At 67.0% G+C, this 57,671-nt stretch carries 47 protein-coding genes (1 of these 47 running past the window's edge); 20 read left to right on the top strand and 27 right to left on the bottom strand.

Annotated elements, in window-relative coordinates; genetic code table 11:
* The 3 genes in view from Aple_RS33350 to Aple_RS33340 are tightly spaced (each overlapping or abutting the next) and all read left to right on the top strand, a layout consistent with a single transcriptional unit that may run on beyond the window.
* Window positions 1-1,008 carry the 3' portion of a type 2 periplasmic-binding domain-containing protein gene (locus Aple_RS33350; RefSeq protein ID WP_246264956.1) on the top strand. Its footprint begins 639 nt before the window's first position, so only the last 1,008 of its 1,647 coding nucleotides appear in the window; the start codon falls outside the window, past its left edge; the stop codon is at window positions 1,006-1,008.
* Entirely contained in the window at window positions 995-1,996 is a 1,002-nt protein-coding gene (locus tag Aple_RS33345; RefSeq protein ID WP_155348708.1) for an ABC transporter permease, read from the top strand. The genes Aple_RS33350 and Aple_RS33345 overlap by 14 nt, the downstream gene beginning before the upstream one ends.
* Window positions 1,993-2,889, top strand: coding sequence for a carbohydrate ABC transporter permease (locus Aple_RS33340; protein WP_155348707.1), 897 nt, complete (start codon window positions 1,993-1,995; stop codon window positions 2,887-2,889). Before Aple_RS33345 ends, Aple_RS33340 begins: the two co-directional genes overlap by 4 nt.
* Window positions 2,890-2,934: 45 nt before the next feature.
* Here Aple_RS33340 and sthA read toward each other — a convergent pair whose 3' ends face one another.
* On the bottom strand, window positions 2,935-4,338 hold the full coding sequence (gene sthA / locus Aple_RS33335) for a Si-specific NAD(P)(+) transhydrogenase (RefSeq protein ID WP_155348706.1): 1,404 nt from the start codon (window positions 4,336-4,338) through the stop codon (window positions 2,935-2,937).
* A 160-nt stretch (window positions 4,339-4,498) separates the two neighbouring features.
* Between sthA and Aple_RS33330 the strand changes: the two genes are divergently transcribed.
* Window positions 4,499-4,846, top strand: a complete 348-nt coding sequence (locus tag Aple_RS33330) for a peptidylprolyl isomerase (protein WP_155348705.1) — start codon at window positions 4,499-4,501, stop codon at window positions 4,844-4,846.
* A gap of 122 nt (window positions 4,847-4,968) precedes the next feature.
* On the opposite strand, the gene Aple_RS55755 is transcribed toward Aple_RS33330, so the two are convergent.
* Window positions 4,969-5,091 carry a hypothetical protein gene (locus tag Aple_RS55755; protein ID WP_281361633.1) on the bottom strand — a complete coding sequence of 41 codons (123 nt, stop codon included), beginning with the start codon at window positions 5,089-5,091 and terminating at the stop codon, window positions 4,969-4,971.
* A 192-nt stretch (window positions 5,092-5,283) separates the two neighbouring features.
* On the opposite strand from Aple_RS55755, the gene Aple_RS33325 reads away from it, so the two are divergent.
* The 5 genes from Aple_RS33325 to Aple_RS33305 all read left to right on the top strand — a co-directional run bounded on the left by Aple_RS33325 (window position 5,284) and on the right by Aple_RS33305 (window position 8,031).
* Complete coding sequence (locus tag Aple_RS33325) at window positions 5,284-5,961, top strand: type IV toxin-antitoxin system AbiEi family antitoxin domain-containing protein (RefSeq protein WP_155348704.1); 678 nt, start codon at window positions 5,284-5,286, stop codon at window positions 5,959-5,961.
* Complete coding sequence (locus Aple_RS53715; protein ID WP_246264955.1) at window positions 5,931-6,152, top strand: nucleotidyl transferase AbiEii/AbiGii toxin family protein; 222 nt, start codon at window positions 5,931-5,933, stop codon at window positions 6,150-6,152. The genes Aple_RS33325 and Aple_RS53715 overlap by 31 nt, the downstream gene beginning before the upstream one ends.
* A gap of 511 nt (window positions 6,153-6,663) precedes the next feature.
* Window positions 6,664-7,083, top strand: a complete 420-nt coding sequence (locus tag Aple_RS33315) for a helix-turn-helix domain-containing protein (protein ID WP_155348703.1) — start codon at window positions 6,664-6,666, stop codon at window positions 7,081-7,083.
* Window positions 7,084-7,093: 10 nt separating this feature from the next.
* Window positions 7,094-7,564, top strand: a complete 471-nt coding sequence (locus Aple_RS33310) for a VOC family protein (protein ID WP_155348702.1) — start codon at window positions 7,094-7,096, stop codon at window positions 7,562-7,564.
* Between the two features lie 110 nt (window positions 7,565-7,674).
* Window positions 7,675-8,031 carry a YciI family protein gene (locus tag Aple_RS33305; protein WP_155348701.1) on the top strand — a complete coding sequence of 119 codons (357 nt, stop codon included), beginning with the start codon at window positions 7,675-7,677 and terminating at the stop codon, window positions 8,029-8,031.
* 27 nt (window positions 8,032-8,058) lie between these two features.
* Here the strand turns inward: Aple_RS33305 and Aple_RS33300 are convergent, their stop codons facing one another.
* The 5 genes from Aple_RS33300 to Aple_RS33280 all read right to left on the bottom strand — a co-directional run bounded on the left by Aple_RS33300 (window position 8,059) and on the right by Aple_RS33280 (window position 15,318).
* Entirely contained in the window at window positions 8,059-8,304 is a 246-nt protein-coding gene (locus Aple_RS33300; protein WP_155348700.1) for a metallothionein, read from the bottom strand.
* Between the two features lie 158 nt (window positions 8,305-8,462).
* Window positions 8,463-9,806, bottom strand: a complete 1,344-nt coding sequence (locus tag Aple_RS33295; RefSeq protein WP_155348699.1) for a hypothetical protein — start codon at window positions 9,804-9,806, stop codon at window positions 8,463-8,465.
* Window positions 9,807-11,354: 1,548 nt separating this feature from the next.
* Window positions 11,355-12,686 carry a serine/threonine-protein kinase gene (locus tag Aple_RS33290; RefSeq protein WP_170321775.1) on the bottom strand — a complete coding sequence of 444 codons (1,332 nt, stop codon included), beginning with the start codon at window positions 12,684-12,686 and terminating at the stop codon, window positions 11,355-11,357.
* Window positions 12,686-14,173 (bottom strand): serine/threonine-protein kinase, encoded by a 1,488-nt coding sequence (locus tag Aple_RS33285; RefSeq protein ID WP_155348697.1) that lies wholly within the window; start codon window positions 14,171-14,173, stop codon window positions 12,686-12,688. The genes Aple_RS33290 and Aple_RS33285 overlap by 1 nt, the downstream gene beginning before the upstream one ends.
* Before the next feature lie 71 nt (window positions 14,174-14,244).
* Complete coding sequence (locus tag Aple_RS33280) at window positions 14,245-15,318, bottom strand: MFS transporter (RefSeq protein WP_170321774.1); 1,074 nt, start codon at window positions 15,316-15,318, stop codon at window positions 14,245-14,247.
* Window positions 15,319-15,477: 159 nt separating this feature from the next.
* On the opposite strand from Aple_RS33280, the gene Aple_RS33275 reads away from it, so the two are divergent.
* The gene (locus tag Aple_RS33275; RefSeq protein ID WP_170321773.1) at window positions 15,478-18,708 is read left to right on the top strand and encodes a CHAT domain-containing tetratricopeptide repeat protein; all 3,231 of its coding nucleotides are present in this window, start codon (window positions 15,478-15,480) and stop codon (window positions 18,706-18,708) included.
* 1 nt (window position 18,709) lies between these two features.
* On the opposite strand, the gene Aple_RS33270 is transcribed toward Aple_RS33275, so the two are convergent.
* Entirely contained in the window at window positions 18,710-19,627 is a 918-nt protein-coding gene (locus tag Aple_RS33270) for a tetratricopeptide repeat protein (RefSeq protein ID WP_170321772.1), read from the bottom strand.
* A 66-nt stretch (window positions 19,628-19,693) separates the two neighbouring features.
* Here Aple_RS33270 and Aple_RS33265 point away from each other — a divergent pair, with 66 nt between their 5' ends.
* Window positions 19,694-20,626 carry a tetratricopeptide repeat protein gene (locus Aple_RS33265; protein WP_170321771.1) on the top strand — a complete coding sequence of 311 codons (933 nt, stop codon included), beginning with the start codon at window positions 19,694-19,696 and terminating at the stop codon, window positions 20,624-20,626.
* Between the two features lie 139 nt (window positions 20,627-20,765).
* Here Aple_RS33265 and Aple_RS33260 read toward each other — a convergent pair whose 3' ends face one another.
* The 5 genes from Aple_RS33260 to Aple_RS33240 are packed head-to-tail and all read right to left on the bottom strand — an operon-like array spanning window position 20,766 to window position 28,949.
* Window positions 20,766-23,675, bottom strand: coding sequence for a glycoside hydrolase family 3 C-terminal domain-containing protein (locus Aple_RS33260; RefSeq protein WP_155348692.1), 2,910 nt, complete (start codon window positions 23,673-23,675; stop codon window positions 20,766-20,768).
* 27 nt (window positions 23,676-23,702) lie between these two features.
* Window positions 23,703-24,515, bottom strand: coding sequence for a carbohydrate ABC transporter permease (locus Aple_RS33255; protein ID WP_246264954.1), 813 nt, complete (start codon window positions 24,513-24,515; stop codon window positions 23,703-23,705).
* On the bottom strand, window positions 24,512-25,369 hold the full coding sequence (locus Aple_RS33250; protein ID WP_155348691.1) for a carbohydrate ABC transporter permease: 858 nt from the start codon (window positions 25,367-25,369) through the stop codon (window positions 24,512-24,514). The genes Aple_RS33255 and Aple_RS33250 overlap by 4 nt, the downstream gene beginning before the upstream one ends.
* Window positions 25,366-26,661 carry an ABC transporter substrate-binding protein gene (locus Aple_RS33245; RefSeq protein ID WP_174889909.1) on the bottom strand — a complete coding sequence of 432 codons (1,296 nt, stop codon included), beginning with the start codon at window positions 26,659-26,661 and terminating at the stop codon, window positions 25,366-25,368. The genes Aple_RS33250 and Aple_RS33245 overlap by 4 nt, the downstream gene beginning before the upstream one ends.
* A gap of 8 nt (window positions 26,662-26,669) precedes the next feature.
* Window positions 26,670-28,949, bottom strand: a complete 2,280-nt coding sequence (locus Aple_RS33240) for a TIM-barrel domain-containing protein (RefSeq protein WP_155348690.1) — start codon at window positions 28,947-28,949, stop codon at window positions 26,670-26,672.
* 183 nt (window positions 28,950-29,132) lie between these two features.
* On the opposite strand from Aple_RS33240, the gene Aple_RS33235 reads away from it, so the two are divergent.
* Window positions 29,133-29,330: a hypothetical protein gene (locus Aple_RS33235; RefSeq protein ID WP_155348689.1), complete on the top strand. Its 198-nt coding sequence runs from the start codon at window positions 29,133-29,135 to the stop codon at window positions 29,328-29,330.
* Between the two features lie 31 nt (window positions 29,331-29,361).
* Here the strand turns inward: Aple_RS33235 and Aple_RS33230 are convergent, their stop codons facing one another.
* From Aple_RS33230 to Aple_RS33205, 6 genes are all read right to left on the bottom strand, one after another.
* Window positions 29,362-30,039, bottom strand: a complete 678-nt coding sequence (locus Aple_RS33230) for a class I SAM-dependent methyltransferase (protein ID WP_155348688.1) — start codon at window positions 30,037-30,039, stop codon at window positions 29,362-29,364.
* Window positions 30,040-30,073: 34 nt separating this feature from the next.
* Window positions 30,074-30,760 (bottom strand): response regulator transcription factor, encoded by a 687-nt coding sequence (locus Aple_RS33225; RefSeq protein WP_155348687.1) that lies wholly within the window; start codon window positions 30,758-30,760, stop codon window positions 30,074-30,076.
* On the bottom strand, window positions 30,757-31,872 hold the full coding sequence (locus Aple_RS33220) for a sensor histidine kinase (protein WP_218038614.1): 1,116 nt from the start codon (window positions 31,870-31,872) through the stop codon (window positions 30,757-30,759). The genes Aple_RS33225 and Aple_RS33220 overlap by 4 nt, the downstream gene beginning before the upstream one ends.
* Window positions 31,873-32,091: 219 nt before the next feature.
* On the bottom strand, window positions 32,092-33,594 hold the full coding sequence (locus tag Aple_RS33215; protein ID WP_155348685.1) for a glycosyl hydrolase 53 family protein: 1,503 nt from the start codon (window positions 33,592-33,594) through the stop codon (window positions 32,092-32,094).
* Entirely contained in the window at window positions 33,591-34,703 is a 1,113-nt protein-coding gene (locus Aple_RS33210; RefSeq protein ID WP_155348684.1) for a glycoside hydrolase family 53 protein, read from the bottom strand. The genes Aple_RS33215 and Aple_RS33210 overlap by 4 nt, the downstream gene beginning before the upstream one ends.
* Before the next feature lie 30 nt (window positions 34,704-34,733).
* Window positions 34,734-36,713: a beta-galactosidase gene (locus Aple_RS33205; RefSeq protein WP_246264953.1), complete on the bottom strand. Its 1,980-nt coding sequence runs from the start codon at window positions 36,711-36,713 to the stop codon at window positions 34,734-34,736.
* 173 nt (window positions 36,714-36,886) lie between these two features.
* Between Aple_RS33205 and Aple_RS33200 the strand changes: the two genes are divergently transcribed.
* The 5 genes from Aple_RS33200 (at window position 36,887) to Aple_RS33180 (ending at window position 41,658) form a co-directional block, all read left to right on the top strand.
* Window positions 36,887-38,200, top strand: coding sequence for an ABC transporter substrate-binding protein (locus Aple_RS33200; protein WP_155348683.1), 1,314 nt, complete (start codon window positions 36,887-36,889; stop codon window positions 38,198-38,200).
* Window positions 38,201-39,091 carry a carbohydrate ABC transporter permease gene (locus tag Aple_RS33195; protein ID WP_155348682.1) on the top strand — a complete coding sequence of 297 codons (891 nt, stop codon included), beginning with the start codon at window positions 38,201-38,203 and terminating at the stop codon, window positions 39,089-39,091. It abuts the gene before it with no gap.
* Window positions 39,088-39,924 carry a carbohydrate ABC transporter permease gene (locus Aple_RS33190; protein WP_155348681.1) on the top strand — a complete coding sequence of 279 codons (837 nt, stop codon included), beginning with the start codon at window positions 39,088-39,090 and terminating at the stop codon, window positions 39,922-39,924. Before Aple_RS33195 ends, Aple_RS33190 begins: the two co-directional genes overlap by 4 nt.
* A 14-nt stretch (window positions 39,925-39,938) precedes the next feature.
* Window positions 39,939-40,937 carry a LacI family DNA-binding transcriptional regulator gene (locus Aple_RS33185; protein WP_218038613.1) on the top strand — a complete coding sequence of 333 codons (999 nt, stop codon included), beginning with the start codon at window positions 39,939-39,941 and terminating at the stop codon, window positions 40,935-40,937.
* A gap of 61 nt (window positions 40,938-40,998) precedes the next feature.
* Complete coding sequence (locus Aple_RS33180) at window positions 40,999-41,658, top strand: DNA alkylation repair protein (RefSeq protein WP_155348737.1); 660 nt, start codon at window positions 40,999-41,001, stop codon at window positions 41,656-41,658.
* A gap of 22 nt (window positions 41,659-41,680) precedes the next feature.
* Here Aple_RS33180 and Aple_RS33175 read toward each other — a convergent pair whose 3' ends face one another.
* Window positions 41,681-43,882, bottom strand: a complete 2,202-nt coding sequence (locus tag Aple_RS33175; protein WP_170321770.1) for a glycosyl hydrolase family 95 catalytic domain-containing protein — start codon at window positions 43,880-43,882, stop codon at window positions 41,681-41,683.
* Between the two features lie 47 nt (window positions 43,883-43,929).
* On the opposite strand from Aple_RS33175, the gene Aple_RS33170 reads away from it, so the two are divergent.
* Window positions 43,930-45,882, top strand: a complete 1,953-nt coding sequence (locus Aple_RS33170; RefSeq protein WP_155348678.1) for a beta-galactosidase — start codon at window positions 43,930-43,932, stop codon at window positions 45,880-45,882.
* 536 nt (window positions 45,883-46,418) lie between these two features.
* Window positions 46,419-46,598 (top strand): hypothetical protein, encoded by a 180-nt coding sequence (locus tag Aple_RS33165; protein WP_155348677.1) that lies wholly within the window; start codon window positions 46,419-46,421, stop codon window positions 46,596-46,598.
* Window positions 46,599-46,608: 10 nt separating this feature from the next.
* Here the strand turns inward: Aple_RS33165 and Aple_RS33160 are convergent, their stop codons facing one another.
* From Aple_RS33160 to Aple_RS33145, 4 genes are all read right to left on the bottom strand, one after another.
* Window positions 46,609-48,567: a phosphocholine-specific phospholipase C gene (locus tag Aple_RS33160; protein WP_155348676.1), complete on the bottom strand. Its 1,959-nt coding sequence runs from the start codon at window positions 48,565-48,567 to the stop codon at window positions 46,609-46,611.
* Between the two features lie 78 nt (window positions 48,568-48,645).
* Window positions 48,646-49,158 (bottom strand): class I SAM-dependent methyltransferase, encoded by a 513-nt coding sequence (locus Aple_RS33155; protein WP_246264952.1) that lies wholly within the window; start codon window positions 49,156-49,158, stop codon window positions 48,646-48,648.
* Between the two features lie 116 nt (window positions 49,159-49,274).
* Window positions 49,275-50,042, bottom strand: a complete 768-nt coding sequence (locus Aple_RS33150; protein WP_155348675.1) for an SDR family oxidoreductase — start codon at window positions 50,040-50,042, stop codon at window positions 49,275-49,277.
* A gap of 4 nt (window positions 50,043-50,046) precedes the next feature.
* Window positions 50,047-50,958 (bottom strand): RNA polymerase sigma-70 factor, encoded by a 912-nt coding sequence (locus tag Aple_RS33145; RefSeq protein ID WP_246264951.1) that lies wholly within the window; start codon window positions 50,956-50,958, stop codon window positions 50,047-50,049.
* 26 nt (window positions 50,959-50,984) lie between these two features.
* Here Aple_RS33145 and Aple_RS33140 point away from each other — a divergent pair, with 26 nt between their 5' ends.
* The gene (locus tag Aple_RS33140; protein ID WP_155348673.1) at window positions 50,985-51,419 is read left to right on the top strand and encodes a YbjN domain-containing protein; all 435 of its coding nucleotides are present in this window, start codon (window positions 50,985-50,987) and stop codon (window positions 51,417-51,419) included.
* Here Aple_RS33140 and Aple_RS33135 read toward each other — a convergent pair.
* The 3 genes from Aple_RS33135 to nrdR all read right to left on the bottom strand — a co-directional run bounded on the left by Aple_RS33135 (window position 51,388) and on the right by nrdR (window position 57,187).
* Window positions 51,388-52,197: an MBL fold metallo-hydrolase gene (locus tag Aple_RS33135; protein ID WP_155348672.1), complete on the bottom strand. Its 810-nt coding sequence runs from the start codon at window positions 52,195-52,197 to the stop codon at window positions 51,388-51,390. The genes Aple_RS33140 and Aple_RS33135 overlap by 32 nt on opposite strands.
* Window positions 52,198-52,373: 176 nt before the next feature.
* Window positions 52,374-56,489 carry a vitamin B12-dependent ribonucleotide reductase gene (locus Aple_RS33130; RefSeq protein WP_155348671.1) on the bottom strand — a complete coding sequence of 1,372 codons (4,116 nt, stop codon included), beginning with the start codon at window positions 56,487-56,489 and terminating at the stop codon, window positions 52,374-52,376.
* Between the two features lie 245 nt (window positions 56,490-56,734).
* Complete coding sequence (gene nrdR / locus Aple_RS33125; RefSeq protein ID WP_155348670.1) at window positions 56,735-57,187, bottom strand: transcriptional regulator NrdR; 453 nt, start codon at window positions 57,185-57,187, stop codon at window positions 56,735-56,737.
* Window positions 57,188-57,671 lie beyond the last annotated feature (484 nt).

Here is a 57,671-nt window from a genome sequence, read left to right as displayed (position 1 = left end):
CCGACGCCCATGTTCGGCCTGGTGCTCTTCCACCGCAAGGACCTCTGGGACAAGTTCGGCCTGGGCGCCCCCAAGTCCGCCGACGAGCTGTTCGAGATGGGCAAGCAGATCACCGACGCCAAGGAGAAGCGCTGGGCATTCAGCGACATCTTCGAGATCATGCGCGAGATCTTCCGGGTGCCGCGCAAGTGGCGCAAGGAGGGCGGCAAGCTCGTCCACGCGTACGAGACGCCGGAGTACGAGGCCACGGTCGCGTGGATGCGCAAGGTCGTCGACAACGGTCTGGTGCACCCCAACGTGCTGTCCGCCAAGCAGGCCGCCGACGCCAAGGAGCTGTTCAAGTCCGGCCAGATCCTGGTGGCTTCGGACGGCTTCAGCTTCTGGGCCGAGACGCTGATCCAGATGTCCAAGGAGGACCCCGGCTTCTGGATGGAACCCCTCCCGATCTTCGGCGGGGACGGCGGGAAGCCCGAATACCGGGTCAACCAGGACCCGAGCTACACCTTCATCAAGAAGGGCACCCCCAAGGAGAAAATCGAGGAGCTGCTCGGGCTGTTCAACTACTTCTCCTCCCCCTTCGGCACCCAGGAGCAGCTGCTGTTCAACAACGGCGTCGAGGGCAAACACTTCACCCGCGACGCGAGCGGCGCGCCGCAGCAGACCGAGCTCGGCCCCAAGGAGATCGTCGGCAGCTACGTCTGGCTCGGCGGGCGGATCGACCCGATCTTCGAGTCGCAGGCCCACCCGAACTACGTGCAGGCCGCCACCACCTGGTGGAACTCGGCCGTGCAGGTCCGGCACCAGGACCCGTTCGACGGCATCCGGGTGCAGGAGCCCGGCGACTTCACCGCCGCGGTGAAACCCTTCGAGGACAAGGTGACCGACATCATCCGGGGCCGCCGCGACGTCAGCACGCTGTCCCAGGCGATCGACGAGTGGCGCAAGGGCGGCGGCGACGCGGGCCGCGAGTTCTACCAGAAGGTCCTCACCGACAATGGCCGTGCTTAGGAGCCGCTCGCGGAGCCGTACAGACTCGGGACCGGCGGGTGACCTGACCTCACCCGCCGGCCCCGGCCCTCGCCGCAAGATGCCCTTCCTCGCGCGGCTGCGGCGGGACTGGCAGCTCCTGGTGATGACGCTCCCAGCGGTCGGCCTCGTGCTGGTCTTCCACTACGTGCCGACCCTGGGCAACGTCATCGCCTTCCAGGACTACACCCCGTACGACGGGATCAGCGGCAGCCCCTGGGTGGGTCTGTACAACTTCCAGTGGCTGCTGTCCGACCCCGAGTTCTGGCAGGCCCTCCGCAACACGGTCACGATCACCACATTCCAGCTGATCTTCTACTTCCCCATCCCGATCGCGCTGGCGATCCTGCTGGACAGCGTGCTCTCCCGGAAGCTGCGCCTGTTCATCCAGGGCATCGTCTACATGCCGCACTTCTTCTCCTGGGTACTGGTGGTCAGCCTCTTCCAGCAGATCCTCGGCGGCGCCGGACTGCTCGCCCAGACGCTGCGGCAGCACGGGCACGAACCCTGGGACATCATGACCAACCCGGACGCGTTCATCGTCCTGGTCACCGCCGAGTCGGTCTGGAAGGACGCGGGCTGGGGGACGATCATCTTCCTGGCCGCGCTGGCCGCCATCAACCAGAACCTCTACGAAGCCGCCGCCGTCGACGGCGCGTCCCGGTGGCGGCGCATGTGGCACATCACCCTGCCCGGGCTGCGCCCCGTCATCCTGCTGCTGCTCATCCTGCGCCTCGGCGACGCGCTCAACGTCGGCTTCGAGCAGTTCTTCCTGCAACGCGACGCGGTCGGCTCGCACGCGGCCGAAGTGCTCGACACCTTCGTCTACTGGCGCACCCTGATGACCGGCGCGTGGAGCTACGGCGCCGCAGCGGGCCTGTTCAAGGGCGTCGTCGGCCTCATCCTCATCGTGATCGCCAACAAGGTGGCGCACAGGTTCGGCGAACAGGGAATCTACAAACGATCATGAATAACCGACCGACCTGGCAGGAGCGGCCCACCCTCTTCGGGCTGACGCTCAAAGGCTTCACGCTCACCGTCATCGTGCTGGTCATGATCTACCCGATCTACGTGGTGATCCTCACCAGCCTGTCCACCGCCTCAGCCGTCACCGCTGCCGGCGGCCTGGTGACCCTGCCCACCGACCTGTCCCTGGACGCCTACCGCGAGCTCTTCGGCGGCGGCGTCGTCACCCGCGCCGTCCTGGTCAGCACCGGCGTCACCGTCGTCGGCACCGCCGTCAGCCTGGGCCTCACCATCCTGGCCGCCTACGGCCTGTCCCGCACCAATTCGCTGTTCCACCGCCCGCTGCTGTTCCTGTTCCTGCTGACCTTCCTGTTCACCCCCGGCATGATCCCCGCCTACCTGATGGTCCGGGAGCTCGGCCTGATCGACAGTTACTGGTCGCTGATCCTGCCGTCCGCGATCAGCGCCTTCAATCTGGTCGTGATGCGTGCCTTCTTCATGAACATCCCCGGCGAGGTCATCGACAGCGCCCGCATCGACGGCGCCGGCGACTTCCGCATCCTGGGCCGCATCGTCCTCCCCATGTCCAAAGGCGTCACCGCCGTCATCGGCCTCTTCTACGCCGTCGGCTACTGGAACGCGTTCTTCAACGCCGTCCTCTATATCAACGACAATTCCAAATGGCCGCTCCAGCTCATCCTCCGCCAGTACGTGCAACAGGGCATGGACCTGGTCCCCAACACCCGCACGTACGACTCCGCCGCCGGCGCCCTTCCCCCCAACCTGGCCATCAAAATGGCCATCATCGTGGTCGCCCTGGTGCCCGTTTTGATCATCTACCCCTTCGTCCAGAAACACTTCACGAAGGGGGTCATCATCGGCGCGGTGAAGGGCTAGCTTTTGGAAGCCTTCCGCATAGGTGTCATTGACTTCGATCAGTCGTCAGTCGGCGAAGCGGGCTACTCGGCGGAGTTTGTTCATGGCGTCGAGGGCGGCGACCTTGTAGGACTCGGCGAGGGTGGGGTAGTTGAAGACCGCGTCGACGAGATAGTCGATGGTGCCGCCGCAGCCCATGACAGCCTGGCCGATGTGGATGAGTTCGGTGGCGCCGGTGCCGAAGACGTGGACGCCCAGGAGGGAGCGGTCCTCGGCGGAGACCAGGAGTTTGAGCATGCCGTACGTGTCGCCGATGATCTGGCCGCGGGCGAGTTCGCGGTAGCGGGAGATGCCGACCTCGAAGGGGATGCTGGCGTCGGTGAGCTCGTCCTCGGTGCGGCCGACGAAGCTGATTTCGGGGATGGTGTAGATGCCGATCGGCTGGAGCAGGTTCATCGCGTTCACCGGCTCGTCGCAGGCGTGGTAGGCGGCCAGCCTGCCCTGTTCCATCGAGGTGGCGGCCAGGGCGGGGAAGCCGATGACGTCGCCGACGGCGTAGATGTGCTTGACGGAGGTGCGGTAGAACTCGTCGACGGTGATCCGGCCGCGCCCGTCGGCGGCCAGGCCGGCGGTCTGGAGGGCGAGGTTCTCGGTCATGCCCTGGCGGCCGGCCGAATACATGACGGTCGAGGCGGGGATCTTCTTGCCGCTCTCCAGGATCGTCAGCGCCCCCCGCTCGCGGCGTTCCACAGCGGCCACGGTCTCGCCGAAGCGGAAGGTGACCGCGAGGTCGCGCAGGTGGTATTTGAGCGCCTCTATCACCTCAAGGTCGCAGAACTCCAGCATGCGGTCGCGCCGTTCGACCACGGTGACTTTGGTGCCGAGGGCGGCGAACATGGAAGCGTACTCGATGCCGATCACGCCCGCGCCGACCACGACCATCGAGTCCGGCACGTGCTCCAATTGCAGGATGCCGTCCGAGTCGATGATCGTGTTGCCGTCGAACTCCACCGTGTCCGGGCGGGCCGGACGGGTGCCGGTGGCAATGATGATCTTATCGGCGGTGACCTTCGTCTCCCGGTTGTGGTCGTCGATCACCGCGATCGTGTGCGGGTCCACGAAATGCCCTGATCCGGTGAGTACGGTGACGTGGTTGCGGGACAATTGGTTGCGGATCACCTCGACCTCGCGGCCGACCACGTGCTGGGTCCTGGCTGTCAGGTCGGCGATGGTGATCTCTTCTTTGACTCGGTAGTTGCGGCCGTACATCTCGCGCTGGCTGAGGCCGGTCAGATAGAGCACGGCCTCGCGCATGGTCTTGGAGGGGATCGTGCCAGTGTTGATGCACACTCCCCCGATCATGTTCCGTCGTTCGACGATCGCCACCCGGCGTTCCAGCTTGGCCGCGGCGATCGCGGCCTTCTGCCCACCGGGTCCGGAGCCGAGTACAAGCACATCAAAGTCGCTCACACCGCAAGTGTGAGCCGTGAGCGCAGTAGGGTGAAGACCCTGACCGCCCTTCACCTGACGAATGACGATTCGTGAGTTGATGGCTACTTCGTTGGAAATATCCGGCGGGTGCAATCGAGGGACAAGCAATCGTCAAGCGCGTACCGGAAAGATCCCAGCTATGTGGAGAGACACCCCTGAATACCTCGGCGAGCTGCTCATCTGGGAGATCGAGGACTACCTCACCGCTCAGACCGCCCAGCCCGAGCGGGCTCGGGTGGCCTTCATCCGGCTTGCCGACGAGTGGGCGGCGGCGTCGATCGGGGCCGAACTGGAGACGGGCGGAAGCTTCTACGCGGCCGCCAAGCGCGCAGACTCGCTCGGCATGACGATCCCCGGCGACATGTTCGGCGTGGTCACCCGCGACGAACATCCCGAAATCTTCAAGGCCGTCCCGGGCACGACGTTCCCGCCGGTTGCCGACGGGGATGGGTACGTCATCATCCGGTTGGTCGCCTTCGAGCCGTAGAGCATCTCGCCTGAATCCAATCCAACCACCGACATATTCCACCAAGGCGATTAGCTGCGTCCGAAATGTCCAATTCCTTGAAAGTGCTCAAAACCCACCATTACTGCAACTAAATGTGCAGGTCAGCGAGTGTGCTCCCCGCGCACGCGGGGATGGTCCTTGTACATGGACGCGGCCGGCGGCGTCGTGTCGTGCTCCCTGCGCTGGTCCAGGCCCTTGTCGGCACAGAAGGGTGCTCCCCGCACGCGGGGATAGCCCCTCCTCCCCGCTTCGCCCAGCTCGCCGGGCGGTGCGTCGACGGCGCCGCAAACCGCTCAGTCGCACAGAATGTGATGGCACCCACTGTTCGGCCACTGGCCGCTCTTCATCCAATAGAGCGTACTTCTTGATGTATTAAATCCTACCCCTCACCTAGGTCGATGGGTAGGATTTGATGCATGGGGCCAGGGGAGGATCGGGCGTTTGAACGGTTGGCGGCGTTGCCGCCCACGTTTACCGCTGCCCAAGCGCATCGTGCTGGAGTCTCCTCCCGCAGCCTTGCCCTGCTGGTAGCTGGTGGAAGGCTCGATGAGCTGTCGCGAGGGGTCTACCGCCAAGCGGATGCTCCCGAAACCGCCCACCTTGATCTGCTTGCCGTGTGCACGCGGGTACCCCGCGCGATCATCTGCGGGGAGTCGGCCCTTGTACTTCACGAGCTCATCGACGACATACCTTCCGCTGTCCACATCGCTGTGGCCCGCGGCAGTCATCGCCCATCGATTTCCTATCCCCCTGTTGTGGTGTCCCAGTACGCGGCCGGCACCTTCGACCTCGGCCGCGAAGAGTTCCAAGCCGCCCCCGGAGAAAAGATTCCCGTGTACAGCGCCCCTCGGAGTGTGGTCGACGCGATGCGGCATCGCCATCTGATCGGAGAGAGCCTGGCGCTCTCCGCGCTCGGCCGGTATCTACGCACCCGCGGTGGTTCCGCGGTCAATGACCTTCAAGATATGGCCGAGAAACTCAACGCGATGCCAGTGATCCGTCCAGCGGTCGAGGCGGTGCTGGCCTACGCCAGGACGATGAATATCACGGGCTCCGGCTCTCCATGGCCTCCAACATTGCCCGTGCCCGGTTGAAGCTCCAGCTGGATGTCAGCTTCGGCGACCCGATCACACCCGCGCCTCAGCTCATCGACTATCCCCAGCAGTTGGCCGGTGGGAGCTTCCAGGTGTACGGATGCCCTCTCGCCACGGTCATCGCCGAGAAAGTCGTCACGGCGGTATCCGGTGCCCTCAATACTCGGGACCGGGATTACGCGAACCGCTGAGTTCTCGAATCAGCGATCTGCCCGTGCGACGGCAGTCCTCGTACTCAGCCTGGATACGACGACAAGGTCCGGCTGGCGCCGCTCACCCGCAGAGCTTCGCCGAACTGGCAGATCTTGTCGTCGCGTTCGCGGACCCTCTCGTGGAGGGTCAAGCTGCTGGGCGTACTTGGGAGGCCGAACGCAAACATGGAACTGAGCCTGAAGTCAGACCCACATCGCATCCGAGCGACCTGTCCTCCCCGCGCGGGGATGGTCCCTACACGCAGCAAACCGAGGCGTGATGGGTGCGGTGCTCCCCGCGCATGCGGGGAGGGTCCCAGCATGCTTTCGTCGAGCTCGGCGATCTTTTCGTGCTCTCCAGCGCATGCGGGGATGGTCCCGCTACCCAGGAGTTCACCCGCGAAAAGTGGGTGAGCTCCGGCTCCACGTGGCCTCCTGACGGATGGTCCTACCATGAGCTGAGGCGTTTGGGCTGGCGTCGGGGTGTGGGAGGTGGGGCGTGGTGGGGGTTATGAGTCCGCAGGAGGATGAGAATCGGCGGCTGTTGCGGGCGCGGGATGCTATGGATCGTGATTATGCGAAGCCGCTGGATGTTCCTGCGGTGGCTGCCGTCGCGTTCATGTCGGCGGCGCACTTCAGTCGGACCTTTCGGGCGGTCTTCGGGGAGACGCCGCATCGGTACTTGCAGCGGCGGCGGATCGAGCGGGCTATGGCCATGCTGCGGGAGACAGCGGTGCCTGTCACCGATGTGGCGCGTGAGGTTGGGTTTGAGAGTCTCAGCAGCTTCACCCGTACGTTCCGGTCGATCGTCGGTGCCTCGCCTACCGAGTTTCGTGCGAAGGCGGTGCCGCTCTCGGCGCCGATCTGCTTCGTGAAGGCCTGGTCGAGACCGAGCAGTTTTGGACAAGCCGGATTTGGGGCCAGCCCCTAGCCTGGGCAGCATGTTCAAACAAATCAGCATTCACTCTGTACGCGTGCTCGACCAGGACGAAGCCCTGGACTTCTATGTCGGCAAGCTCGGGTTCGAGGTCGCCAGCGACGTCGACATGGGCTTCATGCGATGGCTGACCATCGCGCTGCCCGGCGACCCCGGCCGTGCGATCCTGCTGGAGGTGCCCGGTCCGCCGGCGCTCAGCCCTGAAGTGGCCACCCAGGTGCGCGACCTGGTGACCAAGGGCGCGATGGGTGTCGCGGCCATCCTCACGACCGACGACTGCCAGAAGACCTACGAAACGCTGAAGGCGCGGGGGGTCGAGTTCACCGAGGAACCCGTCGTCCAGCCGTATGGCATCGACTGCGCGCTCCGTGACCCCTTCGGCAACCACATCCGCATCACCCAACTGGCCGAGACACCACGGGAGGTCGACGAGGGGGATATCGCGCGCTGGGGAGGCAGCCCTCAAAACGACTGATTGCCGCCAGAAGAAATCCCACCGCCGGGAACGCCACTCCTCACGAGGCAGGCCTCAAAACGGCTGGTTGCCGCAGGTCGCCTGGCCCCATCGGGGCTAGGGTCGATGTCATGAAGTTTCTTCTGATCATCTACGGCAACAAGGAATTCTGGGACTCGTTCCCCGCCGACGAGCGCGAGGCGATGATCGCCGAGTTCGATGCGTTCAACGCCAAACATATGAAGTCCGGTGAGCTCCTCGGCGCGTACGGCCTTGCCGACGTGACCGAAGCGAAAACCGTTCGCGTCCGGGATGGTATGCCCGTCGTCACCGACGGGCCATACCTGGAGGCTAAGGAGTACCTGGCCAGCACCTACCTCCTGGACGTCGCGGACGAGGCCCGCGCCCTGGAGATCGCCGCCGAACTGCCCGCGGCCGCCCTCGGCCAGGTGGAGTTCTGGCCGATCCTGCACGAGGCTTCGCCCTGATTCGCGGCTTCGCGGATCAGGTGCGGATCAGGTGTGGGCGCCGACGCGGTCGACGATGGCGGTGGCGCCGGCCTTGCGGGCGCAGTGGGCGCAGCAGAACCATCTGCCTTCGTCTTCGACGCCGTGGCCGACGATGCGACAGGAACAGTGCTCGCAGATGGGTGCCATCTTTGTGATCGCGCACTCGAAGCTGTCAAAGGTGTGGACCACGCCCTGGGCGTGGATCTCGAATGTCATGTCGTAGTCGTTGCCGCATACTTCGCAGGCCGCCATGGTTCCCCCTGATGTCGATGCTTACGGCGGGTTTGGTACCCGTTTCAGGAGGATGGGAGAACGGCCTTGCGGAACGCTTGGGGGCTTTGGGGGAATTGTTTGCCGCCAGCCGCTTCGTCTCGGCCCATAACCGGACCGAGACGAAGCGGCTGCTGGCGTTATAGGGCTTTGAGCACGGTGGTGATGGTGGTTTTCGCGCCGTTCAGGGCCTCGCGGAGGTCCATCAGGGTGGAGTCGGGATTGTTGATGGGAGTGTCGGCGGGGCGGTCGCTGCCGCCGAAGAGGATGTAGACGACCCGGGTGCCCTGGAGGGCGTAGATCTCGTAGCGGGCCGAGTAGGCGGTGTCCGTCTTCTGTTTGATCGCCTGGCCGTAGTTGTCCTCGCCGATGCCGGGGAGTTTGGTGATCTTACTCCAGGCGATGCCGCCGATTCTGGAGCTCGCGGTGAACTTGGTCTTGCCGCGTTTGTCGATCAGGAAGAAGCGGGCGGAGTCGGCGTCGGGGAATTCGCGGACGCTGACCATGAGGTTGCGCCAGCGGATCTTGCCGTCGGCGACCGGCATCTTGTCGTTCCACCACTGGCACTGGATGTGTTCGGCCTTGCCGTCCTTGCTGGTGGCCGCCTCGCCCTTGGTCTGCGGGACGAGTTCGGCGGCGACCTGGTTCAGGGCGACGCAGTGCGGGGGCAGGTCGATGAGTACGGGCTTGGGGCTGGGCGTCGGGGTAGGGCTGGGGCGGGCCTTTCCGGCGAAGGGGGATGGTTTGCCCTGCTGCCAGGCGGTGACCGACTGGGCCAGCTGCTCGAGCAGGACTTTGACCTCGCGGATCGCGTTCGCTTCGGTGATCGACTGTTTGGTCTCGGTGGAGAAGAGGTCGGCTTCCTTGTGCTGCTGGCTCGCCTCGTACTTGACCTGGAAGGTGATGTTGCCGACGCGGCCCATGCCCTGGCCGAAGGAATAGTGGTAGTCCTTCTCGCGGACCAGCTGGTATTGGGCGATGGCCTCCTCGCCTACGCCGGTGAACTTGGTGGGCTTGGAGTAGTAGCGCTCTTGGGTGGAGTTGTTGCCGCCGTAGGTGTATTGGCTGAGTTCGCCGTTGAACTGGATTTTGGCGGCCTTCTCGGCGGTGGTCTCGCCTAGGGCTTCGTACCGGGCGACGTTGACGACGATCTCACGGCTGCGGGTGACGTCGCGGTAGGAAATATTGCGATTTGCCCAGGTGCAGGTCCAGCGGACGTAGCTGACGATCGTGTCGGCTCTGTTGTCGCTGGTACGGGAGTCGATCTTCGCTTGGGGGACGAGGCGTTCCGTTTCGACGGGGTCGAGCATGCCGCACACGTCGGCGTTGGTACCCGTGTTCGCGGCGGCCGAGGTAGTCGCCGAAGGGGCCGCGCTGCCGGAGGACGTGGCCGCGACCGGCGTCTGGTCGCCGGCCTGGGCCTTCATGAACACGAAAGTGCCGCCGGCCACCAGGAGCACGACGACCAGCGCCAGGACGGGCACAACCCAGCCACGCCGTTTCCGCGGCGGCCCTTGCCAGCCACCGCCCGGCTGCGTGGTCCCCGGCCAGGGCCCGCTGCCGGACCCCTGCCACTGGCCTCCCACCTGGTACGGCCCAGCATCCTGCCCGGACGGGTGCCACGGCGCTCCCGAAGGAGGGGGAGGCTGTGCGCTGCCCGACCAAGGTCCAGGCGTATCAGGCGATTGTGGCCCAGATGGCCCTGGCGCGCCCGCCTGCGGAGGACCCGGCCACGGCCCATGCGCGTCCGGCGGTTGTGGCCCGCCCGGCCAGGATCCAGGCGCATCCGGCTGCTGGGGGTTGCCGGGCCAAGCTCCGGGCGCGTCCGGTGACTGTGGACCACCCGGCCAAGCCCCCGGCGTGTCCGCCGACGGAGGGCCTCCCTGAAAATCCGGCTTGCCTGGCCAAGGCCCTGATGCATCCGGCTGCTGATGGTTACCCGGCCAAGCTCCGGGCGCGTCCGGTGACTGCGGACCACCCGGCCAAGGCCCTGACATATCCGGCTGGGGACGGCCACCCTGCCATGATCCGGGCACGTCCGGTTCCCGACCTGTGGAAGATCCTTCAGCGGGAGAGCCGGAGAGTACCTGTGGGGGCGTGTAGACGGGAAGCTCGTGGAGCTTGGTCGGCTCGTCGCGAGGGTTGGACGCCGATGGTTGGGGCCAGCCGGGGGTGAAGGGCGGTTCGTGCTGGCCTGGCGGGGGCGGTAACGGTGGTCCATCCCGCCATGGTTCTTCCGCGTTCTGGGCGGCGCGGGGTTCGGGGCGTTCACCCGGGTCGGCAGCGGAGGGCCAAGGGATCGGGCCCGAAGGCAAACGTTCAACCGGGCGGGTGTCAGGGTCCGAATCCTGGGTGTGGTCAACAGATTCGGCTGCCCCGAACGCCGAAGGTGGGACAAAATGGCCGGCTGGACTCAGGCCGGGCGCGTTTTCAATGGACGGATCAGTCCGCTCTTCAGGTCGGAACTCCGCGGGGGCGCCAAAGTACCCGCCCGCGGCTCGTGTCGTCGGCACGTCAAATGAGGGCCAGTCCGCGGCGGGCTCTGGATGGTCATCCGCGTTTCGCCCGAAATTCGGGCGCAGGATTCGGGCCGACTGCTGCGCGGAGGTGTCCTCGGGCGCTGGCTCGGATACACGACCCCGGCTCGGCTCAGGAGGCGGACCGAAGGGCAAGTCGGAATCGTCCAGCCTTCTGGTCGCATCTTCTCGGTGATCATTCTCTTCGGAGGCCGTACGCGAAATGTCGTGGCCGCCGTAAGAGCGACTTTCAGCCGACTCAGGCGCAAGAGACTCAGGCTCGGACCCGGAAGCTGATTCCGAGCCGGGTTCGGTGGACTCGGTCTCGGCGGGTGGCCGGCCGGACTGGGAGTCATGGGGTGGCTCAGGTGGAGGGTCCGGGGATGGCGGTGGAGGGAAGTAGGCGCGGGGGTCCGGGTTGGGTTCGTTCAGGGCGCGGCGCGGCGGAGGCTTGAACGGGTCCCATGGGGTGTTCGGCGGTGTGGTCATGAAGGGCTCCTGGAGGGTGGGAGACGGCTAGCCGAGGCCGACGCTGACGAGGGTGGCGGCGTGGGTGGCGGCCCGCCAGGTGGGTGATCGCTCGGAGGCGTCGGGCGAGGCGACGCCCGACTGCCGGTAGGCCACTTCGACGATCAGATTGCTTTGGCGGAACCACACGGACGTGCCGGTGACTCCGGGCTCGCTGATGTTCCTGGTGAACGCGCCCTGGGCGAGCGTGAAGTCCTCGGCCGCCCCACCGGAACGGTAGCCGTCAAACGCGCGCGCGGCCTGGTTCTCGGCGGGGTTCAAGTGGTAGGTGACGGTCAGCGTGGTGTTGGTACGGTGCTGCGCCCACCCACAACTACCCCCGTCCGGCTCACCCCGATCCGCACCATCACCGAGAAGCTCGTTCGCCTGCCGGTTGGTCAGCCCCTCACACGGATCCGGCAGGGCCGCGAAACGCCCCGGCGTGTCCTGATCACTGCCCAGATTCCAGGCGGCAAGCCCCGCCGCGACACCAAGAGCCACGGTCAGCGCGCCGATCGCGACCAACCGTCCCGTTCTTCTCGGCCGTACGACAACAGGAGGCGGAAGCAGGGACTGCAGCATGTGCCGCGCGGCCGGGGCGGGCGGGCGGCGGGAGGGGTCCTTGTCCAGGAGGGCGAGGATCACGCGGGCCAGCCCGGGGGCGGCGCGGATCATCGGCGGCGGCTCGTGCATGAGGACGGCGGCGAGCACGGCGGCCGGGAGTTCCCGGTGGAAGGGCCCGCGGCCCTCGACGGCGGTGTAGAGGGTGGCGCCGAGCGACCAGAGGTCCGACGGCGGGCCCGCGGGTTCTCGCCGGAACCGCTCGGGAGCCATGTACGCCGGCGACCCCGAACTGTCGGCCGGATCGGAGCCGAGCGGCGCGGCGATGCCGAAGTCGGCGAGCATGGCCCGGCCGTCCTCCCCGATCAGGACATTCGCGGGTTTCACGTCCCGATGCAGGATTCCGTTGTGGTGGGCGAGCGCCAGCGCGTCCAGGATCGACAGCCCGATCTCGGCGACCCGGTTGGACGGCAGCGGGAGCAGCTTGTCCAGGGAGGTGCCGGGCACCAGGTCCATGATGATCCAGGGCTGCCCGTCGTGCGGCACCACGTCGTGGATCATCACGATGGACGGGTGGCTGAGCCGTCCCGCCGCGCGGGCTTCCTGCAGGGCGCGGCCGGTGTATTCGGCGAGCTCGCCGGGGCTGAGACGGGCCGGGACGCGCATCTGCTTGACCGCGACCTCGCGTCGCAGCAGCTCGTCGTGGGCGCGCCAGACGGTCCCCTCGCCACCTTGGCCCAGGGGTTCGACAAGCCGATATCGGCCGGCGAGCAGGTTCACTACGCCCGGCTCCACAACGTGTCGGCGGCGACGGCAGCGGCGTGTTCGGCCGCGGCGCGGATCTGCTCGGGGGTGCGGGTGCCCAGATCCGCGTACTCGATCTTGCCGACCAGGTTGCCCAGGCGGAAGAAGATCAGGTTGCTGAGCACCCGGCCGTCGGTGGAGCTCACGTCGCTGGCGAAGGCTTCCTCGCCGACGCCGGGCAGGGTCCGGGGGCGGGAGATCACGACCTCTTGTTTGCGGTCTGCGCCGATTTCGTACCAGATGAATTGGCCCTCGCGGAGGCCGTTGTCGGCTCGGCGGCGCAGTGCGGCGAAGAGGGTGCGGGCCGAGTCGGCGGTCAGCGCCCAGGGGTCGGGGGTGTCGGAGTCGGTCTGCGGGTCGATGCGGAGGCCGGTGCCGTCGACCGTCCACTGGCAGCCTTTCTCGATCTTCCGTCCGGGGGCGGTCCGGCCCAGGGCGGAGGTGATCTCGGCGGCGGGCAGGGCCGTACAGAGATCGACGGCCGTGGCGAACGTCGGCGAGGAGCGGCGCGCGGGCGGGTCTTCGCCGCCCCAGGGGACCACGAACGCGGCTCCGGCCAGGAGCGGGACCGCCACCGCGGCGGCGACCAGCCATCGGCGGGTACGGCGCTGCCGGGCCGCCATGGGCATCGTCACATCCGGCATACCGCCCCGGGCGATCTGCCGGAACAGATCGAGCGCGGCGGCCGGTTCCGGGCGGGCGCCAGGATCGCGGGACAACATCCAGCGTAAGAGCGGGCCGATCGGCCCGGCGGTCCTGGGCAGGGGGACGTCCTGGGAGATGGTCGCGTAGAGGACCTCCACCTGGGACCCCTTGAACGGGGGTGTGCCCTCCAGGGCCAGGTAGAGGGTCGCGCCGAGCGACCACAGGTCGGATTCCGGGCCGCCGGGCTCGCCGGAGAGGCGTTCCGGCGCGATGTATCCCGGCGATCCGATCAGCATGCCGTCGCCGGTCAGCGCGGTCGTGTCGGCGGGGCGTGCGATGCCGAAGTCGGTGAGGACCACGCGGCCGTCGCTGGTCAGGAACACGTTGCCGGGTTTCACGTCGCGATGTTGCACGCCGAGGGCGTGCGCGGCGGCCAGCGCCTCCAGCATCCTGGCCCCGATCTCGGCCACCCGCGCGCCCGGCAGCGGGCCGTGCGTCCTGACCTCCTCGGCGAGGTTGCGGCCGTGCAGCCGCTCCATCACGATCCACGGCTTGCCGCCCTCGACGAGCACGTCGTGCACGCCCACGATCGACGGATGCCGCAACCGCGCGGTGACCTCCGCCTCGCGCATCACCCGGGCGACCAGTTCGGCCCGCTTGCGTTCCTCGAGCCCGTCGGGGAAGCGCAACTCCTTGACCGCGACCTCGCGGTCAAGCGTCTCGTCCCTCGCCAGCCATACCGTACCCATACCGCCGGAACCGAGAGGACGGAGCAGGAGGTAACGAGAGGCCAGTCTTTCCCCGATCGATTCGGCCATAGCGGGAGGATAGCGAAATCCCGTTCGGGTGCTTTGCGGATTGCCCGGGCTGTTACTGCGGTATTGCGGGGTTAGTCGCGTTGGGTTATCGGGCGGATCGCGACCGTGAGCAGGGGGAGGCCGAGAACGCCCAGGCAGGCCAGGGCGTACGGGAGTGGGAGTCCCAGGGTCAGGGCGGCGACGGCGAGGGGGCTGATGACGAATCCGGTGTACGAGACGACGGAGACGGTGGTCACGATGGCGCCGGTCGTGTCGCGGGTGCCGGCGTCGCTGAGGATGGCGGGCATCAGGGGGGCGAACGCGAGGCCGGACAGGCCGAATCCGGTCAGGCTGAGCCAGGGGGTGGTCGCCAAGCCGGCCAGGATTATTCCGCTCGAACCGCCTAGTCCGGCGATCAGGAAGAGGGTTCGGGTGGTCAGGGTGGGGAGGGCTTGGGCGATCAGGCGGCCGGTGGTGAGGGCGGCCATGTAGGTCGCGGGGGCGGCGGCGGCCAGGACAGGGCCGGCGCTGAGGTGATCCTCCAGGAGGATGGCCGACCATTGTTCGACCGCGTTCTCGACGATGAGCAGGCAGGCGCCGAGCAGGCCGAGCACCACGCCGATTCCCCACAGGCCGGGGCGGGGCTTCTTCTCGTTGTCCTCCTGTTGGGTGGGGGGACCGAGCGGGAGGCGTACGGCGGCCAGACCGGCGGCGAGGACGAGGGCGGCGGCGCAGGTGAGGACGGCCGGGGTGGACATGCCCAGGTCGCGAGCGAATCCGGCGGCGGGGGCGGCGACGATCACGGCGACCGGGAAGGCGGCGTGGACCGGCTGAAAAAGCCGCCGGCCGGTCACGCGTTCGCCGCGCGCGGTGGCCATGTTGAGCGCGACGTCGACGCTTCCGCTGGCGACGCCGAGGATCAGGAGCGCGAGCGCGAGAACCCACGGCTCCGAGATGAAGCCGAGGACGACCGCGACGGCGGCCAGGCCGGCCATGGACAGGGCGAGAACCAGGCTTTCGCGGCCTCGGGCGAGGCGGCCGGTGACCATCATGGCCGGAATCGCGCCGATGGAGACTGCGGTGAGGGCTAATCCGAGATCAGCCGTGGATGCGCCGAGTTGTTCTTTGATGGCGGGGAGCAGTCCGGACCATGCGCCCCAGAACACTCCCCAGCCAGCGCATACCGTTACCAGTCGCCATCCGACGAGGTTCCGCACATCACTACCTAGCACACGATTCCCTTCCACGCCTGGCCCCAATGGATGGCCGTCGCTCACTGCCGTGACGACAATTATCTGGCGATCGCGATGACGTGAGGAGGATCTGTGGGGGAACGGGAGAAGCTGCTCACCGTGCTGCGGCGACGCCTCGAACGGGCGCGGGAGGGGGAAACGGCGGAGCTCATGGCTGCGGAGGCCCTCGCGGACGAGCGTCGGCTGGCCGAACTGGTCGAGGAGCGCGACCTGGTCGGTTGGACCCGGCTGGGCCAGCTGTCCTGGTTCAGGTATCTGGCGGAGCGGCGGGACTCCGATCTTCGCGCCGCGGTCGATTACTGCGCTCGCGGGTACGTCAACGGCGTTCGTGACGAGGATCTCCCGGAGCCGTTGTTGCCGCTTCTCGCCAATCGTGCCGTCGCCACCGCGGAGGATCTTCTCCAGGAGTCGACCGAAGTCCACGACCCGGACCTGCTCGACGATGCCGTGGAACTCTGGGAGCGGATCGCGCTCCACACGCCCGGCGACCATGAGAACTACGCGGGCCGCCAGGACAATTTCGCTCTTTCCCTGCTGCTGCGGTATCGGCGGACCGGCTCCCGGGACGACCTGGAACGCGCGGCCGTTCTGCAGCGGAGCGTGGTGGCCTCGACCCCGCCAGGCCATCAGAATCTGGCTCGGTACATGAACAATTTTGCCGAGACGCTGGCAGACCGAGCGCAGGAGTACGGCTTGGCCGAGGACCTGAACGCGGCGCTCGGTTTCTACCGGGAGGCGATCCGGCTAACCCGTCCGGACGATCCGGGCATGCGGGTGTACGCGAGTAATCTCGCGCGCGCTCTGGCGTCCCAGACAGATCCCCCGGACGACGCCATCGAGGAGATCCGGGGGTCGGTGTCCGGAGCCGAGGGCGCTGAGCGGGCCGACCGGCTGAGCGATCTGGCGGAGGCGCTCCTTGGCCGGGCGGAGCGGACGGGAGCCCAGGCGGATCTGGACGAAGCGGTCGAGGCCCGCCGGGCTTCGGTCAATCTGACGGCCCTGGACGATCCCGAGCGTCCGAACCGGCTGCACCTGCTGGCGGGCACGTTGCAGGCCCGCTTCCTGCGTACGAACGAGTTGGTCGACCTGGCTATGGCCCTGCGGGCGAGCGAACTCGCCGTGGCCACGTGCGCGCCTGGCCACCCGTACCGGGCCGAACTGCTCAACGGTCTCGGCGCGGTGCTGATGCTCCGGTATCCACGGTTACGGGAGGCCAGGTGCCTCGACGCGGCCATCGACGCCTTCCAGACGGCAGCGGCCATTGGCCGAAATCATGGGATTTTCCACGGCAACTACGCCAATGCGCTGCGGCAGCGCTTCAAGCTGACGGGTCGCGCCGAGGATCTGGACGCGGCCATCGCGGCGGCGGAGACCGCTTTGGCCGAGGGCGGCATGGCCGGCGCGGTCCGACCGGTGCTCCGCGACAATCTCGCGCTCATGCTGCTGGAACGGTTCCAGGAAGCGCGAGCCGCAGCCGATCTCGACGCCGCCATCGCGCATGCCGAGACGACGGTGACTGAGACGGCCGGTCGCCCGGATCAAGCCGATGCGCTGCGCACCCTGGGCACGGGGCTGGAGTTGCGCTACCGGGCGACCGAGGACCCGGCAGATCGGGACAAGTCGTTCACGGCATTGGAAGAGGCGATTCGGATCGAGTCGGCTTCTCCCTCGACACGGGTCCAGATCGCGATGCTCGCCTCCGGCCTCGCCGCGCCGGATGATCCGGCCCGCGCGGCCGAGCTGCTCGATTCGGCGGTACGGCTGTTGCCGGAGACGATGCCGCGCCGTCTGGACCACGCCGACCGGCTCGCGCACACCCGCAGGGTGACCGGTGTGGCCGCCGACGCGGCGGCGCTGGCGCTGGCCGGCGGCGGGCCGGACGCGGCGGCCCGCGCTCTGGGCCTGCTCGAACTCGGGCGTTCCGTGCTGCTCGGGCAATTGCTGGAGACCCGGACCGACCTGTCGGATCTCGCGGCGCGGCGGCCCGACCTGGCCGAGGAGTTCATCCGGCTGCGGGACCAGCTGGAGCGCCCCGAGGATCACGTCGCCGAGGCGTTCCGGAGCGGGATCGCGACCGTGAGCGATCCTTCGGCGGAACGCCGCGAGGCGGGCGAAGCCTTCACCCGGGTGCTCGCCGAGATCCGCGCGCTCCCGGGCCATGAGGCTTTCGGCCGACCCCTCGCCGTACCGGATCTGGTCGCCCAGGCCGAGGCCGGGCCGGTGATCACACTCAACACGAGCAATCACCGATGTGACGCGCTCCTGCTCGCCACGGACAGCGTCAGGCACGTGCCGCTGCGGAAGCTGAACCTCGACCTGCTGGCCGATCGGACCGCGCGGTTCACCCAGGGATTACGCGACTCGCTCGATCCGAAGTCGCGGCTGGCGGATCGGAAAGCGGGCGGGGAACGCATGCTCGACTGCCTGGAGTGGTTGTGGGACGTGGTCGCCGCGCCGATCCTGGACGCTCTCGGGTTCACCGCCTGCCCTGGCGTCGGCGAGGTGTGGCCGAGGGTCTGGTGGGCGTCCGGAGGGCTGCTCGGCAGGTTGCCCGTGCACGCGGCCGGGTATCACCGGGCGACCAACGGACAGGCAGTAATCGATCGCGTTATTTCCTCTTATACGCCAACAATTCGGGCGCTGGGGTATGCGCGTCAAGCGCCCTCCGCGAAGAAGCGCGCCCGGCCGCTCGTCGTCGTCATGCCGACCACTCCCGGCGTGCCGGGTGCGCTCATCCACGTCGAGGACGAGGCGGCGATGATCGCCGCGAGGTTCCCGGAAACCGTGCTGCTGACCGCCAGCGGATCGGCAGGCCTCCGCCCGACCAGGGAGAACGTGCTCCGGCACCTGCCCGACTGCCGCGTGTTCCACTTCGCGGGGCACGGTTTCAGCGATCTCGACGATCCGACCCGCTCCACCCTGCTGCTCGCCGACCACGCCACCGCGCCGCTCACCGTCGCCAGCCTCGGCGGGGTACGGCTCGGCCGTGCCCAACTGGCCTACCTGTCCGCCTGCCGCACCGCCATCACCGAGGACTCCCACCTGGCCGACGAGGCCATCCACCTGGCGACGGCCTTTCAGCTGGCCGGATTCCCGCACGTCGTCGGCACCCTGTGGGAGATCAACGACAGCGTCGCCCGCACCATCGCCGAGTCCTTCTATGCGCGGCTGGGCGGTTCGGCGCGGGAGCGGTTCGCCCCCGAGCGGGCGGCTGAAGCGCTGCATCACGCGGTCCGCGCCGCTCGGGACCGGTATCGGCAGGTACCCAGCCTCTGGGCCGCGCACGTGTACACGGGACGATGACTCAGCGCCGCACGCCCGCTTCCAGGCTCTCCAGATGCCGCCTTCGCACCTCGTAGTCGATATGACCCGCGGGAGTCGCGGCGAGGGCTTCCCGGCTGAGATCCAGGGCCTCCCGCAGGACCTCGGTGTTTCCCGTGCCGTTGTAGTGCACGGTCAACGCGTTGCTGAGGTTGGAAAGGTAGGTGCCACGGTCAGGATGGCCGTCCGGTGCCAGCTCCACGGCGGTACGGCTGACCTGGGTTGCCTCCACGATGAAGTGCAGCACCTTGGTCGAGTGGTACAGGCTCACCAGAACCCGCCCGAGATTGCTCAAGTGGGGGGCGCGGTCGGTGCTGGGCGGGGCCGGGGCGGCAATGGCCATACGGCTCACTTCGAGGGCTTCCGCCAGCGCGAACCGGTCGCCGGTGGCCGCGTGCCGCAACCGCAGGGCCGTACCCAGATCCGAGAGGCGGTCGGCGTAGTGGCGGTGCTGGGGAGCCGTCTCGGCCACGATCTGCCGCAGCAGGGCGGTCGCCTCCTCGATCGCGGCCAGGTCTCCGTCCAGCTGGTGGATGTCCAGCAGCTCGGCTGCCCGGTCCAGGGCGCGCTCTGTGGAAGCTTCCTGCCGCAGGAAGTACGCCCGCAGGTCGTCGGGCACCCTTGTCGGATCGGCAGAGAACACCGGTCCGAAGAATGTCACGGCGGCATCCAGGTCGTCCCGGTCCTTGCCCTCCGGCAGATGTTCGTACCGCAGCCAGTGGAACCAGCCGAGGGTATAGGCGGCGTCGACGTCGTCCGCTGGTTCCGCCAGCGTCGCGACCAGCTTCGTGACATTCTTCGTGGTCTTCTTGTCGAACAGCGGAAGGGCGTCGCGGGTCGCCGAGCATTCCTCAAGAATCGCCCTGAGCTTGGCCATTCTCCGTACGCGTTCGTCGTTCACGACTCAAGCATGGACACCGGGGGCCCAGCGCGAAAGGATTTCCGTGACCGTCGAAGGGGGCCGGTGATGGACGGTGAATCGCTGGCGGCCGTACGAGCCCGCCTGGCGAAGTTCGAGCGGACCGGAGACCCGAGCCGCCTTTTCAAACGCAAGGCGTGGACCGAGGCGCTGCACCTTCTCGAATCGGTGTCCAGCCTGGAGAAAGAATGGGAGGCCGCGCACGCGGTCGGATGGCTGAGCTGGCAACGCTACCGGTTCCTTCCGGAAGGGGAGGACGCGGAAGCACTGGAAATGGCGCTGAACATGCTCGAATGGGCTTACCGGCACGATCCCGGAAGCGTTCCCGCCGCGGTCCGCGAGCACTTCCGCAAAGGGGAGGTGGGAGAGGACGCGCGCTGGCGATGGCTGGGCGACGCCAACGCGCTCAGCACCGAGTTCCAGCGGTCGCAGGATCTGGACCTGCTGGAGGAGGCCATCGTGCTCTACCGCAGGACGGTGGACGAGCTTCCGCCCGTGCACGACCACTATGCCCCCTTCCTGTCGAACCTCGGGGCCGCCCTGCGCACCCGCTCCGAGGCGGTCGGAGATCAGGCGTCCCTCCTCGAGGCGCTGCGGGTCAGCAGGCAGGCGCTGGAAGCGCCGTCCTCCCTGGAGGACGACCGCGCTCGCCAGCTCTGTAACCTCGGCCGCGTTCTCAACGTGCTCGCCCGGCGGGCCGGAAAGCTCGCCTACCTCCTGGAGGCGGTCGACGTGGGCCGCCGAGCGGTGACCGCCGCCCCCGCCGACCACCCGGACCGCCCCGCCTACGTCTCCGTGCTCGCCGGCTCGCTGAATCTCCTCTACCTGCACAACAATGACGTGGCCGTTCTCGCCGAGGCCCTCGAACTGAGCAGGGAGGCATTCGACGCCACGCCTCCCGGCCACGTCGACTACGAGCTGAGAAGGGAACACCACGCGAACCTCCGGGAGGACTACCAGGCGGTCGCGGGAGGGAAATGATCCCGTGGTCGGGCAGGTCGCCGAAAATGGCGCCCGCTTGCGGTTCGCCGCGGTTGGCTCGCCCTGACAGGGCACTCCCCCGGGGCAGGCTGGTGCGGCTTCGCCAGCCTGCCGGGGGCTTCGTGCAATAGAGAGTCGGTCAGCTGAGCGTGAGTGTTCGGATTCTGAGGTCGCCCGTGAAGACCAGATACACATCTTGGGTACCGGTGGTTCTGGTCAAGGGGGCGGTTGCTGTGGTCCAGGAGTAGACGTCACCAGTGGCTGGGACCGGCACCGTCCCGATCAGGCGTCCGGTCGGGGAACCGAGGCGGACCTGGATAGAACCGCCCGCCACGGACGAAACTCCGGCGGTGATGGCCGCCGGGCCGCGCAGGTCGGCGTCTTTGAACGCGATCCAGTCACCGGTCACCGTGCCGCCGACGGCCGTGCCGGTGGGCTTGGTCTCGTCGACCAGCTCGATGCCGAAGTAGTCGTCGAAGTCGCTCGCCCGGGTGAGGCGGGTCAGATCGCGCCGGGGGATCTGCTCGCCGGGAACGTTGACGGTGGTGCGCTGCCGGATCGCGGTCGAGGAGCTGCCGACGAGGACGTCGTGCGTGGCGGATTCGGTGACGAAGCGGTTCCGGGTGACGTCCCAGAGGGCCAGGTCGGATCTGGCGACCTTGAAGCGGACCGTGGTGGACGCGCCGGGGGCAAGGGTCACGCGCTGGAATCCGCGCAGTTGCTTGATCGGCTGCTTCACGCGGGAATGCCGCTGATGGGTGTAGAGCTGAACCACCTCATCCCCGGCGCGGTTTCCTGTGTTCGTCACTTTGACGGAAATTTCGTAACCCGCGCCTTGAGGGGTGACCGTCAGGCCCTGGTAGCCGAAGGTCGTGTACGAGAGGCCGTGGCCGAAGGGGTAGAGCGGGCTGCCTGAGTAGTACAGATACGTCGAACCTGTCTTGATGATGTCGTAGTCGGTGATCGGGGGCAGGGGGGCGCCGGCGCGGTGCCAGGTCTGGGTGAGGCGTCCGGCGGGGTTGACGTCGCCGTACAGGACGTCGGCGAGGGCGTGGCCGGTTTCGGCGCCCGCGTGGGTGGTCCAGAGGATGGCGGGGACGTGGTCCTGGAGCCAGTCGATCGTGGCCGGGTAGCTGTTCTGGAGCACCACGACCGTCTTCGGGTTGGCCGCGCGGACGGCCTTGGCCAGGGCTTCCTGGCCTTCGGCCAGCTTGGTGGAATTACGGTCGTGGTCTTCGCGGCCGTTGATGAACGGCATGCTGCCGACGACGACCACGGCCACGTCGGCGGCCTTCGCGGCGGCGACGGCGGTGGCGATGCCGTCGGTCACAACCTCCTTGGTGAACCTGGCGGCGGTGGCCTTCGCGCCGACCGAAAGCTTCCCATCGGGGTCGACCTGCACGTACGTCTCCGGCAACCAGAACCACGGCTGCGTGACCTCATACCCGACATATCGGATAAGGAAGTTTCCGTCCCCGGCGGGCTCCAGTTTGAACTGCTGCTGGACGAACCAGCCGTTGGGCTGGTCGTCGCGGGTGATGAAGGGCGCGAAGTTCCAGCCGAGATACCGGCCGTTCCCGGCGTTCCGCAACGTCACGACCCCCTCGCCCCAATCGGTCAGATCCCACTGGGCGGCGGAGGTGAGCGCGGCGGCCGTCCCAACGGTGTCGGCGTCTGTGGTGCCCGTCGCGGTGATGTAGCCGCCGGAGGCCACATGCTTGAACGCGACCCGATCCACACCCTCGGTCCCGGTGGCCGTCGCGCGTTCCTTGATGCCGTCGAGGGTGGTCACGCGGTAGGGGAGGTTGCCGCCGTACCAGTCGGTGTAGAGGGTGTCGCCGAGTGGTCCGATGACGGCGATCTTGCGGTTGGGGGTGAGCGGGAGCAGGCCGGAGTTCTTCAGCAGGACGGTGGCTTTGCCCGCTGTCTCCCGGTTGAGCGCGCGGTGCGCGGGCGAGTCCACGACGGCTTTGGTGATGTTCCCGTAGGGGCCGCCGCCGGGATCGAATTCACCCAGCCGGAACCGGATGCTCAGGATGTGGCGGACCGCCGTGTCCACGTCGGTTTCGGTGATCAGCCCGGCCGCCAGCGCGTCGGTCACGGCGGTGGTCGTCCTGGCGGAGTTGGTGTCGTCGGTGGTGAAGCTGTCCACTCCGGCCTTCAGCGTGGCCGCGTCCGCCTGGGCGAGGTCAGGGTAGTAGCGCTGGGAGTCGACCAGGTTGTTGGGCGCGTGCGCGTCGGTCACGTTGAAGAGATCGCGCGTGCTCCAGGAGCGCACGCTGGAGTTCAGGTCGGTGACCGTGGCCGGGCGTCCGTTGACCACGTTGTAGGAGGTCATGACCCCGGTGGCCGCCCCGGCGGAGATGGCCGTGCGGAAGGCGGGCTCCTCATACTCCTTGAGCACCCGCGCCGGCAGGCTGGAGTTGGTCGTGGTCCGGTTGACCTCGTTGTTGTTGGCCAGGTAGTGCTTGAGCACCGGCGCGGCCCGCAAATAGTCGGGATCGTCGCCGGTGATGCCCTTCCCGTACGCGGTGGAGATCGCCCCGGTCAGCAGCGGATCCTCCGAATAGCCCTCCTCGTTGCGCCCCCAGCGCGGATCCCGCAGTAGGTTCACCACGGGCGCCCACAGCTGGAGCCCCCACACCCGGGGATTCTCCGCGTGATACCCCCGCGCCTCGGTGCCGACGGCCGCGCCGACCCGCTTGATCAGCGCCGGGTCCCACGTGCTCGCCAGCCCGACGGCCTGCGGGAACACCGTCCCCGCCGCCGTACGGACCGCGCCGCCCGCCTCGACGTCAGTGGACCAGGCGACGCCGTGCAGCGCTTCGGTGCCCGTCTTGAACGAGCCGATGCCGAGACGTGGCACGGCGGGCTGGTACTGGTGCAGCCAGGAGATCTTCTCGGCCGGCGTGAGCCGCCCGAGCAGGTCGTCGATCCGCTGCGCCAGCGGCAGCCCGGGATCGCGGAACGGGAAGTCGTCGGCGGCCTGCGCGGGAACGGTCCCCATTCCGAGGACCAGGACCAGCGCGAGCAACAATCGTCGGAACATGGGAAAGCCTCCAGGTCAGGATGGCGGCTATTTGATGGCGCCCACGGTGATCCCGCGGGTGAGGGTCCGCTGGAAGATCAGGAAGAACACCACGGCGGGCACGATGCCGAGCAGCGCGGAGGCGCTGGACATGGTGGCGTCCATCAGCCGGTCGCCCTGCAGCACGCCGAGCGCGACCGGCACGGTCTGGTTGTCGTTGGAGATCAGGAAGACCAGGGGCAGGAAGAACTCGTTCCAGGTCCAGATGAAGAAGAAGATGAGCAGCACCGACAGCGTGGGCCGGCTGATCGGCACCACGATCCGCCACAGCGCCCGCCACTTGCTCGCGCCGTCGATGGCGGCGGCCTCCAGGATCTCGGCCGGAAACCTCCCCAGCACCGCCGAAAGCAGATATGTCCCGAAAGCTGCCTGAATAACGGTAAATATCAGGATCACGAAGAGGCGGCTGTCGTAGAGGCCGACCTGTTTGGCCAGGTAGTACAGCGGATAGACGAGCGCCTCCTGCGGCAGCGTGTTCGCCACCAGGAACACGACCAGGATCCAGAGCCGCCCGCGCACCCGCCCGATCCCCAGCGCGTACGCGTTGAGCACGGACAACGCCACCGCGCCCACCGCCACACACCCACTGATCAGCAGGCTGTTCCAGAGCTTGCGGGCGAAATCCACGCGATTCCAGAAATCTACGATCCCGTCGAGATAAATCCCGTCAGGCAACGCCAGCGGCCCCCCGGACGAGTACTCCGCCGGAGACTTGAACGCGTTGACCCCCACCAACAAGAACGGAAATAGCATGACAAATGCCAGGACAATCAGTGCGGCCAGCAGCGAGTACCGTCTCACGTCTCACGCTCCTGAACCCGCAGGAACAGGAACGTCACCACGACGATGATCAGCGCCAGCACGGTCGCGATCGCGGAGCCGTACCCGACATTGACCCGCTGGAAGAAGTTCAGATACGAGAAATACGACGGCACCATGGTCGCCCCCGCCGGTCCCCCGCGGGTCAGGACGAAGATCGGCCCGAACACCTTCAGGGCGGCGATCGTGCAGGTCAGCAGCACCACGAAGAACTCCGGCCGGATCTGCGGCACGGTGATGTGCCAGAACCGCCGCCACCAGGAAGCGCCGTCGATCTCCGCCGCCTCGTACAGCGCCGGATCCACCCGCTGCAACCCGGCCATGAAGATCACCACCGGATACCCCAGCTGGAACCACACCATGATCGCCATCACCGTGGCCAGCGCGATCGACGGATCGCCCAGCCAGTTGACGTCGAGTCCGAAGATCTCGTTCACGGCGCCGTACGAGGGATTCAGCAGCCACCCCCACACCACGCCCGCGATCGCCACCGGCAGCACCTGCGGCAGGTAGAAGGCCGCCCGCAACGCGGACGCCGTACGCGGCCCGAACTTCTTGGCGATGTAGTCGAACAGCGCGGCGGCGAGCACCAGCCCGAGCAGGGTGGGCACCACCGCCATCGCCAGGATCAGCGCCACGTTGTGCTGAAATGACGCCCAGAACCGCTCATCCTTCAGCAGCCTGGCGTAGTTCTCGAACCCGATCCATTCCGGCGTGCCCACCCCCGACCAGCGGGTGAAGCTCGTGGCGACGTTCATCAGGAACGGCGCCACGATCACACCGACGAACAACACGAGGCTGGGGATCAGATAGAGCCAGTATCCCCGCGACCTCATCCGCCGATATCCGCCAGATTCTCGTTGTAGGGCCCGGCGATCTCGTCCAGCACCGCGCCGGGCGCGGTCCCGTTGATCAGCCCCTGTACGCCGGCCACCATCACGTCGTAGTACCCCGGAGCCGGCCAATCCGGATAGAACGCCAGGCCGTCCTGCGCGGACAGCTTGTTGAAGTTCTCCACCAGCTCCTTGCTCTTGGCGTCGGTGATCGCCGCCGGATCGGCCGCCACCGGCAGCCCGCCCGAGTTGCCCAGCAGGTTCTGGATCTCCTTGCTCATCGTGATGTCGATGAAGTCGTAGGCGAGATCCTTGTTCTTGGCCTTCTCCGGCACCACCCAGATGTTGCCCGAGGAGCCCGGCGCCATCTGGTTGCCCGGCCAGAGGAAGGACCCCCACTCGAAGTCCTTGACCGTCGACTGCACCCTGCCGTACCACCAGGAACCGGACACCATGATGGGGAACTTGCCGCTCATGAACGCGACGCCCATGTCCTCGGCCTTGATCCCGGCGGAGTCCTTGTCGACGTAGCCCTTCTTCACCCAGTCGGCGTAGGTGTTGGCGGCATAGGTGAGTTCTGGCCCGTGGAAATCGACTTTGCCCTTATAGAGCTGATAGCTGTCCACCCACGGGCGTTGTGCCTTGCTCAGGGCGAGCAGGTAGAAGATCTGCTGGGCCGGGTATTCGGCGCCCGCGTTGGCGATCGGCGTCACGCCGTCCTTGACGAAGGTGTCCAGAGCGGCGGTGAACTGCTCGTACGTGGTCGGGACTTCCACTTTGTGCTTCGCGAAGAGGTCCTTGTTGTAGTAGACCATCACGTATTCGGCGTAGTTCGGGATGCCGAACCACTTGCCGGAGCCCATGATGCCGCGCTCGTCGTATTTCGCGGTGGTCTGCAGGGACGCCGACAGCGCCTTGTCCCAGCCGCGCTGGGTCGCCTGCTCGGTCAGATCGGTTAAAAGCCCCTGCTTGGACAGCAGCCCGGCGGTCGCGTTGCCCTTGTTGTACTCCATGAGATCGGGCGCTTCATCGGAGTTGAGCACCATTCCGGCGGTCTTCTGGATCTGCTCGAAGCCCTTCTCCTCGAACTTCACCGTGACGCCCGGGTGGGATGCCTCGAACTTCTTGATCGACTCGGCCCAGGCCTTGCCCATCGCGCTGTCGGCGCCCTCGTAGTGCCAGAGCGTGAACGTCTTGGCCTGAGTCCCGCCGGATGATTGGGGGGTGGTGCTATCGGTGCCCCCACAGGCGGCCAGCGCGGCCACCATGAGAACGATGAGTGGGGATTTACGCATTGCGACTCCTAGAGAATGACGGACTCGGCGGTCGCGCCGACGAGCTCGACGTGGGAGATCCGCTTGGGACCGTCGGCTCTGACCACCAGCCGGTCTCCGTCCACCGCCGCGGTCACGGTGGTCGTTCCGTCCAAGTCCCTTATTTCGGTACGGCTTGTGCCTTCAGGCAGCCCGTACACGACAAGGGTGATGTCCGGATCGTCGGCCACCGTGTCGCCCGGGGTGGTCGTGGGGATGAGCGCGCCGTACCGGACGTACAGCGGGATGCGGTCAAGGTGCGGCGAGACGGGGAAATACCGCCCACCGGTCAGGACCTCGCCGGTCCAGTAGTCCACCCACGACCCCGCGGGCAGGTAAACGCTCCGGGAACCATCGGCCGAGGTCATCGGCGCGACAAGCAGATCCGTACCGAACAGGTACTCCAGGTCCGCCTGCCACGCCACCGGATCATCCGGGTAATCGACGCAGAGCGCTCGCATCATCGGCGCGCCCGTCTCAGCCGCGACCACCGCCGCGCTGTAGATGTACGGCATGAGCCGATACCGCAACCGCAACGCGTCGATCGCGCCCTGCTCGGCATGCGGCGGGAACTCCCACGGTTCCCGGCTGGACGTGCCGTGGAAGCGCACCAGCGGAGATAGCGCCCCGAACTGGGACCAGCGGATGTACAGCTCCGGGCTGGGCGTGCCGGTGAAGCCGCCCGCGTCGTGGCTCCAGAACGGGATGCCGGACAGGCCGTGCGAGAGGCCGCCGCGGATCGTGCTGCCCATGGCCGGGTAGGTGGCGTCGACGTCGCCGCTCCACTGGGCGGAGTGGCGCTGCCCGCCCAGGTAGGAGGAACGCGCCCAGACCATGCCATGCCCGGCGACTTCCCGGGTGACGTCGGCGACCAGGTCGTTGAAGAGCAGCGTGTAGACGTTGTGGAGCTCGACGCCGGTCATGCCGTTGAAGGCGATCGAGTCGGCGGGCACCCCTTCGGCGAAGTCGGTCTTGAACACGGCGACGCCTTGCACGAGGAGGGGCTTCAACAGGCCTCGGAACCAGGCGGCCGCGTCCGGATTGGTGAAGTCGACGATGCCGGAAGCCGGGTAGGAGCCATGCCAGACGTCGGCGACATACACCTCGCCGTCACGCTTCTTCAGGAAATATCCGGCGTCGGCGGCGTCGGCGAAGGCTGGGCTCAGGTGGGAAATATACGGATTCATCCATAGGCAGACGCGGAAGCCCTGCTCGGCCAGCTCGGCCAGCATGCCGGCCGGGTCCGGGAACGCCTCCGGATCCCACCGCAGATCCGACCAGTGCCCATCGGTCTGCCAGAACGTGTCCAGATGCAGCACATCACACGGAATGCCCTTGGTCCGGATCGTCCGGGCCCGCTCCAGCACCCGCTCCTGGCTGTCCCGGAAGAACCCCGACGAGATCCACGCCCCGAACGCCCACTTCGGCGGCAGCACCGGCTTCCCGGTCAGCCCGCCGAACCGCGCCAGCACCTGCTCGGGCCCCGGCCCCGCCAGCACGTAGTAGTCGATCAGATCGTCCGGCACCACGATCTGCACGTCGCTGTGCGTGGACTGGCACATGTCGAACTCGACCGGCATGCCACTGTCCACGACGAGCCCGTAGCCTCGGCTGGACAGATAGAACGGCACATTCTTGTACGCACGCTGCGACTCGGCCCCGAACGCGTCGAAGTTCCACATCAGCGGCCGCTGCCCGCGCTTGTTCACCGGCGTGAACGACTCCCCGAACCCGCAGAACGCCTCATCCGCCGGCACCAGGAACGTCTCGTGATAGGCCACGGTCGTCCCGTCCACCGTCGACCGCCCGAACGGCAGCGTACGCAGCCGCCCGCTGATGTCGGGCCGCCCCGGATCCTGCTCGACCAGCACCCGCCCGCTCTCATCGACGAACCGCATATTCCACGGATTCAGCTGGATCTCCACCCGCAACCCGCCCGCGTTCAGCACCACCCGGCTCTCATCCGCCGTCACCACCGCGTGGTACTTCCCCGGCGTCACCATCGAGATCGCCCGCGCCGACCGGGTCCTGGCGTCCGCGTCCTGCATCAACCGGACCCGGATGACCCCCTCCCCCGCCGCACAGATCCGCACCACCAGCGACTCGTCCGCCGACGTGGCCCCCTTGAACGTCACCCCCGCCCAGTCCACGGTCACCACCTCGGCCCGGATCAGCGCGGAAAGCCCCCCTTCCCCCCGCTCCCGAACCGGCAACTCCGGCGGATCCGCCACAAAATACTCACGAGCCACCAACGGCGGACGGTACGGCATCAGAACTCCCCACCCCAGCAGACGACCACTTCGCGAATTAGTTTGCCGTCCATCCCAACAAACGTCAACGCTGTGACGTGGCCGTCCACCAGACCCGCAGACCAAGCCCACCCCAAGCACTTGCCCGGTTTGTCCCGCTATGTGGTAACTTGAGAACTTAGCCAGAGCAAAGCGGGGAATGAGATGTCCAAATTCGTGCACGTCCTGCCCACAGACGACGTGATCCCCCACGAGGGCAGCCCAGACTGCGTCTGCGGCCCCTACACGGAATCCATAGAACTACGCGGCGCCATGTCCGGCCAGGGCCCCGTCGCCGTCCTCTACCGCCACTACGCGGTCATCCCCTGCCGCGACTGGGAAGCCTCCCCGGAAATCATGTGACTGGCACCGCTCGGATCGTGCAGGCCATTGCCTACGACCGCCTGGACGACATGGACGAGGGATCCGTCTCAAGGGCGGCCTGATCGTTCTGGTAAACGGCGACCGCGAAGGGACGTGCGGCGTTCGCTTCGACTCGTTCGCTGATCTTCGAGAACGTCCGGTCGGTGTCCGCGTGCAGCAGCTCAGCCTCCGGCCAGGGATGCACCAGGACCAGGATGCCGCCCGGCGCGGTCAACGAGCGAAGCCGCGCCGAGGCACGGCGGAGCCGGTCCTGCCGCCCGAGGTAGTACAACGTCTCCGCGCAGAACACGAGCTCGAACCGAGCTCGCTCCTCATACTCCAGGACGTCGGCCTGCGCGAACCGCACCCGCGTGCCGTACCTTTCGGTACGCCGTCGCGCGCGTTTCAGGGCTCGTCCGGAGATGTCGATTCCGGTGATCTCCGCAGCGGGATGGGCCTGGGCGAGAAGTTCGGTGAAGACCCCTTCACTGCAGCCCACCTCCACGATCCGGGGGTAGGCGCCAGCCGGCACCTGGTCGAGAGTGGCCAGGTACTTGTGCTGTTCGCGGGAGTCGGTGGCGAGCGACCACGGGTCGGGGCGCCGGTGCCACCAGTCGAAGTACCTGCGCAGCAACGCTCCCTGGACACCGGGAGCGAGGAGCGAGACCGTCTTGAAGAGGGCGCGATGCATCTGGTCTGGAATGGTCACACAACCGGAACCTACGAGCCGGCCCTACGGGAGGTCATGGCGCTGCGGAGGGATCATCGGATCTAGCTCCGCCGTAGGGGGTGACCAGCCCGGTTTGGAACGCGTGCACCGCGGCCTGCGTCCGGTCCCGCAGGCCGAGCTTGGTCAGGATGTTGCTGACATGGGATTTCACGGTCTGCTCGGCGATAACGAGCTGGGCGGCGATCTCGGTGTTGGACAGCCCGTGGGCGATGAGCGCGAGGATCTCGCTCTCGCGTTGGGTCAGCGGGCCGCACCGGTCGCCGTTGAAGGGCCGCGGCGGGCCGAGCCGGGTGAAGGTGCTGATGAGCCGGCGCGTGACGGACGGTGCCAGCATCGCATCCCCATTCGCGACGACGCGGACGGCGTCGGCGAGTTCCCGCGCGGTCGCCTTCTTCAACAGGAATCCGCTGGCGCCCGCCCGAAGCGCCTCATAGACGTACTCGTCCAAGTCGAAGGTGGTGAGAATCAGCACCTTGGTCTGGCCCGCGATGCGACGGGTGGCCGCCAAGCCGTCGAGTTCCGGCATGCGCACATCCATCAGCACCACGTCGGGCCGCAACGCGGCGACCTTGGCCAGGGCGTCCAGCCCGTCGACGGCCTCACCGACCACCTCGATATCGGGCTGGGCGTTCAGCAGGACCGTGAATGCCTCACGAACCATGGCCTGATCGTCGGCGATCAGCACGCGGATCGGCGTCACGTGTCCTCCGTCTCCACAAGCGGCAACCGAACAGTCAGGGCATAGCCGCCACCCGCCCGCGGGCCTGCGGTCAGCTCCCCGTTGAGCATGGCGACGCGTTCTCGCATGCCGAGCAGCCCGTGCCCGGGGCGCGTGGACGGCCGGGGCGGGGTTGCCGGCTGGCCGTTCTCCACCCGGAGGTCAAGGACGTCCGATCCGTAGGTCACCTGGACCTGGAGTTCGGCGCCTTGCGCGTGCTGGAGGGCATTGCTCAGCGCCTCCTGCACGATCCGATAGGCCGACAGTTCCACACCCGAGGGAAGCGAGCGCCGCCTGCCCTCGATCCGCAAGGTCACCGGCGTTCCCGCTGCCTCTACCCGGCCCACCAGTTCCCGCAGGCGATCCAGCGTAGGCTGCGGGCTCGACTCGTCGGAGGTGTCGTTCCGCAGCAGGCCAAGGACCCGATGGAGTTCCGTGAGCGCCTCCACGGCGCTGGCCCGGATGGTGGCGAAGCTGCGGGCCAGCTCTGGGGGAGGGTCGGGGACGCGGTACGGCGCCGCCTCGGCCTGGACCGCCACGACCGACATGTGGTGGGCGACCACATCATGCAGTTCCCGGGCTATCCGGGTGCGTTCGGCCAGCAGAGCGGATCGGGCCTGTTCGTTCTTCGTTCTCCGGTCGGCCAGCGCCGCCCTGCGCAGCGCGTACACGGTCGTGAGCGCCATGCCCGACAGCAGGGACATGTCCCCGAGTCCGATCAGCGTCTGCTCGCCGGGCAGCAACGCCCACAGCGCGACCCCCGCCATCAGCGTGAGCACCCACATCTCGACCAGCAGGCGGACTCGAGCTTCGAAGCCCACCAGCGCCAGGACGACGGCATGGGCCGCCAGCACCGGAGCGGGCCACACCGCACCCTGCAGCGCATCGTGGGATACCACGGCGGACAGTACGGCTGCCGCCAGCGACAGCCACCAGGCCAACCTGGCCTGGAACCTGGACAAGACCACGGAAATCGCCACGGCCAGGCCCAACGTCGCCGCCGAGACGTTGCGAACGCCGTAGTCGTCGACCAGGACATGCCAGACGATCACGGCCAGAAACACGGCGAGCACGCTCACCACTACTTGAGCCATCCATCGTGGAATCTGCGGGGAATCCGAACCACCTCCACCGAACGCGAGGCTCATGCCGTGGGCTCGTACGCGCTTGCTCACCAGGTCTCCCTACCTCGGTCCGACGCTTCCCCACGATCAGTCTGACTCCCCGGGACACTTCGGGCGTATCGGCGGCCTGGCGAAGCCGAAAACGCCGAAAACGGCCCCGCACGAAGCGGAGCCGTGCCCATGTGACAGCTACTGGTGGGTGAACTGGGTCAGCGCGGGGAGTGCTCGGTCGTTGAAGTCGAAGAGGGCCTGGTTCTCCCATTCGTTGCCGGAGGAGGGGTTGGTGGGGTCCCAGCCGTTGCCGGTTACGGCGGTCCAGGTGGGTTCCCAGTAGACGACGCCGAGGCCTCGGCCGTTGGGGATGGACTGGACCAGGGACATGATGTCGCGGAGCATCGCGGACTGGCCGGCCGTCGAGGACGGGTAGCCGGTGACGGGTGTGGCGGAGCTGACCATGTTGCCGAACGCGTCGTCGGTCCCGGGAGTGAACGGGTAGGCGGTTTCGGCGAGGAGGACGGGTTTGCCGTAGCGGGTGGCGATGTCGTCGATGTTGGTCTGGAAGGCGGCGAAGGTGCCGTGCCAGTACGGGTAGTAGGAGACGCCGATCACGTCGTACAGGACTCCGTTGGCGGCGGCGCTGTCGAACCACCAGCGGTAGAGGCCGTTGTCGCCGCCGTTGGCCAGGTGCAGGACGACCTTCGTCGAGCTGGAGACCGCCTTCACGGCGTCGTAGCCGGAACGGATGAGCTGGGCGAGTTGGGCGAAGCGGGAGCTGCGGCCGTCTTCCCAGAGCATGCCGTCGTTGATCTCGTTGCCGACCTGGACCATGTCGGCGGTGGTGCCCTGGGCTTTGAGGGCGTTCAGGACGTCGAAGGTGTGGTTGTAGACGGCGGTTCTGAGCTGGGCGAACGAGAGGGACGTCCAGGCGGCGGGCTTGTACTGCTTGCCGGGGTCGGCCCAGCTGTCGGAGTAGTGGAAGTCGATCAGCAGGCCCAGGCCGAGGGCCTTGGCCCGGGAGGCCATCGCGAGCACTCTGGCCTTGTTGTTGTAGCCGTCGGCGGGGTTCACCCAGACCTTCAGGCGGGCGTAGTTGACGCCGTTGTCGCGCAGGATCGTCAGCGCGTCCCCGCGCACTCCGGCGGCGGTGAAGTACCGCCCGCCGAACGCCTCCGACTTGGGCAGGCTGGACACGTCCGCGCCCTTGATCGACAGCGTGGCCGAGCCGGTCGCGAAGCTCACGTCGTCGAAGTTGGCCCAGCCGCCGGCCGCGGCGGAGGTGTTGAGGCTGACGGTGCACTGGGTGTTCGTCACGGTCTGGGTGACCGCGATCCGCAGCCAGTTCCCGGATACCGGAACGTAGGTGCGGCGTTCCTGGCCGCCGCAGTTCTTGAGGGAGACCCAGCTCTGGCTGGCCGCCCCGGCGCGGACCCAGGCCCGCAGGGTATAGGTCCCGTTGGCGAGGCCGGTCAGCGTCTGATACGTCTCCACCGTGTACGCCGACGACGTCCAGTGCGAGAGCCGGTAGCTGCCGGCGTGCCCGCCCGCCTCCCGGAAGGCGGCGCTGCCCGTGGAACTCCAACCGCCCAAGTTGACGGTTTCGAAGCCCGTGTTGGTGAGCGTGGACGCCGCGTGGGCGGGTAGCGGGATCAGCGCGGCGCCCAGCAGGGCGAGCAGAGCGACGATCCTTCTCATCGGCCCTCCCCCAGCTCTCGCATGGCGGGGAGCGAGCGGTCGTCGAAGTCGAACAGCGCCTGGTTCTCCCAGCCGTTGCCGGAGGCGGGGTCGGTGGGGTCCCAGCCGTTGCCGGGCACGCCGGTCCAGGTGGCCTCCCAATAGAACATGCCGAGGCCGAGGTTGTTGGGCACGGCCCGGATGATCTCGTTCATCTTGCCGAGGAAGGCGGTCTGGCCCGCAGGGGTGGCGGGGTAGCCAGGGTAGGGCTCGGGGGACAGGATGATGTTCTCCCAGCCGTCCTTGTCGGCGGTGGTGAAGGGGTACGCAGTCTCGGCGATGATCAAGGGCTTGCCATAGCGGGTGGCGACGTCGTTGATGTTGGCCTGGAAGGCGTCCAGGGTGCCGTGCCAGAACGGGTAGTAGGACACGCCGATCACGTCGTAGCGGATGCCGTTGGCGGCGGCGTTGTCGAACCACCAGCGGTAGAGGCCGTTGTCGCCGCCGTTGGCCAGGTGCAGCACCACCCGGGTGCGTGAGGAGACGGCCTTGACCGCGTCGTAGCCCGCGTTGAGCAGGCCCGCCATGCCGGGCCAGTTGTCATAGCGGCCGTCCGGCCAGAGCAGGCCGCCGTTGAGCTCGTTGCCGATCTGCACCATGTCGGCGGTGGTGCCCTGGCGGCGCAGCGCGTTGAGCACGTCGTGCGTGTGCCGGTAGACGGCCTGCTTGAGCTGCTCGTACGGCAAAGCCGCCCAAGCCGCGGGTTTGTTCTGCTTGCCGGGATCGGCCCAGCTGTCGGAGTAGTGGAAGTCGACCAGCAGCTTGAGACCGGCGGCTTTGGCGCGGCGGGCGACGGCCAGGACGTGGGTCTTGTCGTTGTAGCCGTCGGCCGGGTCGACCCAGACCTTCAGGCGGATGTAGGTGAGGCCCGCCTTCGCCAGAATGCGCAGCGCGTCCCGCTGGTGGCCGTGCTGGTCACGGTAGACGCCGCCGAACGCCTCCGACTTGGCGAGGCTGGAGACGTCGGCGCCGCGGACAGGGAGCGGATCAGGGCGCGGATGGGCTTGGGCCGGGCCGGACAGGGTCAGGCCCAGGACGACGGCGGTCAGCGCCGCCAGGATTGTTTTCATCGGTCCTCCGGTCAGGAGAGGTGGTGAGCTTCAGTCGGGTTCGTCCAGCCGGACGACCGTGACCTCGCCCGGGGGGACCTGGCCGGTGAAGGGCGTCCTGGCCAGGACATCGGTGCCGGCGATCCCAGGGACGCGCGCCGGGGTATCGGTGTGGTTGATGAGGAAGACGTAGCGGCCGCGGCGGACGTACTCCACGGTGTCGGGGAGGTCGTGCGGGCGGGAGACGGCCGCGCGGTCGAGGATCGGGGTGAGAAGTTCGCGCAGGCCGTCGACGGGGCCGGTGGCGAGATACCAGGCGGTTCCCGCGCCGAGCCGGTTCACGGTCGCGGCGGGGTGGCCGATGTCGGGACCGCTGGTGAACGTCTGGACGGAGCGGGCCCCGGTCAGGCGGACCCGCTCCGACCAGACGCGTGCGGTGGCCCCGCCGGAGAGGGTGACCGTCTCGTGCTCGCGGAGCGGGTGGAACTCCTCGACGGACAGGCCGAGCAGGTCGCGCAGCACGCCGGGGTGGGCGCCCGGATGCACGGTGTCGTGCTCGTTGACGATGCCGGAAAAATACGACACGACGAGGTTCCCGCCGGACTCGACGTAGCGCTGCAGGTTCTTGGCGGAGGCCTCGGTCAGCAGGTACGAGGACGGCGCGATCACCACCCGATATCCCGAAATATCGGCGGAAGGGTGGACGAAGTCGGTGGTGACGTGGGTGCGCCACAACGTTTCGTAGAAGGCGCTGATCCTGTCCAGGAAGGTGAGGTCGCCGGAGGGGCGCCACTCCAGTTCGAGCGCCCAGTAGGACTCCCAGTCCCAGACGATCGCGACCTCGGCGGCGACCCTGCTGCCCCGGACCTCGGCGAGTTCCCGCAGGTCGGAGCCGAGCGCGACGACGTCACGCCAGATCTGGGAGTCGGTGCCCGCGTGCGGGATCATCGCCGAGTGGAACTTCTCGGCGCCGAACCTGGACGCCCGCCACTGGAAGAACATGACGGCGTCGGAGCCCCGGGCGACGTGGGCGAGGCTGTTGCGCCGCATCTCCCCCGGGCGTTTGGCGATGCCGCGCGGCTGCCAGCTGACGGCTCCGGTCGAATGTTCCATGATCATCCAAGGCCCGCCGCCGGCCAGGGAACGGCTCAGATCCGCTGACATCGCCAGGTGGATGTGGTTGTCGCGCCGCTCGCCGTCCAGGTAGTGGTCGTTGGCGATCACGTCCAGTTCGGGCGCCCACCGCCACAGATCCATGGACTTGCAGTTCACGGTTCCGGCGAAGTTGGTGGTGACCGGTTTTCCGGTGCCGCGCAGCAGGTCGCGCTGCAGGCGGTAGTGCGACAGATGGGCGTCGTTGGAGAAACGCGCGTAATCGAGGCGTTGGGCGGGGTTGACCACGGTGTGGCTCCAGCGGGGGGCGTCGATCTCGTCCCAGTCGCCGTACCGCTGACCCCAGAAGGTGGTGCCCCAGGCGTCGTTGAGGGTGTCGAGGCTTTCATGCGCGAGCCGGAGCCATTCGCGCCAGGCGGTGACGCTGGCCGGGCAGTAACACTCGCCGAGCGGCGCGCCGTACTCGTTGTGGACGTGCCACATCACCACGGCCGGGTGCTCGCCGTACCGGTCGGCGAGGCGGGTGACCAGCGCGGATGTGGCCGCGAGGAAGGCGGGATGGCTGGAGCAGGCGCTCTCCCGGCTGCCGAGCCCGATCCGGACCCCCTCGCGCGTCACCGGCACCGAGTCCGGATATTTCCGGGAAAACCAGGGTGGTGGTGTCGCGGTTGGGGTGCCCAGGTTGACCGCGATGCCTGCCGCGTGCAGCCGATCGATGATCTCGTCGAGCCAGCCGAACTCGTACCGCCCCTCGGCGGGTTCCAGCAGGGCCCACGCGAAGATTCCCAGGCTGACCAGGGTCACCCCGGCCTCGCGCATCAGGCGGACATCCTCCTCCTGAACCTCGCGCGGCCACTGCTCGGGGTAGTAGTCGCCGCCATACGCGATGCCCTCCGGCAGAGCGGGATATCCAGGCACAAGCCCCCCAAGCGTGAATCATTTCTGTGAACGTGCACAGTAATGCACGACCTCAAGAGAGGGAAGATATCGCCTAAATCCTGCCAGTTAACGAGAACGTAACGGGCATTGACAGCCAGATATAGCCCCTCGCACTCTGTGAACGTTCACAGACTTCCATGCGGAGGCCCCCTATGCGTACCAAACGCCTGGCCATAGTTCTCGCCACGATGCTGGCCGCCGGATGCGGTGGCGCGGCCGAGACACCTGCGGAGACACCCGCGGCGGCGCCCGCCACGTCGGCCGCCGCAGGCCCGGTATCCCTCACCTACTGGACCTGGGCCCCCAACATGGACAAGATCGTCGAAGTCTGGAACCAGGCGAATCCGGACATCAAGGTCACCGTCAGCAAGCAGGCGGGCGGCGACGACGCGGCCGCCAAGTTCCTCACCGCCGCCAAGGCCGGCAACGCCCCCGACCTGGTGCAGGCCGAATACCAGCACCTGCCGTCGTTCATCGCCGCCGACGCGGTCGCCGACATCGCCGCCGAGACCGCCGCCGTCAAGCCCGAGTTCAGCGACGGCCTCTGGGGCCTGGTCACGCTGGGGACCGGGAGCGTCTACGCGATCCCGCAGGACAGCGGCCCGATGATGCTCTACTACCGCAAGGACCTCTTCGAGAAGTACGGCATCAGCGTCCCGAAGACCTGGGACGAATACGCCGAAGCGGCCAGGACCGTCCACAAGGCCGACCCGAAGGTCTACCTGGGCAGCTTCTCCAGCAAGGATCCCGGCTGGTTCGCCGGGCTCGCCCAGCAGGCGGGCGCGCAGTGGTGGTCGATCTCCGGGGACGCGTGGAAGGTCGGCATCAACGACGCCGCCACCACGAAGGTCGCCGACTTCTGGGGCGGCCTGGTCCAGGAGGGCGTGATCGACGACATGCCGTACTTCACCCCGGAGTGGAACAAGGCGCTCAACGACGGCACCCAGCTGAGCTGGCCGTCGGCCGTCTGGGGGCCTGGTGTGCTGGAGAGCAACGCGCCCAAGGGCAAGGGCAAGTGGGCGATCGCGCCGCTGCCGCAGTGGAACGCCGGGGAGAACTTCAGCGGCTTCTGGGGTGGGTCGTCCACCGCGGTGTCGGCGGGGTCCAAGCACCGGGCTGCCGCGATCAAGTTCGCGACCTGGTTGAACACCGATCCGCAGGGGCTCGATCTGCTGGTCAAGGAGGCGTTCGTGTATCCGGCCGCCGGTAAGGGGCAGGCCGCGCTCGGCACTCCCCCGGCGTACTTCGCGGACAGCCAGCCCGACTTCTGGCAGCAGGCGGCGACCATCGGCGCCACGGCGCGCGGGTTCACCTTCGGGCCGAACGTGGGCGTGACGTACAACGCGTACAAGGATGCTTTCGACAAGGCGTTGCAGGACAAGACCGCGTTCAGCGGCTCGGTCACCACGATGCAGGACAAGACCGTGGCGGACATGCAGAAGTCCGGCTTCACGCTGGCGCAGTAGATGGCCCGCACGCGTGGCGGCGCTCGGCGGAGCGCCGCCCCCTACCTGTTCCTGACCCCCGCGATCGTGCTGTTCACGCTGTTCCTCGCGCTGCCCATCGGCTACACCGTGCACCTGGCGCTGCGGCGGACCCAGGTGTCCGGGCTCGGCCTGGGCAAGGGGTCCCGGCGTGAGGTGTTCGTCGGCCTCGACAACCTGCGCGCGGCCGTCACCGACGGCGAGCTGTGGGCCGGCTGGTGGCGGGTGCTCGGCTACGGCGCGCTCGTGCTGGTCGTCATGCTCGGGCTGGCCCTGCTGTTCGCGCTGCTGCTGGATTCGGCGCACGTGCGGCTGGCACGATTCTCCCGGATCGCGATCTTCCTGCCGTACGCGGTGCCGGGTGTGGTGGCGTCCTTGTTGTGGGGGTTCCTCTACCTGCCGAGCCTGACGCCGATCGGGGGGATCGATTTCCTGAGCGCTTCGGCGGTGACGTACTCGATGGCGAACGTGGCCGTCTGGGGTGGGACCGGATTCAACATGCTCGTGCTCTACACGAACCTGCGGGCGATCCCGCGCAGCTACTACGAGGCGGCGCGCATGGACGGCGCGTCCGAGCTGGCCATCGCGCTCCGGGTGAAGATCCCGATCCTGGTTCCGGCGATCATCCTGACCACGGTGTTCTCCATCATCGCCACCATTCAGGTGTTCACCGAGCCGACCACGCTGCGGCCGCTGACCAACACGATCAGCTCGACCTGGAGCCCGTTGATGAAGGTGTATCGGGACGCGTTCGTGACCGGTGACCTGTATTCGGCGGCGGCGACGTCGCTGGTGATCGCGGCGGTGTCGCTGGTGTTGTCGTTCGGGTTCCTGCGGGTGGTGCGCGGGCGCGCGTTCGGGGAGGGCCGGTGAACCGGCGGCCGGTGGGGGTGCTGCCCACGGGGTTGCTGGTGCTGGGGGCGATCTACTGCCTGCTGCCGGTGAGCTGGGTGCTGATCTCGGCGAGCAAGTCTCCGGGTGAGCTGTTCACGCTGGGGACGCTGACGCCGGGGACCGGGCTGGTGGAGAACGTGCGGGAGCTCAACGCGTACCGGGATGGGGTGTTCTGGCGGTGGATGCTGAACAGCGTCGGGTACGCCGGGGGCGGCGCGTTGTTGTCCACGCTGGTGTCGGCGGTGTCCGGCTTCGCCCTGGCGAAATATCGGTTTCCGGGGCGGAATCTCATCTTCAATGTGCTGATCGGCGGGATCCTGGTGCCGTCGGTGGTGCTGGCGGTGCCGCAGTACCTGCTTTTCTCCACAATCGGGATGGCCGACACCTACTGGGCGGTCCTGCTGCCGCAGATCCTGCATCCCTACAGCATCTATCTGGCCCGGGTGTACGCGAGCGCGGCCGTACCCGACTCGCTGCTGGAGGCCGGGCGGATCGACGGCGCCTCGGAGGGGCGGCTGCTCGGGCGGGTCGCGCTGCCGCTGATGGTGCCCGGCATGGTGACGATCTTCCTGTTCCAGTTCGTGGCGATCTGGAATAACTTCCTGCTGCCGTTCCTCATGCTGGGCGACGACGGCAAGTTCCCGCTGACCGTCGGGCTCTACACACTGCTCGCCGCCGGAGCCAACCAGCCCTCGCTGTACAACCTGATCATCACTGGCGCGCTCTTGGCGATCGTTCCTCTGATCGCGCTGTTCCTGACCATGCAGCGCTACTGGCGTACGGACCTGTCCGGCGGAGCCCTCAAGGGCTAGTGGAGAATGCCAGTGTGAAGAGGCCGACAATCCACGACGTCGCCGCGGCGGCGGGTGTCTCGCGGGGGACGGTCTCGCGCGTGCTCAACGGGGACCGCTACGTGAGCACCGCCGCCCGCCTGGCGACCGAGCGCGCGATCGCGGAGACCGGATATGTGGTGAACCGCAACGCCCGTAGCCTGGTGACCCAGCGCTCGGGTTCGGTGGTGATGGTCCTCTCGGAACCCCACGAGACCATCTTCGAGGACCCGAACGACAGCACCGCGATCCGGACCGCGATCCGGCGTCTCGCCGAGCGGGACCTGTCGCTGGTGATGATGATCGCCGGAGACGCCGGGGACCGCGAGCGGGTGCTGCGCTACGTGAAAGGCGGCCACGCGGACGGGGTGCTGCTGCTGTCCACCCATGCCGGGGATCCGCTGGTGGACGCGCTGGACGGGCTGCGCATTCCGGCCGTGTCCTGCGGCGCGGTGATCGGGCGCGAGAACGTCATCCCCTTCGCGGCCTGCGACGAGCGGGGCGGCGCGCGGCAGATGACGCGGTATCTGGTCGAGCAGGGCCGGAAGAAGATCGCGATGATCACCGGGCCGATGGACACGCCCGGCGGGATCCAGCGGCTGGAGGGGTTCACGGACGTGCTCGGGCGCAAGGCGTCCAAGAAGCTCATCGAGCACGGCGACTGGACCCGGGGGAGCGGGGAGAGCGCGATGGCGCGCCTGTTGGAGCGCTCCCCTGATCTTGACGCGGTCTTCGCGGCCTCGGACGTGATGGCGTCCGGAGCGTTGTCGACGCTCCGGGCGGCGGGGCGGCGCGTGCCGGAAGATGTGGCCCTGGGCGGTTTCGACGACTCCGCGGTGGCGATGTCCACCCATCCGGCGTTGACCACGATCCGCCAGCCACTGGCGGAGATCGCCGAAGAGACGGTGCGAATCCTGCTGGACCTGATCGACGGCGCGGAACACGTGCCGTCCGTGACGGTTCCCACCCAGCTGATCGTCCGCGATTCCGCTTAGCCGCGGATATCGTAGGCTGAATCTCGCGTGTGATGGGCAGGAGGCTGAGGTGGCTGAGGTGATGGTGGCCGAGGTGATGGCCGAGCTGGCCGGGCTCGAGGACCCGAAGGCACGCGAGGTGAACGAGAGACACGGTGACGATCACGGTGTGAACCTCAGCAAGCTGCGCGCGCTCGCGAAGCGGCTGAAGACGCAGCAGGAACTCGCGGGCCGGCTCTGGGAGACGGGTGACACCGCGGCGAGACTGCTGGCGATCCTGATCTGCCGCCCGAAGGCGTTCGAGCGTGACGAGTTGGACGTCATGGTGCGCGAGGCGCGCACGCCCAAGGTGCACGACTGGCTCGTGAACTACGTGGTGAAGAAGAACCCGCACTCCGAAGAGCTGCGTCTGGCCTGGTTCGCCGATCCGGATCCGGCGGTCGCGAGTGCCGGCTGGGCGCTGACCACCGAACGCGTGGCGAAGAAGCCCGAGGGCCTCGACCTCGAAGGACTGCTCGACGTCATCGAGGCGGAGATGAAGGACGCCCCGGATCGCCTGCAGTGGGCGATGAACCACTGCCTGGCTCAGATCGGGATCGAGCGCGCCGAGCACCGCGCCCGTGCGATCGACATCGGTGACCGCCTGGAGGTGCTCAAGGACTACCCGACCTCCCCGGGCTGCACGTCTCCGTTCGCGCCCATCTGGATCAACGAGATGGTGCGCCGGCAGCACGATAAGTAGGTTCGCGCTCCCGCTCGTGCCGCTATCCCCTCAGAAGGCGAAGGTTGGTGGGGGTTTCAGCGGGGAGGTGGGCTTCTCGGCCGTTGACTGTGGCGGTGATGGTCTGGCGGGCGGTCAGGGTGGCTTCGATTCCCTTGGGGGACCAGGCCAGGTGGTCGATTCTGATTCCGGCTCTGGCCAGGAGGCCCGTTACCTCGCCGGATGGCCAGGGGCAGGCGGGGAGGAGGTCGATGTGGGCCTCGTGGGTGGAGCGGAGGAGCATGGCGGCGATCAAGGCGGGGGTGCCGCCGCAGATGTCGACGTTGAAGATGGCGTCGCGGTTGTGGGTGGAGACCAGGTTGGGGCGCCAGTAGCGGGTGCTGAGCAGGGTCAGTGCCTCATCGGCCTCGGCGGTCATGCCCAGGCCGGCGGCGGCGAGTCCGATCTGGACCAGGCCGAAGGCCATCTCATCGGAGTCGGCGCTTCGCCACCATTCCAGGCGTTTCTGTACGGCTCGTGCGCCCGCCTCGGCGAGGTGGAAATCGGGTTCGTACCAGAAGGGGTAGAGGTGTGAGGCGTGGCGGTGGGCGTGGTTGTCCTTGATGTCCCATGCCCATTCGGCGAGTTCGCCGGTGGGGGCGATGCGGTAGGAGGGTAACCGCCGCGCCAACGTCTCCCAGCGGGGGCGGGGATCGACGCGGCGGAGATTGGTGAGCAGGTCGCGTACGGCGGCGAGGTCCATGGTGGCGTTGATCGCGGCTTGGGTGGTTTCGCCGGGAGGGGCGTTCTCCGGGGAGTACGAGGGGGCGAAGTTGTCCTGGGGATCAAGGAAGTCCTCGTAGAACGTGGCGGCTTCGGTCATGAAGGGGAGGGCTCGGGTGTGCAGGAAGTGGGTGTCGAGGGTGTGGCTGTAGTAGTCGAAGTAGAGGCGGGAGAGCCAGGCGGCTCCTGCCGTCCAGAAGGTCTGGCACCAGCGGGGGGTGAAGTGGTTCTGGCGGCCGTGGGTGGAGAGGTGGACGGGGGTGAGGATGCCGCGGCAGCCGTACAGGTGGTGGGCGTTGGTGCGGAAGTCGGGGAGGAAGGAGTCGAAGAGGTCGAAGACGGGCAGTAGGAGTTCGGGCGTTCCGGTGCTGAGCAGGGCGGCGACGGCGGATTGCAGGTTGCCGTCGATGGTGTAGCCGGACTGCCAGGCGGGGTGGTTGGTGCCGGACCAGACGCCTTGCAGGGTGGGCGGGAGGTCACCGACGCTGGAGATGATCGCGTAGCGGCCTGCGGCGTAGAGGGTTTCGATGAGTTCTTCACCGCCCTGGACGAGGGTTTCTTCCGCGTTCACGATGGCCTGCTGGAGGCGGGGGCGGTCGACGAGGTCCTCGGTCTCTTCCACCCTCGCGGTGGTTTGCAGGCGGTCGGGTTCTTCCGCGTTCACGGTGGCTTGGTGGGGGTTGAGTCGGAGGTGGGAGCGGTGGAAGAGGTTACCGTGGATGGGTGTGTGGCGGGTTAGGAGTTCGTTGAAGGGTGCGGGCGGGCGTGGGGTGCTGGTGGGAAGCGGGTCTGTGGTCATGGTGGTTCTGGCGGTGATCGTTACTGAGGTGGCGCTGCGGATCTCCAGGCGGGTGCCAGTGGTCCAGAGGTGGCCGCCTTGTGCGTTGACTTGGCATTCGACCTGGTAGATGGGGGTGTTCAGGCGCAGGGTGAAGGCGCTGGTGATGGTGGGGGTGGATTCGATGGGGGTGTTTTCGGGTGGGGAGAGGGTGAGGATGCCGCTGACGTCGCCGGTGAGGCGGATCGCGATCACGTCGTCGGGGCGGGAGGCGAACACTTCCTGGGTGAGGCCTGGCCAGCCTTGCGTGACCAGGCCCGACGCGAAGTCACATTCCCGGAAATATGGTGAATCGCTGGTGAGTGGGTGGAATGTGAGGACCGCCGAGGGGACCAAGGGGTCGATCTGGCGGAGGTCTGTGTAGTCCGGGTTTTCTTCGATGGCCAGGGCGGTTACTTGGTCGGCCGCTTGCTGGTACGCGCCGGCGTACAGGAGGGAACGGAGTTCGGGCAGGATGCGCGCGGTGTTCGGGGGGTCGAGCGGGGGCACGAGCGGGAGGAACAGGCGTTCGTGGGAGAACGTGATGGACAGGGCGTGCGGGCCGCCGTACACGAGGGCGCCCTGACGGCCGTTTCCGGTGATCAGGGCATGTTCCCAGTCGTCGGCGGGGGTGGACGAGGTGAAGCCGTTGACACCGGATATCATGGCAATTAGTTTGACCTCCATCCTAATGGGCGGCAAGAGGTGGGCCGATGCGCTACGGCGGCGACTACAACCCCGAGCAGTGGCCCGAAGAGGTCTGGCATGAAGACGTCGCCCTGATGTGCCAGGCCTCGGTCAACCTCGTGACCGTGGGCGTCTTCTCGTGGTCTCGCCTGGAACCCGTGGAAGGGGAGTATGACTTCGGCTGGCTCGACCGCGTGCTCGACCTGCTGGCCGCTAACGACATCCAGGTCAATCTGGCCACGCCGACCGCGTCCCCGCCGCCGTGGTTCAGCCTGGCGTACCCGGACGCGCTCACCGTCACCGCCGATGGGGTACGGCTCACGCACGGCAGCCGGGACACTTACTGCGTCAGCGCTCTGCCGTACCGGACGGCCGCGAAGCGGATGGCGACGGCGCTGGCCGGGCGGTACGGCGAGCACCCCGCGCTGGCGATGTGGCATGTGCACAACGAGTACGGAACGTGGTGCCATTGCGATCATGTGGCCGGCGCGTTCCGGGAGTGGCTGCGGCGGCGGTATGGGGCGCTGGACGTGCTCAATGAGGCCTGGACGGCCGATTTCTGGAGTCAGCGTTATTCGGACTGGGCGCAGATCACGCCGCCGCGGAAGACGCAGTATCTGGCCAATCCCGCTCAGTTGTTGGATTTCCGGAGGTTCCTCTCGGATGAGATGCTCGCGTGTTACGTGGAGCAGCGGGACATCTTGCGGCCGACAGGGGTGCCGGTGACCACGAACTTTGTGTTCGGTGGGTGGGTTCCGGCTGATCACTGGCGGTGGGCGGAGGAAGTGGATCTCGTCGCCATTGATGACTATCCGTCGGGGAATGCGGAGGAAGAGAGCGCGTTCGCGGCCGATCTGGCGCGGTCGTGGGCGCGGGGGCGGCCCTGGTTGTTGATGGAGCAGGCTGCGGGGGTGCGATACACCGGAGGGCGAATGATTCCCAAAGAGCCTGGGGCGCTGGCGCGGCATTCGATGCAGCACATCGCCCGAGGTTCCCAGGGCGTGATGTTCTTCCAGTGGCGGGCTTCCCGGGGCGGTGCCGAACAATGGCATCACGGCATGGTTCCCCACGCAGGCCCCAGCTCCCGCACGTTCCAGGAAATATCGGCATTAGGCAAGACGCTCACTGAGCTTCCTGATCATGTCCCTGGGATCGACGCCAAGGTCGCGATCCTCTGGGACTACGAAGCGTGGTGGGCGCTGCAATCCCCGGGCCTGCCCTCGCCCGACCTCGACTACCTCAAACCAATCCGCCAGGCCCACCGCACCCTGTGGCGACGCGGAATCATCCCCGACTTCGCCCACCCATCGGACGATATTTCACAATACGAAACGATCCTCGTCCCGAGCCTGTACCTAATCACCAGTAAATCCGCCGCCAACCTCACCACGTTCGTGCAAAACGGCGGCACCTTGATCGTCTCCTACTTCACCGCCCTGGCCAACGAACACTGCCAAGTCCACCTGAACGGCCACCCCGGCGCCCTCCGCCACCTCCTCGGCATCTCAATCGACGAATTCACCCCCCTAACCGAACCAATCCCCTTGCTCGCCAACCACGCCACCCCGAACGCGACGCCCTCGCACGCCCACTCCCCCGACCCGAACCCCCTGCTCCCCCAGGACGGTGACCCGACCTGGAACGTCCAGCTCACCGGCATGATCTGGAGTGAGAACGTCCGTCTCGTGGGTGCCGAGGCGGTGGTCACATATTCCAGCGGAACCCCGGCGATCACCCGCAACCGCTACGGAGCCGGGACAGCCTGGTATCTGTCCACCCAGCTCGATGACGACGGCTACGCGGCGCTGCTCACTGCGGCGGGGCTGCCCGTCGCCTCCGCCCCTCCCGGCGTCGAGGTCATCCGGCACCGCGACGGGACCGTTTACGCGATCAACCACACCAAGGACGCCGTCCACGGCATCGCTCCCAACCCCCTGCCGCCAGGCGGTTTCGCGATATTCAATGACCCTTGCCGCTGACCTGCCCAAACGTGAACTGGATCAGGAATGGCAACTTATCGGGCTCTTGTTGGACTTTCAGGTGGATGGCACGGCGGCCTACCGTCCCCGTGCCAGTCCCGATGGCTGGCCGAGGCGGCCTGGGACAACATCCCGGCCCGGCCTCAGCGCCCCGGCCTCATGTCCGCGCGGTCGGGGCGCACTCCAACCAGACCGGCAGGCGCTGTCAACCAGTTGCGACCGGCAACCGTCCTCTTCAGGCAACGGTCAAACTCTGCAAGTAAAAAACAAGGGGACGGCAAACACGAGGGCGCATAGTCTGCTCAAGTCACCGGAAGGAGGGCGATCATCATGGCCATTCAAGGACGCCGCCGACGAATCCGCATTCCCAAGTCACGGATCCGACGCTCACGGATAGGACGCAAGGTGGCCGACCTCGACCTCCGTTCCCCCTCCGGTCGCCTGCTGCCGTTCTAAGCGCTTTACAGCAGTTTTATGCCACCCTCTGTAGAAATTTCATGTTAGGTAACGAAATCATCACGTCCGGGGGGATAGCGATGCTCAAGGTGGTGCCACCACTCGCCAAAGTGAGAGACATCCGGTCTGCCCTACGCCGGCGACCCAGCGCCAAACTCACGCCCACCACCCACGACACCAAGGTCATCCACCTCCACACGTACCGGCACGCCAAGATCATCCACTTCCCCCAGCGCCACGACCCCACGACAGTGGCCTGACGCGACCTTTTCATTCGGTGATGATTCCGGGGTCGCTCATGCTCGGCTGGCCGTTTTCCACGTGTCCGGCCACGCGGCGGATGAAGGTCGGATCGGTGTCCGATGTGACCGTCAGGTCGTACCAGCCGTGGGTTGTAGCGAGCGGTGTCGTGTGCGTGATGCTGGCGCCCGGCTTCAGTGGGTATGTCGCTGGGGTCGCGACTCCGTAGGTGTCGGTGATCGTGAGCGCGCAGGGGGTGTCGCCGTTCGTGAGGGTGAGTTCGAGCGTCTCGTCACAGTGGACGCTGATCTCGGCCTGGCCCGGACCTCCTCCGAAGGTGCGCAGGAAACCGTTGGGGCCGTAGACCGAAAGGTCAACCTGAGGCCAGGCGCTTGAGAATGTTTTGCCGGATTCGACGGTGTACGTCCATGGGCCGCCTTCGCCTGTCACGTAGAACGTCGCCCCTGCCTCGCCTCGGCTCTCGAAGTCGATCACGAAGGAGCCGTCATCGGAAGTCCGTCCCTCGACACGCAGATCGTAAGGAAGCGCGCGGGCGGGGCGTAACCCTGGCTCCTGTTTGGGCAGCGCGGGATCGGCCGGCAGCGGCGTCACGTGATCGGGGTGACGTTTCCGGTCCTGCGGGGCCATACCGCTGGTGTCGGGGAGTGCCACGAGGGTCGCGTCCGCCCGGGTGAAGTCGAACGCGGAGGTGAGGTCACCGCACACGGCACGCCGCCACGGCGAGATGCCCGGCTCGTACACCCCGAAGCGCGCCTCCATGAACCGGATGATCGACGTCAGATCGAACACCTCGGAACACACCCAGCCGCCCTTGCTCCACGGCGACACCACGATCATCGGAACCCGCTGACCCAGACCGTAAGGCCCGTTCAGAAAGTCCCCGCCCCCCGTATAGATCTCACCGGTGACATCCACCGTGGATCCCCCCAACTCGGGAGACCCCGCCGGATAAGGCGGAACGACATGATCGAAGAACCCGTCGTTCTCGTCGTACGTGACGAGCAGCACGGTCTTGCTCCACACCTCGGGATTGGCCGTCAGCGCGTCCAGCGTCTGCGCGATATACCAGGCACCGTAGTTCGCCGGCCAGTTCGGATGCTCGCTGTACGCCTCCGGCGCGGCCAGCCACGACACCTGAGGAAGCCGCCCGCCGAGCACATCCGCCTTGAATACGTCGAACAGCCCTTCCCCGGCCTTGGCGTTAGTCCCGGTACGCGCCTTCTCGTAGAGCGGATCACCAGGCTGCGCGTCCCGATAGGAGTTGAAGAACAGCAGGCTGTTGCTGGCGTAGTTACCGATATAGGGCGCATGGTGGGTCCACCCCCAGTTACCCTCCGCGTCCAGACCGTCCCCGATATCCTGATAAATCCTCCACGAGACCCCGGCCTGCTCCAACCGCTCGGGATAGGTCGTCCACCCATAGCCGAACTGATCGTTCCGCAACACCGGACCGCCACCGGCTCCATCGTTCCCGGTATGCCCAGTCCACAGGTAGAAACGATTCGGGTCGGTAGGCCCGAGCACCGAGCAGTGGAACGCGTCGCACAGGGTGAACGCATCGGCCAGCGCGTAATGAAAGGGAATGTCCTCACGCGTGAGGTATGCCATGGTCCCCGCGGTCTTCGCCGGGATCCACCGATCGTATTTCCCCTGGTTGAACGCTTCGTGCCCGCTGTTCCACTCGTGGTCGAGATCCTCCAGGAACTTCCCGCCGAGCGGCCTCCCCTCAGGCCGGAAGGGCAACACGTCACGCGTACCGTCGGACTGATACCAGACCGGCTTTCCGCTCGGCAACACGACCGGCCGTGGATCGCCAAACCCCCGAACCCCGCGAAGCGCACCAAAATACTGATCAAAAGATCGGTTCTCCTGCATCAGCACAACGATGTGCTCGACGTCCTGAAGAGTCCCGGTACGGGTGTCGGGGGCGATGGCGGCGGCACGCGCGATGCTGTCCGACAACTGCATGGGGGATTTCCTTTGCCGTAGTAAGCGCCGATCAGGCAGCAGCCTAGCGACGGCATTTGTCAGGACAAAGCCCCATCTTCAGCGAGTCGCACGAAAAACGGTCGACCCACGAAGCTCATGACGATCCACCTTGCTGAACAAGCTGCTCAAAGCGTCATAAACGCGGAACAGCATGGGTTCAGGCAGACGCAGACGGCGGGTTATCCGAGACGGCCGAGTGCCGCCATGCCAGGCGATCACCAGCTGCCCGCCCGGCTTGAGAACCCGGTCGAGCTCCCGCAACCCCGCCTCCAGATCAGGCCAGAGCGCCACATTGTTCACACTGACCACCTGATCGAAGTAGTCATCAGGGAAGCCGGTCGCGTCAGCCGTACCAAGACGGAGATCCACCCGCCCCGCCCTGGACTTCCTGCGATTGCGAGCAGTGGCCAGGATCCGCATTTCTGGCGAAGGATCCACACCATAGACAGTTCCGGCACGAGCGAGCAGCGCGACAAGCCTCCCAGGCCCGTACCCCACTTCGAGCACGCGGTCATCGTGACCATTCGCGACCAGAGCGGCGATCTCCCGCTGCGGATTGGTGAGACTCATCACCCGCCCCGCCCAGCGCCCTCGACGGCCCTCCGGGAAAGCGAAAGGTGAACTGACAGGGCCTTCGACGGCCCAGCAACGTAGTTGCCTCATTTCCATGCCTTCAGGCTGGTGGTTCACCCGTAGCCCTTCGTCGGCCCGCCGGGCTTCACCGTGGCCGCCAGGAACTCCGCGAACGTGATCTTCCCGGTCTTGTGCTCCGGCGCCAGGTGTATCCCCGCGCGATAGGCGGCGGCCGTCTTCCCCGGCACCCAGATGGGAACCAGGATCCGCCTCCGCCCCGAAGCCCGCAGATAGATGTTGACCATCTCCCGCAACGGAAGCACCTCAGGCCCGCCCATATCGGGCACGCGCCCCGCCGGCGCCCCCAACGCCAGCTCGACCAGCCGATCGGCCACCTCCCCGGTGTCGACCGGCTGCACGCTCCACCCCGCCGGAACCGGCGCCACCGGCATCCGCGTCATCCCCTGGATCAGGAACCGCGCGAAATCATGGAACTGCGTCGCCCGCAAGATCGTGTACGGCAGTCCGGACGCCTCGATCATCCTCTCGACCTGGTACTTCTCCTGGTAATACCAGAACGGATGCCGATCGACCCCCACGATCGAGATGTAGACCAGATGCGTCCCCGGCGCCGCCGCATCGATCAGACGGCGGGTGCCTTCCAGATCCGAGCCCTTGGTCCGCGGATCGCTGGCCAGGTGCAGGATCGTGCCCACCCCCGCCACGGCCGCGGCCACCCCCTCGCCCGTGGTCAGATTCCCCTGGTACGCCCCTGGCTTGCGGCTCAGCACCCGCACCTCGCGAGTCCCGTCCTTCAGCCGATCGACCACCTCACGCCCGAGAGCGCCGGTGCCACCGGTGACAAGTATCGATTCGTTCATGACCCTAAGAACCGGTCAGCCGCCCGGGATGTGACAGGTTCTGGGAATTCAGTTGCCGTGCGACATACCGGAGTTTGTCGGGATTAAGGACCGAACGCAGAACGAAGATCCGCTCTCCGTCCGTTTCGAACGCTGCCACTAAGACAACCCTTCCCCCGACCCTCGCAACCAACCCTGACTCACCGTTGACCTCGGCAAACGTCAGCTCGGCGTGGACGGAGGCCTTTCCGGTCACGCCCACCATGTAGCGCGCGACCTTGGCGGATCCGAGCACCGCCCGCAGAGCGGCGCTCACCTGCCCGCCCCCGTCCGACCAGGCCGTCACGTCGGCCGCCAGGACCCGCTCCAGCGCGGCCAGATCGCCGTCGTTGGCGGCCGTCAGGAACCGTTCCACGATCGACCGCCGCCGCGCCGCCGGGACCTCGAACCTGCGTCGTTCCCCCAGCCGGCGCTGGGCTCGGCCGTGGAGCTGGCGGCAGTTGGCCTCCGACAGGTCGAGCACGGCGGAGATGTCGCGGTAGCCGTACGAGAAGGCTTCGCGCAGCACGAAGACGGCGCGTTCCGCCGGCGTCAGCCGTTCCAGCAGGAGGAGGAACGCCATCGACACCGATTCGCGGAGCAGGGCGGTTTCGGCGGGCGGATCCGGGTCGGTGAGGATGGGTTCCGGCAGCCATGGGCCGACATAGTGCTCGCGACGGGTACGCGCGGAAGTGAGACGGTTGAGACACATGTTGGTGACCACTCTGGCCAGCCATGCCCCCGGCGCCTGAATCGCCTCTCGCGTCGCACCGTTCCATCGCAGGTAGGCGTCCTGAACGACGTCCTCCGCCTCGGTCGCGGACCCCAGCATCCGGTAGGCCAAGGCGAACATTCTCGACCGGTGTTCCTCGAACTCCGCGCCAGGGTCGTCAAACACGAGCCTCAGTCTGTCAGGATGGAGGGGTGAGCCCATCCCCGGCCGTGGTCCAGCCCGACCAGGAACTGATCATCGAGATTCTCAACGAGCTCGATATCGAGTTCACTTTCGACTCAGACGGCGACCTCGCCATCTCCACCGACGCGCTCACGGTCTTTTTCCTGTTCGGCGCGGAAGGTGACCTCTTTACCATTCGCACCTTCTACGACCGGCACTACTCGATCGACGAGAAGCCCCTGCTGCTGACCGCCCTGAACGAGTGGAACACCGACACCATGTGGCCGAAGGTCTACGCCTTCACCCCCGACAACGGCATCATCCGCGTCATCGGCGACGCCCAGCTCTACATCGGCGCCGGCGTCACCCGCGAACACCTCACCACGATCGTCGCCCACTGGGTCCGCTTCGCCATAAAATTCCACCGCTGGCTCAGCGACCGCCTCTCCTTCGAGGTCGACTGAGCGCCTCGGACGTGAACTCCGCGGGATACGGCGACCTCTCGATCGCCTGTTCGGTGGTGATTCGCCCTTCCTGGAACAACCGGCAGAGTTCCGCGACCTGAGCGATCTCTTCCCGTTGCATCCTGGCGAAGTCGGCGGCGACCGGATCTCCGTGGCCGGGGACGAGGGTCGTGGGCTCGAGCGCGAGGACACGATCCAGCGCTTCTGGCCAGGCATCGGGAAACGCGTCACCGAACGCGGGCGGAGCACCTTGTTCCAGCAGGTCTCCCGCGAACAGCACACCCGCGTCGGGAACATGAACTACCAGATCGTGCCCAGTATGTGCGGGCCCAGGATGGATAAGCCGGACTATTCGCCCACCCAGCTCGATGTCACCTTCCGGCGCGGACCTGGGGAGAACGATTCGCGCACGCCTTATTTGCTCGGCTATTTCCGGCTTGTTCTCTTTTTGGTAGCGAGCGACCCATTCCTTCCGCTGCCGCTCACCCTTCTCCTCCAGCTCCCGACGGCACGCCGGATGCGCCCACACCTCACAGGGCTGAAACGCCGCAGTACCAAAAGCATGATCGAAATGCGCGTGCGTAAGCACCACCGACCAAGGCAGCCCAGTCAGCTCCCTGATCGCCCCCGCGGACGCGGCCCCCTGAACCTCATCACCCCCGGTGTCCACCACCAGACAGGCCCGCTCACCGATAACCAGCCCCAACGAGAGATCCAGCTCAGCATGCCGCCGAACCCAGACCCCCTCACCCACCTCGACCCACCACGCCTCGGCCACCCGGAGATTCTAGGCCGGACGGCACAGCGAAGGCGGGACGCCCACCTCCGTAAAGGTGATCCGCACTGACCGCGATTGCGCGGGACTTTCTGGTACCCGTACGGCTTCGGCTCACCTGGGCCGAAGAGTTGAAGGGGTGGCGAGATTGCCCATCTCGCCACCCCTTCAGCCGGAAACTAGCTGCAGCCGCTGGTGCTGCCGCAGCCCTCGCAGACGTAGCAGCTGCCGGCGGGGCGCATCTTGGTGCCGCAGGTCATGCAGAGGGGGGCGTCGGCGGTTCGGCCCTGGTGGCTTTCCAGGGAGTCGACCTGGGAGCGGGTCGGGGTGGGGAGGGCGGTGGGGCGTGGGGTGGGCTTCTCCTCGATGGGGGCGGATTGGGCCAGGGCGGCGGTGTCGACGGGGTCGGTCAGGGTGGTGGGGTCTTCGCCGCGTTGCTGGGCCGAGCGTTCGGCGGCGGAGAAGATGCCCAGGGCGGCCCGGTCCTCGTACGGCAGGTAGTCCAGGGCCAGGCGGCGGAAGATGTAGTCCATCACGGACTGGGCCATGCGGACGTCGGGGTCGTCGGTCATGCCGGCGGGCTCGAAGCGCATGTTGACGAATTTCTGGGCGTAGGTCTCCAGCGGAACGCCGTACTGCAGGCCGATGGAGATCGCGACCGAGAAGGCGTCCATGACGCCGGCCAGGGTGGAGCCCTGCTTGGACATCTTCAGGAAGACCTCGCCGAGGCCGTCCTCGGGGTAGGAGGAGGCCGTCATGTAGCCCTTGGCGCCGCCGACCGTGAAGCGGGTGGTCAGGCTGGGGCGCTGGGCGGGCATGCGGCGGCGGGTCGGGCGCGGAACCTCGATGACCTTGACCTCGGGTTCGGCGGCCGCCTCCTCAGTCTTCTTGCCGGCGACCGAGAGCGGCTGGCCGACCTTGCAGTTGTCGCGGTAGACGGCCAGCGCCTTCAGGCCGAGCTTCCAGCCCTCCAGGTAGACCTGCTCGATGTCGTCCACCGAGGCGGATTCCGGCAGGTTGACGGTCTTGGAGATGGCGCCGGACAGGAACGGCTGGGTGGCGGCCATCATCCGGACGTGGCCCATGGGGGCGATGGCGCGCTCGCCCATCGCGCAGTCGAAGACCTCGTAGTGCTCCGGCCGCAGCCCAGGGGCGTCGACCACGTGGCTGTTCTCGGCGATGTACTCGACGATCGCCTCGACCTGCTCCTGCTGGTAGCCGAGCTGCCGCAGCGCACGCGGGATCGTCTGGTTGACGATCTGCATGGAGCCACCGCCGACCAGCTTCTTGAACTTGACCAGGGCCAGGTCAGGCTCGATGCCGGTGGTGTCGCAATCCATCATCAGGCCGATGGTGTTGTGGCTCACCATGCCGTTCGCGACGTAGGTGACGTTGTCCGGCACCGACAGGTCATATGTCGGCTGCACACCGCCGTCCTCATTGACGGACACCGTCTCGAAGGCGTAGTCGAGCACACGAGCCAGCCGCATGTCGGGCGTCTCTTCGAAGAGCAGCCTGGCGACCATCCGAGGTACGCCGCCCGTCCTTCGAATCGACTGAAGCACCGCTTCACGTGATCCGTGGCCCTTCGGGACCAGTTCCTCCCAGACCTCGCGTGGCAGGAACACATGGTCCTTCTTGGCGGACGATCCCGGCTCCAGGAAAGCCAGCAGCTTCGCTTTCCGCTCACCGATGAACCCGATGATTTCGTCGTAGTTCAACGCGTGGTCCAGATTGCGGAGCCGGACCTGGAAGATGTCGCCGCCGAAGCCGGAAACCGTCTTTCTGGTGGTGGTGACGAATCCCAGCGAGAGCAGCAGCGTACGGATCTCGTCGGCGAAGGACTCGGAAGCCGTCGAGACGCTCGGCACGCCTTCGAGCACCGTGCCGTCGGCCTCGAACAGGCCGCGAAGGAACGCCGCATAGATTACGGCGTCGTTCGTCTCGAGAATGGCCGATGGCACGCGAGGGGTCCACCCCTTGCCGCTGTGGTCGAGCCCCGGCAGGTCCTTGGCGAATCCGGAGGCCTGCCACCAGCGCGCCAGCCGTACAGACTGGAGCACGACCTCGTGGTACCCCTCTTGCTGAGTGACTACCGGCTCCAGGTTGAACAGTTCCTTGGAGATGATCCGCAGCCGATCGACCACGTCGAGGTCGGAGTCCGCGACGCAGAGGCGGATCCCCTTGGCGTGCAGGCTGCCATCGCCCATGAAGTAGCCGACCAGTTCCGCCAGCTCCTCCGTCACCGCGTCAGGAACCCGCACCGCGCGGTCTCCCGCGTAGTACGCCTGATCGAGCACCGGAAGCACCACCGGCCGCGGCTCGCCGACCAGAGTCCGAGTCTGCAGCGGCAGCACATCACCTTCGGCGATGTCGGCGAGACGCTTCCACATCCACTCGCCGCTGTCCTGATCGACGACCTTGACCCGGTGCGTCAGCGTGCCCTGGATCTTGTAGCCGCCCTCCGTGCGGATCAGCCGCGTCGGCTCCTCACCGTTGACGAAGAACTTCGTCGCCTGGCGAGGGCCCTCGTCCGTGGACACCGTCATGGTCACGTCCTGCCAGCGGTCGCCGTACACATCGCCGATCTCCGACAGCCGCACGAGACCGCGGTCTGTCGTGATCAGGGTGTCGCCCGTCAGGCAGCCGGTGGGCGCGAGCAGCGAGGCCTGGGCGTTGCGGTAGCCGTGCTTGTCGCCCAGCTTGAGGCAGTCGGCCCACTGCTTGCCGGCCTCGGTATGGATTGCGCGGTCCATCGCGCCGACCGTGCGCAGGTCGTCGTTGGCGGCGGCGTGCTTACGCATGACCCGCTTGTGCGGCTCGGCGTTCCGCTGATATCCGTCGTACGGCCCGACGATTCCGGCCAGTTCGGCGGAGCGGCGGTAGGAGGCGCCGGTCATCAGCGAAGTGATCGCTCCGGCGATGGCCCGGCCGCCGTCGGAGTCGTACGCGTGGCCGGTGGCCATCAGCAGCGCGCCCAGGTTGGCGTAGCCGATGCCGAGCTGCCGGTACGCCCGGGTGGTTTCGGCGATCTTCTCGGTCGGGAAGTCGGCGAAGGTGATCGAGATGTCCATCGCGGTGATGATCAGCTCGGTCAGCTTGACGAAGTTCGGGATGTCGAAGGTGTCGTCATCCTTGAGGAACTTGAGCAGGTTGATCGAGGCCAGGTTGCACGACGAATTGTCCAGATGTACGTACTCTGAGCAGGGGTTAGAAGCGGTGATCCGGCCGGTTTCCGGGCAGGTGTGCCAGTCGTTGATCGTGTCGTCGTACTGCACGCCGGGGTCGGCGCACTCCCAGGCGGCCTGGGCCATCTTGCGGAAGAGCTCGCGCGCCTCGACCTTCTCGATGACCTCGCCGGTCAGCCGGGCCCGCAGGCCGAACTGCTCGCCGTTCTCCACGGCGCGCATGAACTCGTCGGAGACCCGGACCGAGTTGTTGGCGTTCTGGTACTGCACGGAGACGATGTCCTTGCCGCCCAGGTCCATGTCGAAACCGGCGTCGCGGAGGGCGCGGATCTTGTCCTCTTCGCGGGCCTTGGTCTCGATGAACTCCTCGATGTCGGGGTGATCGACGTCGAGGACCACCATCTTGGCGGCGCGGCGGGTGGCGCCGCCGGACTTGATGGTGCCTGCCGAGGCGTCGGCGCCGCGCATGAACGAGACGGGGCCGCTGGCGGTGCCCCCGCTGGAGAGCAACTCCTTGGAGGAACGGATCCGGGACAGGTTGACCCCTGATCCGGAACCGCCCTTGAAGATCACGCCCTCTTCCTTGTACCAGTCGAGGATGGACTCCATCTGGTCGTCGACGGCCAAGATGAAGCACGCTGAAACTTGCTGAGGTGACAGGGTGCCGACGTTGAACCAGACCGGGGAGTTGAAGCTGAACAGCTGGTGGACCAGCGCGTGCTTCAGTTCGTGGTCGAAGATCTCGGCGTCTTCCTCGGTGGCGAAGTAGCCGTGTTCGATGCCGGTGCGGGTGTAGACCCCGACCACCCTGTCGACCAGGGCCTTGAGGCTCCACTCCCGTTGGGGGGTGCCCACGGCGCCGCGGAAGTACTTCGTGGTGACGATGTTGGCGGCGTTCACGGACCAGAACTCGGGGAACTCGACCCCGCGCTGCTCGAAGTTGATCGAACCGTCCCGCCAGTTCGTCATGACGACGTCACGGCGCTCCCACGTGATCTGGTCGTACGGATGGGTGCCCGCCGTGGTGAAGATGCGCTTCATCTTCAGGCCTTTGGCGCGCGTCCGCTTGCCCCCGCGTGTGGACGTGCCGTTGACGGTCTCCGTCATGACTCCCCCTTCCAGGGCCTTCGCCCCTCGTATTCCAACCCGTTTGTCGTAAAGCTTGTCTACTTTAAACAGAAAGTCTTGATCTAGACTGACCCGAAGTCGATACCTGCGAGATCGCGCTTCTTTGGTCCAGATCGGCCATTTCTGGTGTAAATGATGTGCCGTTGGTCTTGAATTGTCGTTTGAATGTGTCGCAATTTGAATGTGTCGCCGGGTGCCCGCGAGAGGCGGTGCCCGGCGGAAGTTCAGTCGTTCGCGACGGCTCGGAGCCGTTCTATCTCGGCCTCGAAGTCGGCGAGGGTCTCGAAGCTGCGGTAGACCGAGGCGAACCGCAGGTACGCCACCTCGTCCAGTTCGCCGAGAGGGCCGAGGATCGCCAGGCCCACCTCGTGTGAGGGGATCTCGGCGGTGCCGGTGGCCCGGATGCTCTCCTCCACCTTCTGACCCAGCTGGGCCAGCGCGTCCTCGCTGACCGGGCGTCCCTGGCAGGCTCTGCGGACCCCGGCGACCACTTTGTCGCGCGAGAATGCCTCGGTGACCCCGCTGCGTTTGCTCACCATCAGCAGCACCGTCTCCTGGGTCGTGAACCGGCGGCCGCATTCCGGGCACGTCCGCCTGCGCCGGATGGCGCCGCCGTCCTCGGTCGAACGGCTGTCGACCACCCGCGTGTCAGGATGTCGGCAGAACGGGCAATGCATAACGCCCGCCTCCTTCCGGTTCAACTCCCCCGCGTCACCCCTGCTTCCCCGATCCGGCCCTCTCATCGGCCCTGGCACCGCTCGTGCCACAGGCCAGGTCATGGGACGCTCACGCACGCCCCACAGAGTGCTGTGGTGCGGGCAAGGAAACACAATAGGTGGTGAACTACATCGGTGTAATCACTAGATGTTGTGGTCCAAACCTAGAAGCAGCCAGGGTTGATCGCAAGTCGGCAACAGCGATCCAACCGGAGATCCCACCGAACCGGCAGCTCAACGGAACGTCTACGGCGAACCGTCGGGCGTGTCGAGCACACTGTCAGCCACCACCTTGAAACACCTTGCCGGACTTCCACCCTTTGGCACACTCAGCCCGGACCTCCCGCAAGCCCGGAACCAGCGGGACTCCCCCGCCCATCCGCCCACGAAGCCGCTCTCACGCAAACTTTCCGCATTCGCGGGACTGACCGTGGTTCTCCCACCC

This window comes from Acrocarpospora pleiomorpha, assembly GCF_009687885.1.
In the GTDB taxonomy this organism is placed as follows: domain Bacteria; phylum Actinomycetota; class Actinomycetes; order Streptosporangiales; family Streptosporangiaceae; genus Acrocarpospora; species Acrocarpospora pleiomorpha.
This window is presented reverse-complemented; position numbering and strand designations above follow the sequence as displayed.

Bases quoted from the DNA above. Each gene is read 5' to 3' on its own strand.
- Aple_RS33345 (WP_155348708.1), top strand. From the start codon at position 995: ATGGCCGTGCTTAGGAGCCGCTCGCGGAGCCGTACAGACTCGGGACCG.
- Aple_RS33340 (WP_155348707.1), top strand. From the start codon at position 1,993: ATGAATAACCGACCGACCTGGCAGGAGCGGCCCACCCTCTTCGGGCTG.
- Aple_RS33330 (WP_155348705.1), top strand. From the start codon at position 4,499: ATGTGGAGAGACACCCCTGAATACCTCGGCGAGCTGCTCATCTGGGAG.
- Aple_RS33325 (WP_155348704.1), top strand. From the start codon at position 5,284: ATGGGGCCAGGGGAGGATCGGGCGTTTGAACGGTTGGCGGCGTTGCCG.
- Aple_RS53715 (WP_246264955.1), top strand. From the start codon at position 5,931: ATGGCCTCCAACATTGCCCGTGCCCGGTTGAAGCTCCAGCTGGATGTC.
- Aple_RS33315 (WP_155348703.1), top strand. From the start codon at position 6,664: ATGAGTCCGCAGGAGGATGAGAATCGGCGGCTGTTGCGGGCGCGGGAT.
- Aple_RS33310 (WP_155348702.1), top strand. From the start codon at position 7,094: ATGTTCAAACAAATCAGCATTCACTCTGTACGCGTGCTCGACCAGGAC.
- Aple_RS33305 (WP_155348701.1), top strand. From the start codon at position 7,675: ATGAAGTTTCTTCTGATCATCTACGGCAACAAGGAATTCTGGGACTCG.
- Aple_RS33300 (WP_155348700.1), bottom strand. From the start codon at position 8,304: ATGGCGGCCTGCGAAGTATGCGGCAACGACTACGACATGACATTCGAG.
- Aple_RS33285 (WP_155348697.1), bottom strand. From the start codon at position 14,173: ATGGCCGAATCGATCGGGGAAAGACTGGCCTCTCGTTACCTCCTGCTC.
- Aple_RS33265 (WP_170321771.1), top strand. From the start codon at position 19,694: ATGGACGGTGAATCGCTGGCGGCCGTACGAGCCCGCCTGGCGAAGTTC.
- Aple_RS33260 (WP_155348692.1), bottom strand. From the start codon at position 23,675: ATGTTCCGACGATTGTTGCTCGCGCTGGTCCTGGTCCTCGGAATGGGG.
- Aple_RS33250 (WP_155348691.1), bottom strand. From the start codon at position 25,369: ATGAGGTCGCGGGGATACTGGCTCTATCTGATCCCCAGCCTCGTGTTG.
- Aple_RS33245 (WP_174889909.1), bottom strand. From the start codon at position 26,661: ATGCGTAAATCCCCACTCATCGTTCTCATGGTGGCCGCGCTGGCCGCC.
- Aple_RS33240 (WP_155348690.1), bottom strand. From the start codon at position 28,949: ATGCCGTACCGTCCGCCGTTGGTGGCTCGTGAGTATTTTGTGGCGGAT.
- Aple_RS33235 (WP_155348689.1), top strand. From the start codon at position 29,133: ATGTCCAAATTCGTGCACGTCCTGCCCACAGACGACGTGATCCCCCAC.
- Aple_RS33220 (WP_218038614.1), bottom strand. From the start codon at position 31,872: ATGGCTCAAGTAGTGGTGAGCGTGCTCGCCGTGTTTCTGGCCGTGATC.
- Aple_RS33215 (WP_155348685.1), bottom strand. From the start codon at position 33,594: ATGAGAAGGATCGTCGCTCTGCTCGCCCTGCTGGGCGCCGCGCTGATC.
- Aple_RS33210 (WP_155348684.1), bottom strand. From the start codon at position 34,703: ATGAAAACAATCCTGGCGGCGCTGACCGCCGTCGTCCTGGGCCTGACC.
- Aple_RS33200 (WP_155348683.1), top strand. From the start codon at position 36,887: ATGCGTACCAAACGCCTGGCCATAGTTCTCGCCACGATGCTGGCCGCC.
- Aple_RS33195 (WP_155348682.1), top strand. From the start codon at position 38,201: ATGGCCCGCACGCGTGGCGGCGCTCGGCGGAGCGCCGCCCCCTACCTG.
- Aple_RS33180 (WP_155348737.1), top strand. From the start codon at position 40,999: ATGGTGGCCGAGGTGATGGCCGAGCTGGCCGGGCTCGAGGACCCGAAG.
- Aple_RS33175 (WP_170321770.1), bottom strand. From the start codon at position 43,882: ATGATATCCGGTGTCAACGGCTTCACCTCGTCCACCCCCGCCGACGAC.
- Aple_RS33170 (WP_155348678.1), top strand. From the start codon at position 43,930: ATGCGCTACGGCGGCGACTACAACCCCGAGCAGTGGCCCGAAGAGGTC.
- Aple_RS33165 (WP_155348677.1), top strand. From the start codon at position 46,419: ATGCTCAAGGTGGTGCCACCACTCGCCAAAGTGAGAGACATCCGGTCT.
- Aple_RS33160 (WP_155348676.1), bottom strand. From the start codon at position 48,567: ATGCAGTTGTCGGACAGCATCGCGCGTGCCGCCGCCATCGCCCCCGAC.
- Aple_RS33155 (WP_246264952.1), bottom strand. From the start codon at position 49,158: ATGAGTCTCACCAATCCGCAGCGGGAGATCGCCGCTCTGGTCGCGAAT.
- Aple_RS33150 (WP_155348675.1), bottom strand. From the start codon at position 50,042: ATGAACGAATCGATACTTGTCACCGGTGGCACCGGCGCTCTCGGGCGT.
- Aple_RS33130 (WP_155348671.1), bottom strand. From the start codon at position 56,489: ATGACGGAGACCGTCAACGGCACGTCCACACGCGGGGGCAAGCGGACG.
- nrdR (WP_155348670.1), bottom strand. From the start codon at position 57,187: ATGCATTGCCCGTTCTGCCGACATCCTGACACGCGGGTGGTCGACAGC.